The sequence below is a fragment of the Variovorax sp. P1_H2 genome (genome assembly GCF_056405295.1).
Genome location: NZ_JBFUCJ010000001.1, coordinates 112,560 through 166,157, shown reverse-complemented (window position 1 = coordinate 166,157; position 53,598 = coordinate 112,560). Strand labels below are relative to the sequence as shown.

Below are 53,598 nucleotides of genomic sequence, written 5' to 3'. Positions count from 1 at the left end.
CTCATGGTCGTTGGATCGTGGTGAGGGTTGGAACGGAAAGACTCAGGCGGGCACGGCCGGCCGAAGCGCGCCCACCAGCGCTTCGGCGAACCGCGCCAGCGGCATCGGGATGCGCACGATGCCCTGCTCCTCGAGGAAGCGCGCCTCCATGCGCGTGGGCTCGTCGGGCAGCACGGCCCAGTGGCGGTCGCTCGAGCGCTTCATGATCTGGCGCGCGAAGCTGCGCGTGAGCTGGTCGTCGAAGCGGCAGCCCAGGAACAGGAAGCGGCGTCCGCTGCGCCAGGCCTGAACCGCAGGCGGGATCGGCGTCTGGATGTCGATCTCGGTCAACACCTCGACGTAGTCGCTGTCGGACACGAGGTAATTGCCGGCCGGGCCGTGGCTGCCGATCGGCTTGTAGAGGATGCGTCCGGCGTCGGCCGGCAGCTCGGGCAGAAACTCGCCGTCGTCGGCATAGACGCCGGTCCACCGGCCGAAATGTTCGGACTGCGACAGTCCCTGGATCTGCGTCCAGCCGCCTTCCGGTCGTACCTGCCGCAGCGCGGCCGCGAATGTGTCGTCGTACCAGGTATCGACCCACAGCCCCGTGCCGCTCGCGGCCAGCGCCAGGTGCAGCGCCGAGGGCTCGGGCGTGGCGGCGAAAGCCTCGTTCATCAGCTGCACCACCGACTTGCGGTGCTTGAAGTTCTCGATGAACTGCGCCGCCTGCGTCAGGCGCTTGCGGATCTTGTGCGGCACGCTGACCTTGGAGGTCATGATCTCCGCAAGCGCCAGCGGGTTGGCCGGCACCTTCGCGCCGCCGCACAGCGAGAGCATGTCGGGGCCGAGATAGGGAATGACGGCGCCGGCATCGAGCTGGCGCGCGATGTCCTGGACCGAGGCGGAGGTGGCAGTGTTCATGTGGGTTCCTTGAGTCCAGTGGTCACAGTACGGTGCGCGGATTGGGGCGAGCGCATCTCAGTTTTCCATTGCGCATTCGCGCCACCCGCGACGCATGAAACCGGCACAACCGAGGCGGGAGACACCGCGGAACTGGCTTTGCCAGGCCGCTGGTGTCGCCCCCTTGAGGGGGTACTCGGCTACACGAAGTGAGCCGATACGGGGGTGGGCTTTCATCTCAATAGATCGCCGCACCGGCACCCACGTTGGTGGCGGTGTCCTTGAGCGTCTTGACGATGTACTTGACCTGGTCGGCATCGAGCTGCGTGTGCAGCGGCAGCGCCAGCGCACGGTCGCCGATGCGGTCGGTGTCGGGCAGCAGGCCGCGCTTGCGGCCGATCGCGTCGCCGGCATTCATGTAGAAGAACTGGCGGTGCAGCGGATGGCTGTAGGCCGCGGTCTCGACGCCGCAGGAGCGCAGGTCGTCGATCATCTGGGTGCGCGCGCTCTGCGTGAAGCGCTTGCCCAGGTGCACGACGTAGAGCATCCAGTGGACCTCGTCGACGTCCTCGGCCAGGTAGGGCGGCTTGATGCCCTCGAAGCTCTGCATCTGGTCGTGGTACCAGGCCTCGACCTGCTTGCGCACCGCCAGCCGCGCGTCGAGTTCCGCCAGCTGCGCCAGGCCCAGCGCAGCGGTCAGCTCGCTCATGCCGGCCTGCAGCGGCACCCGCGAACCGACCGACAGCGAACTGCGGTCCGAGACGCGACGCTGGCGCAGGTAGCGCAGCTCGTGCGCCAGACCCTCGTCGTCGGTCACCAGCATGCCGCCCTCGCCCGTGCACAAGGCCGAAGGCTGCGAGAAGTCGAACACCGCCACGTCGCCGAAACTGCCGACCGTGCGGCCCATGTAGCGCGAGCCGAGCGCCTCGCTGCTGTCCTCGATCAGCTTCAGGCCGTATGCGGCGGCCAATGCGCGCAGCGGGCCCCAGGCGGCCGGGTGGCCGTTGGTGTTGCCGGCCAGGATGGCGCGTGTCCTCGGGCCGATCTTCGGCGCGGCCTTCTCGGCGCTGAGGCAGCCGCTCCAGTAGTCGATGTCGGCGAACACCGGTGTCGCACCGGCCAGCGTGATGGCCTGCGCCACCTGGTGCCAGGTGTGGGCGGCGCAGACGACCTCGTCGCCGGGGCCGATGCCCAGCGCGCGCAACGCGATCCAGGTGCCCAAGGTACCGCTGCCCACCGCCACCGCGTGCGCGCGGCCGGCCCAGCCGGCGAAGGCGCGCTCGAAGGACTCGCACATCGGCCCGTCGCTCCAGCGCGCCGACTGCAGCACCGCGTTGACGAGTTCGATCTCGCGCGCGCCGCATTCGGGCTCGGACAGGGAGATGACATCGATGTCGATCATGGTCCGTCCTGCGTGAGGATCAGCGCGGTCGCATCTTCGGGCTGTTGCGTCACGTGCCAGCAGTGGCCGTTGGTGGCGGCGAGGTACACGTTGCGCGCGCCGAGGCGCAGTGCGGGCGTTTCGTCGCGCATGTCGAAGGCGTCGACCAGCACGGTGCGCACGTCGGGGTGCAGCGTGCGCCACTGGTCCACCGCTTCGCGCAGCGTCGTCGCCGCCCCCACCATTTCACCGGCCGTTCGCAGATGCTGGGAAGTCAATGCCATGGCTTGTGCTCCGGCTCAATCGCCATCGCCTGCACCGGCGATGCGCCGTGCCTCGACGGTGACCGGCAGCCGGGTTTCGGCCGCCATCTCCGGCAGGTCGAGCTGCCAGCCGTTGCCCAGCGTCACCAGGCCGCCCCACATGCCGGGCCGGACCATCGAGACGATGGGTTCCTCCAGGTCCTTCTTGGGCACATAGGCGCTGAGCGCGCCCTTGCTGTCTTTGCGGATCATCACTTTCATCGTCGGCTCCGGAGGGTGGGAATTCAGCAAGTGGTTTGCTCTTCGAGCAGCGGCGCCAGCAGGGCAGGCAATGCAGCCACCAGGCGATCCACGTCCTCCCTGGTGGTGGTTCGGCCCAGCGACAGGCGCACCGCGCCCCCTGCCTCGTCGGGCGGCACGCCCATGGCCGTCAATACGTGGGAGGGCGCGCTGCCGCCGGAGGAACACGCCGCACCCGAGGAGGCGGCAATGTCCAGGCGTTCGAGCCGGTTCAACGCCACCTCCGCCGACAGGTGGCCGAAGCGCAGGTAGCTGGTTCCGGGCAGGCGCGGTACCCCCTTCGACCAGATGTGCAGCGACGGCAGCGCGCTTGCCAGGCCGCCCTCCAGCGCGTCGCGCAGCGCGGCCTGGCGCGCGGCCTCTGCGGCCACTGCGGCGGCATCGCCGAGTTGCGACAGTGCGGCCGCCAGGCCGACGATGCCGGGCAGGTTCTCGGTGCCGCCGCGCCGGCCGCGCTCCTGGCTGCCCAGTGTCTGCGGCGCCAGCGACACGCCCTGGCGCAGCAGCAGCGCGCCGACGCCCTTGGGGCCCTGCAGCTTGTGCGCCGACAGCGACACCGCGTCGGCACCGAAGCGACCGAAGTCGAAGGGCAGCTTGCCGATGAACTGGGTGGCGTCCACATGCAGCAGCACCCCGGCGGCCTGGGCGAGCGCCGCCGTTTCGGCGACCGGCATCAACACGCCGGTTTCGTTGTTGGCCGCCATGAGAGACACCAGCGCGACGTCGGGGCCGATCAGCGCGGCGGCCGCGCCCAGGTCGAGCGTGCCGTCGGCCTGGACTGGAATGAAATCCACCGGCACACCGCTCTCGCGCAATGCACGCGCCAGTCGAAGATGGCCGGCATGCTCGACGCTGCTGAACACGACACGCCGGCGCCCCGGCGCCGCCGCGGCCAGCAGGCCGCGTACCGCCAGATGGTTCGACTCCGTGGCGCCGCTGGTGAAGAGCACCTCGGCCGGCTTGCAGCCCAGCGCCCGCGCCACGCCGCTGCGCGCGGCGCCCAGCGCGCGTTTCGCGCCCTGCCCCGGGCCATGCTGCGACGATGCGTTGGCCCACAGGCCGGAGAACACCGGCAGCATGGCCTCGATCACCGCCTGCGCAGGCGGCGTGGTGGCGTTGTGGTCGAAGTAGACGGTCATGGGTCGCCCGCGCGTGCTCAGGGCCAGTAGACACGGCGCGTGTCCACGCACAGCAGGTCCAGAATTTCGTCGAGGCGGTCGCTCTCGTCCTGCGGCACCCAGGCGCCATTCGCATGGTCGCGAGCGAACAGGCGCCAGCTCTGCACCATGCGGCCGGACTGGCTGAGCGAGACGCGGGTCGGGCCGGGCACCAGCAGTGCAATGTCGATCACGCCGCCTGCCGGGTCCACGTTGCGCGAGCAGCAGGGGCTTTCGATCCGGAAGGCCTCGCCTTCTCGCAGGACGCGCGGCCGCACGTAGCGGTAGCGCACGCGCTGGTTCAGCGCGCGCTCCAGCCGGTGCTGCATGAAGTCCAGCACCCATCCGTTGGCTGGAGCCAGGCTGGCGGCGGTGCTCATAAGGCGACCTCCGTTCTGCGCACTGCGGTGCTCATGACCCGATCTCCTGCGTCTCGGGCAGCAGGCCGGGCGGCGCCGGGGCGATCTCTTCCTCCAGGCAGCCGATGACGCAGCCGTCGAACTCCACCAGGTAGACCGGCTCGTTCTGCTCGGTCGCGTGGCCCACGTTGACGATCTCGCCGACCGCACCGCGACCGGCCAGCAGGGCGTCGGCCGGCCGCTCGGGATAGCTGCCGTCGTTGACCAGATCGTCGAGCGCCACCACCCGCTGGCCCCAGGCATAGAGCGCGGCGCGTGGCTCGGGGGACAACATGGCAAGGCTGTTCATGACGGGTTCTCCAGGTTCGGGCGACTCGATCCGAGCGTGCGCAGCGCGGGCACTCTTTCACCCAGCTTCTCCAGCACGTCCTCGGGCAAGTTGTCCAGCGTGCACAGTTCCTTGGCGCGCATGCCCACACGATGGCCGGTGTCGACGAAATCCACCGCGTAGATGTAGAACTGCTGCAGGAAGGTGTTGATGTTGGTGACGTAGCCGATCTCGCCCTTGTTCACCAGCACTTCGCCGATGTCCTTGCCGTTGTAGGTGCCGTCGTTGCGGATCACCGAACGCGCGATCACCCGCTCGCCGTAGTGGAAGCGCGGCGGGAAGGCGACCTCGATCACGTCGTCGTCGCGGTTGATGTCAGCCATGGGCCGCTCCCGCAAGGGCCTGGCCGCGTTCGCGCACCGCGCGGCGCACTTCGGGGTCTGGATCGCCGCGCAACGCGCCCAGCACGGCCGCATCGGCGCGCTGCGCGACCTCCCAGCGCACGCGCCAGTCTTCGTCCGCGGCCATGCGCGAGAGCAGCCCCGCCGGCAGCCGCTCGGCCACGATGCGCCGCACCTCGGGTTCGCGATCGGTGGCGAGCTTGAGCAGCGCGGGCATCTCCAGCCGCTGAGCGACGCGCGCACGCACCGTGCGGTCGGGATCGCCCGCCAGGGTCGGCAGCAGCGCCAGCGGAAGGCGGCGCGCGACCCACTCGCGCACGCCGTAGTCCGTGTCGCTGCGCATCGCGGCGAGCAACGCCGGCCCGACGCGCTGGGCAACGCGAATGCGCACCTCGCGGTGCGGATCCGCGGCCAATGCAACCAGTTGCGTCGACGGCAGGCGCAGCGCGATCTGCAGGCGCACCGTCTCGTCGGGATCGTGGATCAGCGCAGTGAGCCGGAACACGCTGGCATGGCGTGCGGCGATCGCGCGCACCTCGAAGTACGGATGGGCCAGATGGACATTGCCCTGCTCGGGATGCCAGCGGAAAAATCGGTCGATGCGGCGCGCGTAGGCATCCTGCATGCAGGCATGGCCCGGCTCGCAGCCCTGCTCGCCGGGCAGCAGGCGCAGGCCGGCATGCTCGCAGGCGACACAGTCCACCGCGCCGCCCCGCCAGTGCTGCGACGGAATGTCGCCGGCCGGCGCCCGGCTGGCGGCACGCGCGGGTGCGGCGGTCGCGATGGCTGCATTCATCGCCCGGCCTCGCTCCATCCACGCGCCGGGTGCGCGGGCCGCGATTCGCCCATTTCGGGGTCCTCGCCCTCCTCGTGGCGCGCCAGCACATGCAGCAGCAAGGCGCCACCCACGTGGTCCTTCGGATCGAGCCGGCGCAGTTCGCCGAGCATCAGGCGCGCCTCCTCGAACGCGCCCAGGCGCAGATTCAGGTACGCCAACCCCTTCAGCGTGAAGAGGTAAAAGCGCACCGCCGCATCGTGCCGCGCCGCGTCGTCGCTCGGCGGCTCATCGCCGAAATCCGGGCCGAGCGCCGCGCGCGCGACGGCCAGCGCAGCTTCGCCGACGGCACGCGCCTCGGCCAGGCGATGGCCGTAGAAGTGGAAGCGGTACAGCGCGATCAGCGGCACGGCGTGGCGCGGCGCGGCGGCGCGGGCCTGCACGAGCAGCGCGAGCGCCTCTTCGGGAAGATGCCGCAGCAGCCCGGCGCGGGCAATCAGCGCATCGGCCTGCGGACTCAGCCCGCCGCCGATCGCGCCGTCGGCAAAGGCCGCCGCCGCGTCGTCGAAACCGAGGCTGGCTGCTTCCATGGCCGATGTCCCGCGCTCAGGAGGCGAGCGTCGGCACCGCGGGGCGGCCGCCGCGCCCGATGGCGCTGACCTCGATCGTCGCCAAGCCGGGCGGCGGCGCGGCGTCGGCGCTGCTGCTGCAGCCGCAGGCCGCCTGGTTCGGATTGACGAAGCTCAGGCCCGACTTGGTGGGCGTATCGGCGAAGTCCATCGTGCAGCCGTCGAGCATCAGCCGGCTTTCGGCCGGCAGGAAGATGCGCAGTCCGTTGAACTCCAGCGTTTCATCGCCCGGCTGCGGCGCGGCTTGCGCGCTGAACTCCGAGTTGTAGCCCGAGCAGCCGCCGGCGCTCACGGTCAGGTGGAAACCCGCGCCGTCGGGAAGGCCGGAATAGCGCACGATGCGGCGCATGAATTTCTCGGCGGCGGGGGTGATGGTCAGCTTGGGCAGCATGGCGAATCGTCTCCAGGGGTCACAAGGAATGGGGGAAGCAAATGCGCGAAGACCCGGGTGGTTCTCATGCCGCAACGATGCAGCCGTCGACCGGGCACACGGCGACGCATTGCGGGTCGTCGAAGTGGCCTTCGCACTCGGTGCACTTGGCCGGGTCGATGATGAAGACGCCGTTCTTCTCGCGGATGGCGACGTTGGGGCATTCCGGCTCGCAGGCAGAGCAGCCGGTGCAGGTGGACGCGATGATCTTGAGTGACATGTGGCTCTCCTGAGGGGGGATGGCTGGAAGGATTTCAGGCCGCTTCGGCAAGACCCGTGAAGGCGCCCTGACGGATCTGCGCGTCGCCGCGGTCCTGGTGCACGACGGCGCCGCTGGCGATGCGGCCGCGGTAGTCGTTGAACCAGGCCAGGGCCGCCTTCTCGATGAACTCGCCGACGTACTGGTCGACCGGCTCGATGCCGGCCTGGGCCAGTTCGTCCTTCGGGCAGGCGCCGATCTTGGCGACCAGCACGGCGTGGCAGTCGTTGATGGCGCGCACCACCGACGGCAACTGCTCGTCGTCGCCGAAGCCGCCCTGGCAATAGAGGTCGACGCGGCGATGGCCCACGAACAGCGCTTCGCCCGCAGAAACCTCGAAGATCTGGAACTCGGTGACGTGGCCGAAGTGCTCGTTCACGCGGCCGCCGCCCTTGGTCGCGACGGCGACCAGCACCTTCAGGTCGTCGGCCACGTCGATGGCTGCCGCTTCGGCCAGCGCCTCGCGCTTGGCGGCGAACTGCGCCTGGCGTTCGACCTCGACCTTGTCCTGGTAGGCGCGGCGACGGTCGAGGTCGTAGACCACTTCCATCTCTTCGATCTTGTCGAGCGTGAACTCCTCGCTGCGGTCCTCGCCCAGCAGGCCGACCGCGTCGGCGCGGCACTGGCGGCAGTGGCGCATCAGGTTGGCGCCGCCCATGCAGGCGTCCTGCACGGCCTTGAGTTCCTGCGCGCTCGGGCCGCGCTGGCCGGTCAGCCCGAAGTGCGTGCCGTGCTCGGCCTCCGAGATGAGCGGCATGATGTTGTGCAGGAAGGCGCCGCGCTTCTTCACCTCGCGGTTGACCTCGATCAGGTGCTCGTCGTTGATGCCGGGGATCAGCACCGAGTTGATCTTGGTCAGCACGCCGCGCGCGGTGAGCATCTCGAGGCCCAGCATCTGCCGCTCGTGCAGGATGCGTGCGGCCTCGACGCCGGTCACGCGCTTGTGCTCCCAGAAGATCCACGGATAGATCTTGGCGCCGACCACCGGGTCGACCATGTTGATGGTGATCGTGACGTGGTCGATGTTGTATTTGCAGATCTCGTCGACCAGGTCGGGCAGCGCCAGGCCGTTGGTCGACAGGCACAGCTTGATGTCGGGTGCCTGCTCCTGCAGCATCCGGAAGGTCTCGAAGGTCTTCTTCGGACTCGCGAGCGAGTCGCCGGGGCCGGCGATGCCCAGCACCGTCATCTGCGGAATCTCGCTGGCCACCGCGACGACCTTCTTCACGGCCTGTTCCGGCGTAAGCTTCTGCGACACGACGCCGGGGCGCGACTCGTTGCTGCAGTCGTACTTGCGGTTGCAGTAGTTGCACTGGATGTTGCAGGCCGGCGCGACCGCCACGTGCATGCGCGCATAGTGGTGATGCGCTTCCTCGGAATAGCAGGGATGGTTCTTCACCTTGTCCCAGATCTCCTGCGGCATGTCGTCGGGCCCGCCGGAGCTGCCGCAACTGGCCTTGCCTTCGCCGCCGGAGGTGCCGCAGCCGCCTCCGGTTTCAGGCAGCGCGATCGCGGCGCCGAGGGGTTTGATCTGGCCGATGCCGACATAGGTCATGGCTGGCATGGAACCGGCGTGCGTACTGGCTTGCATGGTGACCTTTTCTCGCGACCGACGGTGGCCGCATGAGGGTCTTAAAGCCAAATTCATGCCATGCAAAAAGTCCTTTCAAATCAATGGTCTGAACGATTTGTCGGGTGTGTCGTACACGACAGCTCCCACAATTGCGCCAGGCACTGTCAGTGATGCGACAAAGGCCACACTGCACGCCCGGCGCCTGCTGGCTCGCGCTGCGGATCAGCGAGCAGGTGCAAAACGCCACCATCGTGTTCGTGGCGTGCGACCGCGGCGACCGCTATCTGTCGACGGGCGTGTTTCCGCGGTCGCTCAGAACTTGCGCACCTCGATCTCGTGCTTGCGCAGCGCGTAGCCCATCTGGCGCGGCGAGATCTTCAGCAGCCGCGCGGCCTTGGCCTGGACCCAGCCGGAATGCTCCATCGCCCAGATCAGGCGTTCGTGCTCGCCTTCGGGTTTGCCATCGTCGGCCGGCTGGGCCGCTGGCTTGGGCGGGATGCCCTGCGCGGCGCCGGCTTCGCCATCGGAGGCGGCGGATACCGGCACCGGCTCGGCCGCCCCCGGTGTCGCGACGTCGGCGCCGGAACGCGGCGGCGCCATCGGCACTTCGGTGACGGGAATATCGGCCAGGCGGCTGGGCCGCACGGCGTCTTCCCGATCGATGTGATGCAGCACCTGGGTCAGGCAGCGGTTTCCCTGGCACGGAAAGGCGAGGTCGGTGATGATTTCGCCGTGCGACATGGTGGCCGTGCGCTCCACGCAGTTCTCGAGTTCGCGCACGTTGCCCGGCCAGTAGCAGCTGGTCAGCACGCGCATCGCCGCCGCGTCGAATCGGGTGTTGCGCGAGTTCTCGCGATTGAAGCGCTCCAGAAAATGCTGCGCCATGGCCGGAATATCCCCGCGCCGTTCGCGCAGCGGCGGCAACTGGATGCTGACCACATTGATGCGGTAGTACAGGTCGGCGCGAAACTCGCCGGCCTGCACCATGCGCTCGAGATTCCGGTTGGTGGCGAGAATCAGCCGGACGTCGACCTTCACCGCCGCATTGCCGCCCACGCGCTCGAATTCGCGCTCCTGCAGCACGCGCAGCAGCTTGGCCTGGAACGAAGCCGAAATATCGCCGATCTCATCGAGAAACAGGGTCCCGCCGTGCGCCATCTCGAAGCGCCCCTTGCGCTGGCCCTGGGCGCCGGTGAAAGCGCCCTTCTCGTGGCCGAACAGCTCGCTCTCCAGCAGCGACTCGGTGAGCGCCGCGCAGTTGACGCGCACGAAGGCTTCGCGCCTGCGCGGAGAGAGGTTGTGGATGGCTCGCGCGATCACCTCCTTGCCGGTGCCGCTTTCGCCGCGCAGCAGCACGGTGGTGCGCGCCGGCGCGACCTGGTGGACCTGCTCGAACACTTCCTGCATCGGCGCCGAGACGCCCACCACCTGGTCGAGCTGGCGGCCGGGCTTGAGCACCTTGTGCATGCGGCGCACCTCGTCCTGCATGGCGTCGTGCGCGGCACTGACACTGCGATGCAGCAGCAACGCCTGGCCCATCAGCGTGGCCACCATCTTGAGCAGCTGCAGCTCATCCGCGAAGACGCGCCGCTCGCCGGGATTGAGACAATCGATGGCGAGAACGCCCACGGTGCGGCGGTCCGCGCGAATAGGCATGCCGAGCATCGCGACGGTGGCACCCGGCATCTGGTCGGCGCCCCCTGTGCGGTTGAGGAACAGGGGTTCGGCGCACACGTCGGGCACCATGGCCGGCATGCCGCTCGCGTAGACGCGGCCCACGATGCCTTCGCCGGGCGCGAAGCGCAGACGTCCCTGCTCCTCGCGCGAGAGGCCGACCGCACAGAGGCCGTGCAGCTTGCCATCGGGCTCGGCAAGCACGACAAAGGCGCGGCGCCAGTCGAAGGCGTGCAGCAGATAGTTCAAGGCTTCGCGGAAGGTCTTGGCGACATCCAGCGAAGTGGCCAGCGTCTTGCTGACCTCGTAGACCGCATCGAGCTCGCGTCGAGCTTCAATCGCTTGCATCTTCATCATGGGAGTCCCGTTCTCGTGCGACACCGGACCTGTTGCATCGAGCCAGGAAACGCACCAGGAACGGACGCCCTGACAACGCAACAACCTTGGCCGCGTCTCACGCAAGAAACATACCCAGCGGCATCGCACACCCCTCGCGCCGAGCGTCCGTGAAACACACATTTACGACAAACGAGACATGTGCGCTTCGACCGGCCGCGCGGACCGCGCACAAAGCCAACAAACAGTCCTCCGAAACACCTGCTTCAGAGGAAAAAACGCATGGCATCGAAGTTGCGAAACAGGCTGCGTCCTCCCTCACATTCCAGGAGCCCGCCATGCCGGAACCCGTTCGCGACGAAGCCGCTTCCCGCACCGCCCGCCCGGTGTATCTCGACTACGCGGCCACCACGCCGGTCGACCGCCGCGTGGCGAGCCGGATGATTCCTTACCTGACCGAGCTGTACGGGAATCCGGCGAGCCGCTCGCATGCCTACGGCTGGGCCGCGGAAGAGGCCGTGGAGCTGGCGCGCGAGCAGGTCTGCGCCCTGGTCAATGCCGATCCGCGCGAGATCGTCTGGACCTCCGGTGCCACCGAATCGAACAACCTCGCCATCAAGGGCGTGGCGCATTTCCATCGCGCCAAGGGCCGCCACCTGGTGACGGTCGCGACGGAACACAAGGCGGTGCTCGACAGCATGCGCGAACTGGAGCGCGAGGGCTATGAAGTGACGGTACTGGCGGTGCTGCCGAGCGGACTGCTCGACCTCGCCGCCTTCGAGGCCGCGCTGCGGCCGGACACCACGCTGGCCTCGGTGATGTTCGTCAACAACGAGACCGGCGTCATCCAGGACATCGCGGCGCTCGGCGCGATCTGCCGGGCCAAGGGCGTGTTCTTCCATGTGGACGCGGCGCAAGCGGCCGGCAAGGTGCCGATCGACCTGGAGCAGCTGCCGGTGGACCTGATGTCGCTGTCGGCCCACAAGATCTACGGCCCCAAGGGCATCGGCGCGCTCTACGTGCGGCGGCGCCCGCGCGTGCGCATCGACGCGCAGATGCACGGCGGCGGGCACGAGCGCGGCATGCGTTCGGGCACGCTGCCCACGCACCAGATCGTCGGCATGGGCGCCGCCTTCTGGCTGGCCCGCGAAAACATGGAGGCCGACAACATGCGCATCCGCGCGCTGCGCGACAGGCTCTGGAACGGCCTCTCGAAGATGGACTGCGTGGCGCTCAACGGCGACCTCGAGCAGCGTGCGGCGCAGTACCTGAACGTGAGCTTCAACTACGTCGAGGGCGAATCGCTCTTGATGGGGATCAAGAACGTCGCGGTTTCTTCCGGCTCGGCCTGCACCTCGGCCAGCCTGGAGCCCAGCTACGTGCTGCGCGCCATGGGGCGCAGCGACGAACTCGCGCACAGCTCGGTGCGCTTTTCGATCGGCCGCTTCACCACCGAGGCGGAGATCGACTTCACGATCGCCCAGGTGACCGATGTGGTGGCGCGCCTGCGCGCCATGAGCCCGTTGTGGGACATGGTGCAAGCCGGTGTCGACCTCGACGCGATCCAGTGGGCCGAGCACTGAACGCCCGCCGGTTCCAACGTCCTTCACCACCCCTCGATCCACGGAGAAAGCCCATGGCATACAGCGACAAGGTCATCGACCACTACGACAACCCACGCAACGTCGGCGCCTTCGAGAGCGACGAGCAGAACATCGGCACGGGCATGGTCGGCGCGCCGGCCTGCGGCGACGTGATGCGGCTGCAGATCCGCGTCAACGCCCAGGGCGTGATCGAGGACGCCAGGTTCAAGACCTATGGCTGCGGCTCCGCGATCGCCTCCAGCTCGCTGGTCACCGAATGGGTGCGCGGCCGCACCTTGGACGAGGCGCTGGCCATCAAGAACTCGCAGATCGCGGAGGAACTGGCGCTGCCGCCCGTGAAGATCCATTGCTCGATCCTGGCCGAGGACGCGATCAAGGCGGCCGTCGCCGACTTTCGCGCCCGCCATGCGGTCCAGGGCGCGGCCGCCGTCGACCCGCCTTTGCTCATCGAGCAGCCGGTCTGCGACTCCGGCGGCCGCTGAGCCGCCGATCACACCACGTCCCCCCAGCCCAGAAAGAAGGTAACCAAGATGGAAGCAGCCCAGACCATTGCCACCGCCGCCGCGCCCGGGTACATGCCCGGCATGCTGGAGTTCACCGCCCGGGCCGCCGCCAAGGTGGCCGCGCTGATCGAGGAAGAGGGCAACCCCGCGCTCAAGCTGCGCCTGTACGTCACCGGCGGCGGCTGCTCCGGCTTCCAGTACGGCTTCGCCTTCGACGACCAACTGGCCGAGGACGACATGAAGATCGTCACGGAAGGGGTGACGCTGGTGGTCGACGCGATGAGCCAGCAGTACCTGCTGGGCGCCCGCGTCGACTACGAGGACGGGCTCGAAGGCTCGCGCTTCGTGATCCACAACCCCAACGCGCAAACGACCTGCGGTTGCGGCAGCTCCTTCTCGGTCTGAAGGGATTCATGCCATGAGTGTCTCCCTCACGTCCGCCGCCGCCCGTCACGTCGAGAAGTCCCTGGCCAAGCGCGGCAGCGGCATCGGCCTGCGCCTGGCCGTCAAGACCAGCGGCTGCTCCGGCTTCGCCTACGCGCTCGAGTTCGTCGATGCGGTCAATGCGGAAGACCGGTGCTTCGAGACCTTCGGCGTGAAGGTCATCGTCGATCCGCGCAGCCTCGGCATGCTCGACGGCACCGAACTCGACTTCGTCCGCGAAGGCTTGAACGAAGGCTTCAAGTTCAACAATCCGAACGCCCGCGCCAACTGCGGGTGCGGCGAGAGCTTCGCTGTCTGAGCGAAACGGCACGGTCCCATGGCACTCCTCCAGATCGCCGAACCCGGCCAGAGCGCCGCGCCGCACCAGCACCGGCTGGCGGCCGGCATCGACCTGGGCACCACCAACTCGCTGGTCGCCAGCGTGCAGAGCGCGGTGGCGCACGCGCTGCCGGATGCGCAAGGCGCGCTGCTGCTGCCCTCCGTCGTGCGCTATCTTGCGAACGGCAGCACCGTGGTGGGCTGCGAAGCGCAGGCGAGCCAGGTGCACGACCCGCAGAACACCGTCGTGTCGGTCAAGCGCTTCATGGGCCGGCGCCTGGCGGACCTGAGCGAGGCGGCCGGCCTGCCCTATCGTTTCGTGGACGGCCCCGGCATGGTCGGACTCGCGACCGTGGCGGGCGAACGCTCGCCGATCCAGGTGTCGGCCGAGATCCTTGCCGCGTTGCGCGATCGCGCCGAAGCCTCGCTCGGCGGCGCGTTGTCGGGCGTGGTGATCACCGTGCCGGCCTACTTCGACGACGCCCAGCGCCAGGCCACCAAGGACGCGGCGCGGCTCGCGGGCCTGACGGTGCTGCGCCTGCTCAACGAGCCCACCGCGGCCGCCATCGCCTACGGCCTGGACAAGGCGGCCGAGGGCACCTTCGCCATCTACGACCTGGGCGGAGGCACCTTCGACATCTCGATCCTCAACCTCACGAAGGGCGTGTTCGAGGTGCTCGCCACCGGCGGCGATTCGGCCCTCGGCGGCGACGACTTCGACCACGCCATCGCCCAGTGGTTCTGCGCGCTGCACGGCCTTCAGGGAATGGCCGTGCTGGCCCCCGGCGCGCAACGCCGCCTGCTGTCGGCGGCCCGGGCCGCGAAGGAAGCGCTGTCGCAGAGCGCTTCGGCCAAGCTGCACCTGGCACTCGACGAAGGGCTGGCACTCGATGCGACGCTGACGCACGCGGAGTTCGCGGAACTCGGCGCGCCCCTGGTCGCCCGCACCATGGCCGCCACGCGGCGCGCGCTGCGCGACGCCCGGGTGGCACCCGCCGACGTCACCGGCGTCGTGCTGGTCGGCGGCTCGACGCGCATGCACATCGCGCGCACCGCGGTGCGCGACTTCTTCGGTGCCGAGCCGCTGGCCGACATCGATCCCGACCAGGTCGTTGCGCTGGGCGCCGCGATGCAGGCGGACGTGCTGGCCGGCAACGGCACCGGCGACGGCTGGCTGCTGCTCGACGTGTGCCCCTTGTCGCTCGGCATCGAGACCATGGGCGGGCTGGTCGAGAAGATCATCCCGCGCAACTCGACGCTGCCGACCGCGCGCGCGCAGGAGTTCACCACCTTCAGGGACGGCCAGACCGCCATGTCGCTGCACGTGGTGCAGGGCGAGCGCGAAGCGGTGGCCGATTGCCGCTCGCTGGCGCGCTTCGAACTGCGCGGCATTCCGCCGGCCGTGGCTGGCGCCGCGCGCATCCGCGTGAGTTTCCAGATCGACGCGGACGGTCTGCTGTCCGTCACCGCACGCGAACAGACCAGCGGCGTCGAGGCGCACGTGGAAGTCAAGCCGTCGTACGGCCTGGGGGACACGGAGATCACCGCCATGCTGCAGGCCGCGGTCGGTGCATCGAAAGCCGACATGCTGCTGCGCACGCTGCGCGAGGCACAGGTCGACGCGCGGCGCCTGGTCGACGCCACCGAAGCCGCGATCGGCGAAGACGCCGACTTGCTGTCGCCGTCGGAACTGGCCGCGATACGCCACGCCATGTTCATGGTCGCCGACATGCTCGAGACCGAAGCCGCGGTGGAATCGCTGCAGTCCACGGTCCGCGTGCTGTCCGCGGCCACGGAAGAATTCGCCGCCCGGCGGATGAACGCTTCGATCCGGCGCGCGCTGGCCGGGCGCGCGCTCGACAGTCTCGCCTAGGTCTCGCCATGCCCCGTGTCCACGTGCTGCCCCATCCCGATCTCTGCCCCGACGGACGCGAGCTCGAAGCGCGCCGCGGCAGCTCGCTCTGCGAAAGCCTGCTCGCGTCGGGCGTGGCGCTCGAGCATGCGTGCGAGATGGTGGCGGCCTGCGCGACCTGCCATGTGCATGTGCGCGAAGGCGGCGCGTCGCTGGCGCCGCCCGACGATGAAGAGAGCGACCAGCTCGACAACGCCTGGGGCCTCGACGCCCAATCGCGCCTGGCCTGCTGCGTGAAGCTGCGCGACACCGACCTCACGATCGAGCTTCCGCGCCACACGCGCAATCACGCGCGCGAACACTAGGATGAAACACCCCCGAAGCGCCTGCGGCGCCCCGAGTCGCTGCCAGAGGCAGCGGCTCTTCGGTGCCGTCCAAGCCTGCGCGGGCAGGCTTGGAGCCGCGGACCTCAGCCCCTCGAGGGGGCGATACCAGCGGCCCGGCAAAGCCGGTTCCGCGGTATCCCTGGCATTTGGCTGCGCCGGTTTCATGCGTCGCGGGTCACGCGATCACGTGGTGAAGCACTGAGTCGACCTCGGGTCCGCTCGCGCCGAATGGCGCGCCTGTTCGAAACGACACATTCCCGACAGCGACCGAAGAGCGCCCGCGGAGCGCTTGCCCGATACCCGACAAACACGCCCGCCGCACAGGTCCTGGTCCACCGGAAAGCGACAAAAACAGTGGCACGCACTTTGCGATACCAAGGAAAAGGACACCCCACCATGTCACTCAGTCTCGCCATCAACGACACCACGCTGCGCGACGGCGAACAGACCGCCGGCGTGGCCTTCACCGTCGACGAGAAGTGCGCCATCGCCGGCGCACTGGCGCGTGCCGGCGTACGCGAGATGGAGATCGGCATTCCGGCGATGGGCGACGAGGAGATCGCCTGCATCAACGCCATCGCGTCGCTTCGTCTCGATGCGCAGCTCATGGTGTGGGGTCGCCTGACCGATGGCGATCTGGCGAGCGCGATGCGCTGCGACGCGGCCATCGTCCATCTCTCGATCCCGGTGTCGGACATCCATCTGCGCCACAAGCTGCGGCGATCGCGCGAATGGGTGCTGGCGCAGGTCACGCGGGTGATCGCGGCCGCGGCCGCGACCGGCCGCAAGGTGTCGCTGGGCGCGGAGGACGCGTCGCGCGCCAACACCGGCTTCCTGGCCGAGGTCGCCAGGCGCGCCGAGGACTGCGGCGCCAGCCGCGTGCGCTTTGCCGACACGCTGGGCGTCCTCGACCCCTTCTCCACCTACGAGGCCATCGCGCGGCTGCGCGACGCCGTCGACATGGAGATCGAGATGCACGCCCACAACGACCTCGGGCTCGCGACCGCCAACACGCTCGCCGCGCTGCGCGGTGGCGCCACCCATGCCAACACGACCGTCAACGGCCTGGGCGAGCGCGCCGGCAATGCCGCACTCGAAGAGGTGGTGATGGGCCTGCGCCATCTGCATCGCGCCGACTGCGGCGTCGACACGCAGGCGCTGGTCGGGATCTCGCATCTGGTGGCGCAGGCCTCCGGCCGCAGCGTGGCCTTCAACAAGAGCATCGTCGGCGAGGCCGTGTTCACGCACGAGTCGGGCATCCACATCGACGGCCTGCTCAAGAACCCGTCGACCTACGAGAGCTTCGATCCTTCGGAACTCGGCCGCGAGCGGCGGACGGTGCTTGGAAAGCATTCGGGTTCGCAGGCGGTGCGACAGGCCTACCACGCGCTGGGCTTCATGCTCGACGACGACGGACTGACGGGGCGGCTGCTCGCGCACATCCGCGACCACGCGATGCGCGTCAAGCACGCGCCGACCGCCGAAGACCTGCGGCGCTTTCTGCACGAGTCGCGCCCCGCCGCACCGGCGCGCATCGGCCGCCTGGCGGCATGAGGCCCGACGTGAACGCGAAGACCGGATCCATGCCCGCGCTGCCTGTCGGCACGCCGGGCGAACATGGGCCTTCGTGGTGGTCGCTGCTGCGCCAGGACGCGCGCTGCGTGCGCGAACGCGATCCGGCCGCGCGCAGCATGGTCGAGGTCTGGACGATCTATCCCGGGCTCCAGGCGGTTGCGCTGCACCGGCTGGCACACGCCGGCTGGCGCCGCGGCTGGCGCTACCTGCCGCGCTGGATCTCCTTCGTCGCACGCTGGCTGACGCAGATCGACATCCATCCCGGTGCCCGGATCGGCGCGCGCTTCTTCATCGACCACGGCACCGGTGTCGTGATCGGCGAAACGGCGGAAATCGGCAACGACGTCACGCTCTATCACGGGGTGACGCTGGGCGGCACGAGCTGGGCCGCCGGCAAGCGCCACCCGACGCTCGGCAGCCACGTCGTGGTCGGCGCCGGCGCCAAGATCCTGGGCCCCATCGCCGTCGGCGACCGCGCACGGATCGCAGCCAACTCCGTGGTCATCGACGCCGTTCCGGCCGATGCGACGGTGGTCGGCATACCCGGCCGCGTGGTGGCGCCGGTCCGGCGCACGACGCACGGCTTCGACCTCGACCATCACCTGATCCCCGACCCGGTCGGCAGGGCGATCGCCTGCCTGCTGGAACGCGTGGCGCAACTCGAACGGCTGCAACCCAGGACGCAGACGCCGGGTTCCGACGCCGCCTGCGGCCCCTGCGAGGACCGTTGCACCGAGCCCGGTTTCGAATCCCTTCTTCAAACCTCTACCGAGGAGTAAGTACCGATGGAAAACTTCCTTCAACAGCTCAAGGCGCTCTCGTCGGCCGAGGACTTCCTGCAGTTCTTCGCCGTCCCGTTCGACCCGAAGGTGGTCAACGTCAGCCGGCTGCACATCCTCAAGCGCTTCTTCCAGTACATCCGCCAGGAGACGAAGCTGACGCAGGCCGATGAACTGCAGATGTTCACCGTCTACCGCGGCCTGCTGGTCAAGGCGTACGGCGACTTCGTGAGATCCACGCCGGCACAGGAGAAGGTGTTCAAGGTGTTCCAGGACACCGACGGCAAGCAGCACGTGACGGTCGACCGCCTGAAGGCGTCGATGCCGATGCGCGCGGCGGCCTGAACGGAGAGCGTCATGCACATCGTCGTCTGCATCAAGCAGGTTCCGGATTCGGCGCAGATCCGCGTCCATCCGGTGACCAACACCATCATGCGCCAGGGCGTCCCGGCGATCGTGAATCCGTACGACCTGTTCTCGCTCGAGGAGGCGCTGCGGCTCAAGGACAAGTTCGGCGGCAAGGTCACGATGCTGTGCATGGGCCCGCCGCAGGCCGAAGACGCGCTGCGCAAGTGCATCAGCTACGGCGCCGACGATGCCGTGCTGGTGACCGACCGGGCCTTCGCCGGCGCCGACACGCTGGCCACCTCCTACGCGCTGGCCGCCGGCATCCGCCAGATCGCGAGCGAGCAGTCGGTGGACATCATCTTCACCGGCAAGCAAACGATCGACGGCGACACCGCGCAGGTCGGCCCCGGCATCGCCAAGCGCATGGGACTGCAGCTGCTGACCTATGTCTCGCGCATCGTCGAAACCGATCTGGTGAACCGCACCATCACCGTCGAGCGGCGCGCCGAAGGCGGCGTGCAGCTGCTCCGGACGGCCCTTCCCTGCCTCATCACGATGCTGGAGAACACCAACGAACTGCGCTTCGCGGGGCTGCCCGCCATGATCCACGCCGCCGGCCATCCGGTGCGCAAGTGGAACAAGGAGCAGGCCGGCATCGAGGACATCGCGAAGATCGGCCTGAAGGGCTCTCCCACGGTGGTGAGCAAGGTCTTCGGCCCGACGCCGCGCAGCGAGAAGGCCGAGATGCTCGATCTGGAGGTCTCGAATCTGCGCGACCTGTCGCTGAACCTGCTGCAGAAGGTCTTCACGCGCCATCCGACGCTGGAGTCCGAACTGCTGATGAAGGAGATGTCATGAGCGAAGCACCCGCCGCACCGGCCAAGCGCCCCGCCGGCCGCCGCAACGTCGAACTGTCCGAGCACCTGAAGGCCTACAAGGGCGTCTGGGTCTTCATCGAACACGAGCGCGGCCATGTGCACAGCGTCTCGTGGGAGCTGCTCGGCGAAGCGCGCAAGCTGGCCGACAAGCTGGGCAGCAGCGTCGGCGCGATCCTGCTCGGCGGCACCGACGAGCCGCTCGAGAAGTTCGCGCAGGAGGCCTTCGGCTTCGGCGCCGACAAGGCCTACATCGTTCACGACCCGGTCCTCGAGGGCTATCGCAACGAGCCTTTCACCAAGGGCCTGACGGACCTGGTGAACAAGTACCAGCCGGAGATCCTGCTGCTCGGCGCGACCTCGATGGGCCGGGATCTCGCAGGCTCGGTGGCGACCACGCTGCTCACCGGCCTGACGGCCGACTGCACCGAGCTCAACATCGACCCCAGTTCGCGCGCGCTGGCCGCGACGCGGCCGACCTTCGGCGGCTCGCTGCTGTGCACGATCATGACGCTGGCCTACCGGCCCCAGATGGCCACCGTGCGCCCGCGTGTCATGGCCACCCCGCCGGCCGACGCCAGCCGCAGCGGCGAGATCGTGCGGGACACGCTCGGCATGGTCGAGACGCAGATCGTCACCAAGCTGCTCGACTTCATCGCCGACGCCCACAGCAACAAGGTCAACCTGCCGTACGCCGACGTCATCGTGAGCGGCGGCAAGGGCATGAAGAGCCCGGAGAACTTCAAGCTGGTGTTCGAACTGGCGCGCGTGCTCGGCGGCGAGGTCGGCGCCACGCGGCCCTGCGTGCAGGCCGGATGGGTCGACGCGGACCGGCAGGTCGGCCAGACCGGCAAGACGGTGCGGCCCAAGCTGTACATCGCCGCCGGCATCTCGGGCGCAATCCAGCACCGCGTGGGCATGGAGGYGTCGGACGTGATCGTGGCGATCAACACCGACCCAAACGCGCCCATCTTCGACTTCGCGCACTACGGCATCGTCGGCAACGCGCTGCAAGTGCTGCCGGCGCTGACGCAGGCCTTTGCTGCGCATCTCTCGCAGAACGCGCGCCGCGCCGCCTGATCTCTCTCACGTCAAAAGGCATGCCATGAAAAAGACATCGCAATTCGACGCCATCGTGATCGGCGCGGGGCCCTCGGGCAACGCCTGCGCCTACACCATGGCCAAGGCCGGTCTCAAGGTGCTGCAGATCGAGCGCGGCGAATACCCCGGCAGCAAGAACGTGCAGGGCGCGATCCTCTACGCCAAGGCGCTGGAGGAAATCATTCCGGACTTCCGCGACGACGCGCCGCTGGAGCGGCACATCATCGAGCAGCGCATGTGGATGCTCGACGAGACCTCCTTCGTCGGCACGCACATCCGCAGCGAGGACTACAACAAGCCGCCCTACAACCGCTACACCATCATCCGCGCGCAGTTCGACAAGTGGTTCAGCGCCAAGGTGCGCGAGGCCGGCGCGCTGCTGATCTGCGAGACCACGGTCAACCAGCTCATCATGGACGGCGACCAGGTGGTGGGCGTGCAGTGCGACCGCGAGCACGGCGACGTCTATGCCGACGTGGTGGTGCTGGCCGACGGCGTGAACTCCACGCTGGCGCGCAAGGCGGGCTTCCACGGCGAGATCGAGGCCGGCAACGTGGCGCTGGCCGTGAAGGAGATCCTCTTCATGCCAGAGGAGACGATTCGCCAGCGCTTCAACGTCGGCGAGGAGTCCGGCGTGGTGATCGAGATGGTCGGCCGCATCACCGACGGGATGCTGGGCACGGGCTTCCTCTACACCAACAAGGAATCGCTAACGATCGGCGTCGGCTGCATGCTGAGCGACTTCGCGAAGAACCCGAGCCGCACCAGCCCCTACGTGCTGCTCGAACAGATGAAGCGCCACCCCTCGATCGCGCCGCTGATCGAGGGCGGCGAGATGAAGGAATATTGCGCCCACCTGATCCCCGAGGGCGGCTTCCATGCGATCCCGCAGGTCTACGGCAACGGCTGGATGATCGTGGGCGACTCGGGCGGCTTCGTGAACGCGGCGCACCGCGAGGGCTCGAACCTGGCGATGACCACCGGACGGCTCGCCGCCGAGACGGTCATCCAATGCCGGGCCGGCGGCAGCGGCTGGCGCGCCGGCGCGCTCAAGGCCTACAAGGCCGCGCTCGACGCCAGCTTCGTGATGAAGGACCTGCACAAGTACCGCGACATGCCGGGCGTGCTGCACAAGAACCCGCAGTTCTTCACCAGCTACCCCGACCTCGTCGCCAAGGCCGCCCGCACCATGATCACCGTGGACGGCGTGGACAAGAAGACCAAGGAGCGCGAGATCTTCTCGAGCTTCCGCAGCAGCCGGAAACTCACCGGCCTGGTGGGCGACGCCTACAAACTCTGGAGGGCTTTTCGATGAACCCCATCACCGTGAACGTCGAGGACAAACTGTTCCAGAACCGCTACCGGGTCGACGCCGGGCGGCCCCACATCCGGATCAAGAACGCCGATGTCTGCACCAACGACTGCGGCGTGAAAAGCTGCACCTTCGTCTGCCCGGCCTCCTGCTACAAGACCGAGGGCAACGGCAGCGTGACGCTGATCACCGACGGGTGCCTGGAGTGCGGCAGCTGCCGCATCCTGTGCAGCGAGCACGCCAACATCGAGTGGGAATATCCGCGCGGCGGGCACGGCATCCTGTTCAAGTTCGGCTGAGGACTGTTCATCGCCCTTTCATCCCCCACAACAAGGAGTTCCCATGGCCAGCCCTGCCCGTCGCGTCTTCGTCTGCACCCAGACCCGTCCCCCGCAGCATCCCCGCGGCTCGTGCGCCGGCAAGGGCTCGACCGCCCTGCTGCAGGCCTTCTGGGCCGAATTGCAGAAGCGCCAGGCCTACGAGCAGGTCGCGATCACCTACTCGGGCTGCCTCGGCCCCTGCGACCAGGGCGCCAATGTACTGGTCTACCCGGAGGGCATTCTCTACAGCGGCGTGACCCCGGCCGACGTCGAGGAGATCTTTTCCAGCCACCTCGAAGGGGGCGTACCGGTCGAGCGCCTGCGTCCCGCAGAGACGGTCTGATGAATCTGTTCACCGGCACCGAGTCGACGGAGCTCTTCGGCGGCGAGGTGTCGACGGCGGTGCAACACCTGGTCGAGCAGGCGCGCCTCGCACCGCGCGAACAGGTCGCGGCGACCTTGTGGACCGCCGCGCTCAGCGCGCCGCGAAGCCTGCCAATCTATTACTTGCTCTACAAGCTGCACAGTGGCTTGGGCGAGCTCGACGAGGCACTGCGCGCCGCCCGCAAGGGACTGGAAGAGGCAACGCGGGCCGCGGCACTGTCGCCGGACTGGCGCGCAGTGCAGCCCGGCGACGCCGACTTCAGCGCGCCCGGCCCGGCGCGGTTCTGGCTGTTCACGCTGAAGGCGCTGGCCTTCATCCATCTGCGCCGTGGCGAACGCGCGGCCGCGCAAGGCTTCGTGGCGCAGTTGCTCCGGCTCGACCCGGCCGACCAGCTCGGTGGCAGCGTGGTCGAGTCGCTGCTGCACGAATCGGCCTGAAGGTCAGCGCGGGGGCGCCGACCGCCCTAGTCCTGGCTGAGAAGGCTGGCGCGTATCTGGTCGCCTGCTGTCTCGTCTTCGGTGCCGTATCCATCGCCGAGCACCGCGCATTCAGCGACCACGCTTTGAGCAAAGGTCTGCACGGCGGCCGGGATAGCCTCTCCAGGCTTGAGCAGGCCAGACATCACAGCCAGATCAGCGAAAATCTCGATGGGATTTCGATGGGGTTCCATTTTCTAAATGCTACGCCGCGCACGGCAGATGTCACCGCATCGGGTGTAAGTCTTGTTTCACTCTCTCGAGAAGGCAAAGCAGCTCGGACTGGGATTGGCCGACCGAACATCTTCCTCCCCGCCATGCGGCCGCCGAAGAAGATGCCGACGCGGCGCCGACAACGAAATTCTGTGCCATTGCGCGTACACAGTTCGGTTCGGGCATGCAAAGAGCGCCGCCTATGCTCCTCTCCACCACGGCGCGCGCCGTCCTCCATCCCCGTCATCACCGGAGCAATCCCATGTCCCTGCAAGATTTCAAGGTTCTCACGTTCGACGTCGTCGGCACGCTGATCGATTTCGAGGGCGGCATGCTCGCCTACCTGCGCGCCGCGGCGCCCGAATCCCGCGTGACCGACGACGACTTCCTGGCCGCCTACCGCCGCGCGCGCGCCGACGGCAAGGCCGGCTGGTATCCCGACGACCTGGAGCGCTGCTGGCACGCCATCGCACCGGAACTGGGTCTGCCCGACACCGATGCGATTGCACGCGGCCTGCGCGATTCGGTGGCGAACTGGCCGGCGTTCCCGGATTCGGTGGAAGCGCTGAAGCGACTCGGCAAGCGCTTCAAGCTGGTGACGATGACCAATGCCCAGCAGTGGGCGCTGGCCCATTTCGACCGGACACTGGGCTCCCCCTTCGACATGCTGCTGAGCTGCGACGACGCGCTGTGCGAGAAGCCCGACGCACGCTACTTCGCCTATGCCCGCGGCCGCTTCGAAGGCGCCTGGGGCTACAAGCAGGCCGACAACCTGCACGTGGCGCAGAGCCAGTACCACGACATCGGCATTTCCAAGCAGCTGGGCATCACCACCTGCTGGATCGAGCGGCGCCATGCGCAGCAGGGTTCAGGCGGCACGATCGAATCCAGGCATACACAGCCTGACTATCACTTCCACACCTTGGCCGAGCTGGCCGACGCCGTCGAGGCCGGCCGTTGATGAGCATCACCGTTCTTCACCAATCGGCCACCGTCGGCGGCCTGCAAGACCAGGGGACCCCCGCGCGCCCACTGAGCCATCCACCTTGCCGCCTGCGCGGCATCGACATCGAACTCGCGGGCGCGGGCGGCAACAACAGCGGCCTGTGGGAATGCGAGCCCGGGCGCTTCGAGCGCCAGCTGCCGAATGCCGAAGTCATGCACATCCTCACAGGGGCATGCACCTTCACGCCGACCGGTGGCCAGGCGCTGGAGATCCGCGCCGGCGACACGCTGTTCTTTCCCGCGCACACCACCGGCGAATGGCAGGTGCACCAAACGCTGCGCAAGGTGTTCGTCGTGATGGCGATGTGAGCCTCGAAGGGCCCCGCCGTCCGCTTCAGGCCACCTGCTTCGTCAACTCGGGCGCGAAGCGCTCGATGGAGAAGCTCTCGATCGGCGTCGAAGTGCGGCCGGTGGCCATCAGTTCAGCCATCGTCTCGCCCACGCCGGGGCTGATCGCGAAGCCCTCGCCGTTGAAGCCGAACGCGTAGTGCAGGCCGGGCACGCGGGCGCTGGGCCCGATCACCGGATGCCAATCGGCGGTGTAGCCTTCGATGCCGCTCCACACGCGGATCAGTTGCACGTTCTCGAACGCCGGCACGAAGCGGCGCAACTCACGCAGTTGGCGCAGCACGTTGTCGGGCTTGACGTACGCGCGGATCGACTCCGTGTCGGCCGGGCCCTTGAGACCGCCACCGAAGACGATGTTGCCGCGTGCGATCTGCCGGAAGTACAGACCTTCATGCTCGACCGGCGAGGACACGCCGATCGACGGGCCGATGGCATAGGGCAGCGGTTCGGTCACGCCCATCTGCGGTCCGCGGGCCTCCATCGGCACGGCCTCGCCGAACTGCTCGGCCATGCGGTTCGACCAGGCGCCGCAAGCGACCAGCAGCTGCGGCGCGCGATATCGCCGGCCGTCCGCCGTGTGTGCGACGAAGCCCGCGCCGTCGCGCTCGACATGCATGACCTCGGCGTGCTCGACGATGTTCGCGCCCGCGCGCCGCGCCGCCCGGGCGAAGGCCGGGCCCGCCAGTCGCGGATTGGCATGGCCGTCGTTCGGCGAAAGCGAGCCGCTCACGACCTCCGGCGCGAAGATGCCCCAGCGCCGGCGCAACTGCTCGGCATTGAACAGTTCCAGGTCGAGGCCCAGCGGCTTCACGTCCTTCGCATGCTGTTCGAGCACTGCCGCCTGCTTTTCGGTGTAGCAGACGCGCAGGTGGCCGTAGGGTACGAATTCCAGGTCCTCGCCCAGCAACTCCTTCACACGCCCCCAGACGGCGCGTGCACGGTTGGCCAGCGGCATCTGCGCCAGCGCGCGCCCCTGGCGGCGCACGTTGCCGAAGTTGGTGCCGCTGGCTTGGCGGCCCACCAGTTCACGCTCGAGCAGCGTGACCGAGAGACCGTGGTGCCGGCGCAGGAAGAAGGCAGCGGTGGTGCCCATCAGGCCACCGCCCAGCACCAGGACGTCGGTGACCGTCGTCGATTCGCTCATTGGGTGACCTCGCGCGTGTTCATCATCAGCGGCTTGACCGGCGCCTGCGAGCGCAGGCGCCCGACCTGTTCGACCGGCACGCCGCAGGACTGCGCGACGATCTCGGCCGACGCGTGGCCGCAGAAGCGCCCCTGGCACCGACCCATGCCGACACGGCTGAAGGCCTTGGCGCGGTTGACCTCGCGGCTGCCCAACGCATCGACGCAGCGCCGCAGTTCGCCGACCGTCACGGCTTCGCAGCGGCACACCACCGCATCGTCGGGCAGCGCCGCGGCCTGCGCGTACGGCCATGGAAAGGCGCGCGCCAGGCCTTCGCGGAAGCGGTCCATCTGTGCCAGCGTGCGCCGCAGCGCGGCGGACTCCGCGTGGTACAGGGCGCGGCCCGGCTCATGGTTCAGGTCGGCCAGCGCCGCCAGCGCCGCCAGCCGTCCCGCGGCCTCGGCACCGTCGGCCCCGAGGATGCGGGCGCCATCTCCGGCGAGGTATACGCCGCGCGTACTGCTGCGTCCGTCGGCGTCGATGCGCGGCAGCCATTGCCGGCTCACCGGCTCGAAGTCGAACTCGCAGCCCGCGAGATCGGCCAGTTGCGTCTCGGCGCGCAGGTGCCAGCCGAGGCCGACCGCGTCGCAGTCGAAGCGCTGCTCGCGGCCGTGGGCGTCGCGCACGGACACGGCTTGCGCGCCAAGGCTGTCGTCGCCATCGATGCGCAAGGGCGCCACGCCCTGCAGCACCGGCACGCCGGCGCGGCGCAGCCCACGGACCAGCGCAAGCCCGCGCAGCGCGAGACGTGGCCGCGCGAGAAGACCGGCGACCGCGCCCCAGGGCTTGGCGGCCGGCGCGGTGTCGAGCACCGCCGCCACTTGGGCGCCAGCCTGCACGTATTGGGACGCAACCAGGTACAGCAGCGGCCCGGTACCGAGAAAGACGACGCGCGCGCCGATCGCGCAGGCCTGGGCCTTCAGCGCGATCTGCGACGCGCCCAGGCTGTAGCAGCCGGCGCGATGCCAGCCGGGAACGGGCATCAGCCGGTCGGTGGCGCCGGAGCACACTAGCAAGGCGTCGAAGGGCAGGGTCTGCGGCTCGCCGGCGCGCACGACGTGCAGTGAGCCCTTGCTCACGTTCCAGGCCAGCGTGTCGCCCCGGTAGTCGATCTGGCCGCGCAGGGCGTCGAAGTCGCGATGCAGCGCCTGCGCCTTCGCGGCTTCGCTACCGTAGAGCTTGGCGTAGGGGCGTTTGAATCCCTCGGGCTGGCGGCGGTAGACCTGGCCGCCGTCGCGCAGCCCTTCGTCGACCACGACGGGCCGCAACCCGGCCTGTACCAGGGCCTGGGCTGCACGCACCCCGGCAGGGCCGGCGCCGATCACGACGACGCGCGGGGCGGAGCCCGATCCAGCGGTCATGCCTCGGCTCCCACGGCCCGGCGTGCCAGCGCCCGCTGAAGATCGGGGGTGGCCGGCCAATGCTGGGCGGGCGGGCGCGTGAGCACCGACATGCCCGCCTCCACGATCGTCGAGCAGGCGCGCAACCGCCCGCCAGCCGGCGTCCACACCCAGCAGTCCTGGCACGCGCCCATCAGGCAGAAGCCGGCACGCGGCCCGTCGCCGAACTCGCTGTCGCGCACGCGGCGACCGTGGCTGAGCAGCGCCACCAGCAGCGTGTCGCCGACCAGCGCCGTGGCCGCCTGGCCGTCGATTTGCAGCGTGAGCGAGGGTCTGTCGGTCTCCGCCAGCCTGACGAAGCGGGCGGGCGGCTGGGAGCGAGGCGTGGTGTCGTGCATGGACGGAACGAAGGCGCTGATCAGCGCGGGTGGGGAAACAGCCGTTCGATCGGACAGTGCGTCTTGATGAACGGCGTCTTGATGACGATGTAGCTGAAGTACTTCGCAATGCCGATGTTGCGTTCGAGCAGTTCCTCGATCACCTCCTGGTAGTGGTTGACGCCGCGCGTCAGGAAGCGAAGCAGGTAGTCGTAGCCGCCGCTGACCAGGTGGCATTCGAGCACCTCGTCGACCTCGCGGATGGCGGCCTCGAAGCGCACGAAGTCCTCGCGGTGGTGATCCGACAGCGTGACCTCGGTGAACACGGTCAGCGTGTCGCCGAGCTTCTCGAGCCGCAGGTGGGCGCCGTAGCCGGCGATGTAGCCGGCCTGCTCGAGGCGCTTGACGCGGATCAGGCAGGGGCTGGGCGAGAGGCCGACCGCGTCCGCCAGGTCCACATTGGTCATGCGGCCGTTTTTCTGCAATTGGGCCAGGATCCGCAGGTCGAGTCGATCGATCTTGAATGCTTCTGTCATGGCGGTACCGGAAGTCGAAGAGAGTCCGATTCTGCGTCGGTCCGGGAGCGGTGCGGGCGGTCTGCGGCTGTTTCTCTCAGGCCGCCAGCGCCGCGCGAACGTCGGGCGCCTCGAGCACTTCGTCGAGCGTCCTCTTCAGGCGCGCGAACATTTGCGCGAATTCGTCTTCGGTGTAGGTGAGCGCCGGCGCGAATCCGAGGATGTGATCAGCGAAGGAGCGGAACACCAGGCCGTTGCGATAGCCGGCGGCGAAGATGCGGTCGGACAGCCCGAGCGCCGCATCGAAGCCGCGCTTGCTCGCCTTGTCGCTCACCAGCTCGAGCGCGCCCAGCAGGCCGCGGTGACGCGCATCGCCCACCAGCGGGTGCGCGCGCAGCGCATCGAGCCCGGCCGCGAAGTACGCCGCACCGCGCTGGCCGTTGGCGAGCACGCCGCCCTCGTCGTAGAGACGCAGGACCTCGAGCGCCACCGCGGCACTGACCGGATGCGCCGAATAGGTCGCACCATGACCGATCGACGCGCCGGCCGGCGCGCCGTCGGCGATCCCGGCGTAGACCTTCTCGGACATCATGGTCGCGCCCATCGGAACGTAGCCTGCGGTGAGGCCCTTGGCCATGGTCATCAGGTCGGGTTCCACGCCCTCGGCCTCGCACGCGAACATCGGGCCCGTGCGGCCAAAGCCAGTGATGACCTCGTCGACGACGAAGAGGATGTCGAGTTCGCGCGCGGCTTCGCGCATGGCCCTCAACCAGCCCTTGGGCGGCACGATGACGCCGCCCGAGCCCTGGATCGGCTCGCAGAAGAAGGCGGCCACGTTGTCCGCGCCCAGCTCGGCGACCTTGGCGCGCAGAGCCGCGACCGACGCGCTGATCAGCGCTTGCGGCTCTGCGCCGGCCGGATGGCGGTAGGCGTTGGGCGACGGGATGTAGTGCTGCGTGGGCAGCGGCAGATCGAAGCCGCGATGGAAGGCCGGCAGCGCGGTCAGCCCCGCGCCCGTGGAGGAGGAACCGTGGTAGCCGCGCTCGAGCGCGATGAAATGCTTCTTCGAGGGTTTGCCGATCGCGTTGTAGTACTGCACGATGAACCTCACGGCGGCATCGACCGCCTCGGAACCACCGAGCGTGAGGTACACGCGGGTCAGCGATGCCGGCGTGAGCTGCACCAGTTTCTCCGCCAGGCGGATGGCCGGCTCGCTGCTGAAGTGGAAGTAGCCGGTCGCATACGGCAAGCGGCGCATCTGCTCGGCCGCGGCCTGCACCACGCTCTCCTGCCCGTAGCCCACGTTCACGCACCACAGGCCCGCGAAGGCGTCGAGCAGTTCGTGGCCATGGCTGTCGGTCAGCCACGCGCCGCGGCCCGAGGCGAGGACGGTGGGACCGCGCTGCTCGTGCGCGCGCCAGGGCGAGACGGGGTGGATCAAGTGAGCGCGGTCGATCGCGTCGAGCGCAGCTTGGTTGGGCAATGCGGTGGGGTGCGTCATGGCGGTATTGGATAGAGCGAGAGCAGAGGAAGCTTCCGATGCCCTCAGCTTATGTCGCGCGCCTTCGGGTCTGGTGCTGCTTTGGGGGCGTTGCGCGAAGCACGCTGCGGTTATCAGCGCCGCAACAGCAGATCCTGTTGTCCTGACGCCGGGGCGGCTCGACGCTGCGGTGCACTCAATACCCTCGCGCGCGATCGACCAGGCCGACCATCGATTCACCGGCCTCGAAGCGGCGCAGGTTGTCGAGCACCACTTCCACCGCGCTCAGCGGCTGCGTCATGCTCGCGATGTGGGGCGTGAGCTGAATACGGGGATGGCGCCAGAACGGGTGCAACGGCGGCAGCGGTTCGGGATCGGTCACATCCAGCACGGCATCGCCGATCTGTCCGCTTGCCAGCGCGGCCAGCAGGTCGCCCTCGACCAGGTGCGGCCCGCGGCCCACGTGCACGAGACCGGCGCCGAAAGGCAGCATCGAGAACAGCCGCGCATCGAGAAAGCCCCGCGTCGAAGCGGTCAACGGCAGCAGGCACACGAGGATGTCGGTGCGCGCGAGGAACGCGGGCAGTTCGTCGGCACCCGCATGGCATTGAACGCCGTCGAACGCGTGCCGCGACCGGCTCCATCCCGCGCAATCGAAACCCATGCCGACGAGCTGCGCCAGCACGGCCTGCCCGAGCGAACCGAGGCCGAGAACGCCGACGCGTCGTTCGCCCGCAGGTCGCACCGGCAATGGACGCCACTGTCCTTCCTCCTGCTGTCGACGGTACTGCGGCATATCGCGATGCAGGCCGAGCACCGCGTGCGTCACGTACTCGACCATGCCGCGCACGATGCCGGGCTCCACCATGCGCACCACCGGCAGCCCGGCCGGCAGCGCCGCGAAATCGAACTGGTCGACACCGGCGCCCGAGGAGAACAGCACCTCGAGATTCGGGAACCGCGCCGCCAGATCGTCCGGCGGCTCCCAGGCCGCGAGGAAGCGCACCTGCGCCGGGTCGCCGACATCCGGCCAGATGCGAAAGTCGATCCCGGGCGCGCGGCGCCGGAACACCTCGGCCCACTGGCGGCCTCGCACCGGGTCGGACTTGTAGAGGAAGGTGGCCGCGCCCATCGTGGCATCAGCCAACGGCTTGGGTCACGATGGCGAACAGTGCCGGTCCGCCGGGCGGCATGGCGAGTGGCGCGCCACGCACCATCGTCGTCGGCGCGTCCACGCGCGGCAAGCCGATGTCTTCGAGCCAATCGGCCAGGCCGCTGTCGAAGTCGATGTCGATGCGCGTGAAGTGGCCGGCGTTCAGGCCGACCAGATGCGCGATCAATGCCTTCGCGCCCTGCACGTCGGGTGCGACCACCGGACCGATGGCATGCCCCCGTCCGAAGCGGCGCAGCATTGCGAAGCCGCGCGGCTCGCTGTCGTGGTCGAGCACCACGCAGGCATCCGCGGTGGACAGCAGGTCGGCGATCAGCCCATCGCGCGGCATGCCGCGTGCCGCGGCGTCGAGCGCCTGCAGCGCTGCAGTCTCGTGCAGCCCGGCGGGCCGCAGCCGCCAGCCCGGCCGCAGCGCGATCAGCGGCGCCGGCTGCGCGACACTCTGGTGCTGCCGCAGCTCGCCGGTGCGCACGAAGCCCAGCCGCTCGTACAGGCCCCGTCCTTCGGCGGTGGCATGCAACAGGACCGTGTGGTCGTCCAGGCCATCGAGCAGCGCGCTCATCAACCGGTGGCCGATGCGGCGGCCCCGGCAGGCCGGCGTCACGATCACGAGGCCGATGGTGGCGTGGCGATCGCCCCAGCGCCAGCGCAGCCCGGTGGCGATGAGCTCGCCGTCGCGCTCGGCGACGACACCTTCGGCGTGCGCGAACACCTGCGACCAGTCCGCCAGGCGGTGCGGCCAGCGCAGCTCGGCCGACAGCGCATGCGCGAACGGAAGGTCGGCCGGGGTCATCGGTCTCAGCGCCACGCCATCCACGGCGGAGGCATTCAGGGGGTGATCGGGCATTGGGAAAGTCTCTGCGAAGGGAACGACGCGTCGATCTTGGACGACATCAGCGCGCGACACCAGACCGAAATCGACCTTCTTCGCAACTTGCAAGCATCGGCTGCCAGGGGCCCGGATTTTGCAATTCGCTGCGGCAGGCCCCCCGCTTACGCACACAAATGCTGCGACATCCTGCCTAGGATCGATCGCCGCTCTTTCGGCACCACAGGAACCCTGGCGACATGCAAGTTTTCGACCCCCAACAGATCCACGTGCCCTCGGGCCATTTCATCGGCGGGCGCCTCGTGCCCGAGGCGGGCCGCATCGTCGTGAAACGGCCTTCCGATGCGCAGCCGCATGCCGAAATCCCGCTGGGCGATGCAGGGACGGTGGACGCCGCCGTGCGCAACGCATGGACGGCCTGGCGCCACAGCGACTGGGCACGCCGCGCACCGCGCGATCGCGCCCGCGTCATGCGCCGCTGGGCCGATCTGATCGAGGCCTCCGCGGCGGAGTTGGGCCCGTTGGAAGCCGTGTGTTCCACGCGCCCGGTGCGCGATGCCATGGCCTGGGACGTCCCGTTCACGGCGGAAGGACTGCGATTCTTTGCCGAGTACGCAGACAAGCTCGGCGGCGAGGTCGCCGCGACGCGCCACGACCACCTGGGCATGGTCGTGGCCGAGCCCTATGGCGTCGTCGGCGCGATCACGCCCTGGAATTTCCCGCTGGTCATGATCTCCTGGAAGGTCGGCGCCGCGCTGGCCGCAGGCAACGCAGTGGTGCTCAAGCCTTCCGAGCTGACGCCCTACTCCGCGCTGCGGCTGGCCGAACTGGCCATCGAGGCCGGCGTGCCACCGGGACTCTTCAACGTCGTCCAGGGCGATGGCCACACCACCGGCGACGCGCTCTCGCGTCATCCGCTGATCTCGAAAATGACCTTCACCGGCTCCACCCGCACCGGTGCCGCGATCATGTCCGCCTGTGCCTTGCATGGCCCCAAGCCGGTGACGCTGGAGCTGGGGGGCAAGAGCCCGCAACTGGTGTTCGACGATGCGCCGGACGTGGACCGCCTGGCCGGCATGATCGCCGGCGCGATCACCGGCAACGCGGGCCAGGTCTGCGTGGCCGGTTCGCGGCTGATCGTGCAGCGCGGCATCGCCGATGCGCTGGTCGAACGCATCGCTGCGCGCTTTGCCGCCATGCGCCCCGGTTCGACCTGGGACGACGCCGCCACGCTGCCACCCATCATCTCGGCGTTGCAGGCGGGGCGCATCCGCGACGTCGTCGATCGTGCGCGCGCCGCCGGCGGCCGAATCCGCAGCGGCGGCGGCCTGTACGACGCCGGCCCCGGCGGCGCCTACTTCCAGCCGACATTGATCGAGGACGTGGATGCAACCAATCCGGCCGTGCAGGAGGAGATTTTCGGCCCGGTGCTCACGGTCCAGACCTTCGGCGACGAGGAGGAAGGCCTGGCGCTCGCCGCCCACGCGCATTACGGCCTCGCGGCCGGCGTGCACACCGCAGACATCGGCCGCGCGCTGCGCGCGATGCGCAGCATCTCGGCCGGCACCGTCTGGATCAACCGCTACGGGCGCAGCGCCGACTTCGTCATCCCCACCGGCGGCTACCACCAGTCGGGCATCGGCAAGGACCTGGGGCGCCAGGCGGTCGAGGCCAACCTGCGCTTCAAAAGCGTGCTCATCGACTTCGCGGCGACGCACTGAGGTGCATGGCAGCACGCATCGAGGGCAGACCGCATGGCATGCCGCCGCACCCCCCGCAAACCGCAGCTTTGGTGCGGCAAGGGCCGCATTTCCCTACATCCCGGGTGCGACTGCGTGCTGCAATCACTTCGTAATGAGTTTGTCGCAATTGCCGCATGAGGCAGGCGGCCCGCCCCGGTCGGTGACCGGTTTGAAAAAGGATTCGAGACCATGACCTTCCGTCCCAAGTACGTGACCTTCGACTGCTACGGCACGCTCACGCGTTTCCGCATGGGCGAGATGACCCGCGACATCTATGCCGATCGCATCCCGGTCGAGCGCATGGAGCAGTTCATCGCCGACTTCTCTGCCTACCGTTTCGACGAGGTGCTGGGCGACTGGCAGCCCTACGAGGTGGTGCTGAAGAACGCAGTGCGGCGCTTGTGCAGGAAGTGGAAGCTGCAGTACCTCGACAGCGACGCCCAGAAGTACTATGACGCCGTGCCCACGTGGGGGCCCCATGACGACGTGCCCGCCGGCCTGGCCAAGGTCGCCAAGGAGATCCCGCTGGTGATCCTGTCGAACGCGTCGGACGACCAGATCCAAAAGAATGTCGCAATGCTCGGCGCGCCGTTCCACCGCGTCTACACCGCGCAGCAGGCCCAGGCCTACAAGCCACGACTGAAGGCCTTCGAGTACATGCTCGACTCGCTCGGCTGCAACCCCGAGGACGTGCTGCACGTGTCGTCCAGCCTGCGCTACGACCTGATGTCCGCGGACGACATGGGCATCGTCAACAAGGTATTCGTCAACCGTGGCCATGGTCCGGGCAATCCCGCCTACCGCTACGTCGAGATTTCCGACATCGGCGGCCTGCCTGGCGTCGTCGGCCTCTGATTTCCCTAACCGGCCCCACCCGCCCCGCGCCATGAAGCTCGACTCCTACTGGACCGATTCGGCACCCGCGTTCGCCCCCGAGCGACACGAACTGCCGGCGCAGGTCGATGTCGCGATCGTGGGCGGCGGCTTCACCGGCCTGTCGGCGGCCCTGGCACTGGCTCGGCGCGGCGCCCGCGTCGTCGTGCTCGAAGCCGGCGAACGCGTGGCGGCCGAGGCCTCGGGCCGCAATGGCGGGCACGTCAACAACGGGCTCGCGGTCGATTACGCCGACGTTGCCGCCAAGGCCGGGGTCGAGCGCGCCCGTGCCTGGTATCGCGCCTACGACGACGCGGTGGACACGGTCGCGCGGCTGGTGCGCGACGAAGCCATCGACTGCGACTTCCTGCGCCACGGCAAGCTCAAGCTCGCCACGCGGGCGAACCAGATGGCCGCGCTCGAACGCAGCGCGCAGCGCCTGATCGACGATGGCGTGGATACCGACGTGGAGATCCTCGACGCGACACGCGTGCGCGCCGAAGTTCAGAGCGACCGCTTCCATGGCGGCCTCTTGTACAAGCGCAGCGGCCAGATGCACATGGGCCGCTTCGCCCAGGGCCTGGCCGCGGCGGCGCAGCGCAACGGCGCGCAGATCCACACCGGCACCGGCGTGTCCAGCATCGAACGCCTGGGCCAGGGCCACGCACACAAGCTGCGCACCGAACGCGGCGCCGTCACCGCGCAGCAGGTGCTGCTGGCGACGGGCGCGACGCGCCACGGCGGCTACGGCAGCTTCGGCTGGCTGCGCCGACGCATCGTGCCGATCGGCAGCTTCATCGTGGTCACCGAACCCCTCGGCGCCGATCGCGCGAACGCCCTGCTCGCGGCCCGGCGCACCTACGTGACGGTGGCCAACATCCACCACTACTTCCGCCTCACAGCGGACCACCGGCTGGTCTTCGGCGGGCGCGCACGCTTCGCGGTCTCCAGTCCGCAGATGGATGCCGCGAGCGGCGAGATCCTGCGCGCGGGCCTGGCCGAGACCTTTCCGCAGCTCGGCGCCGTCCGGCTCGACTACTGCTGGGGCGGCCTGGTCGACATGACGCAGGACCGCCTGCCCCACGCCGGCGAGCGCGAAGGCCTGTACTACGCGATGGGCTACAGCGGTCACGGCACGCAGATGTCGGTCCACATGGGCGAGCGCATGGCCGCCGTGATGGGCGGCGATGCGAGCGCCAATCCCTGGCAGGGCCGCGACTGGCCCGCCATTCCCGGCCACTTCGGCCCGCCGTGGTTCCTGCCGGCGGTGGGCCTCTACTACACGCTCAAGGACAGGATGGCCGCCTGACCATCCTCTCGAGACCGCGTTTTCGTTCCGTGTTCCTCAAACCTTTGCCATCGACCCCCCAGGAGTACCCCACCATGAGCGACAGCAGCAACAAGAGGTTCGAAAACCTCGTCGGTCCCGGCGAAAGCCTTCGTGTCATGGAGTCGCTCAAGCGCGGCGCCACGCGGCGCGACATCCTCACGATGCTGATGGCCGGCGGCATGCAGGCCACCCTTGCCGGAGGCCTGGCGGGCATGGCGGTGAGCGCCCATGCGCAGACGCCCCGGCGCGGCGGCCGCATCCGGGTCGCCGGCGCGACCGCCGCGGCGACCGACACGCTCGATCCGGCCAAGCAGTCGAACCAGACCGACTACTCGCGCTGCAACATGATCTACAACGGCCTCACCTCGCTGGACGGCAGCCTGACGCCGCAGCCCTCGCTGGCCGAGTCGTTCACCACCAAGGATGCGAAGACCTGGGTCTTCACGCTGCGAAAGGGCGTGCTGTTCCATGACGGCAAGCCGCTCTCGCCGGCCGACGTGGTGTACTCCGTGATGCGCCACAAGGATCCGGCCACCGCCTCCAAGGCCAAGGTGCTGGCCGACCAGATCGACAGCGCCAAGGCCACCGGCCCCAACGAGGTGACCTTCGTGCTCAGCGCACCGAACGCCGACCTGCCGGTCATCCTGGGTACCTTCCACTTCCACATCGTCAAGGAAGGCACCACCGACTTCAACGCCGGCATCGGCACCGGCCCCTACAAGCTCAAGGAATTCAAGCCCGGCGTGCGCTCGCTGGTGGTGCGCAACGACGCCTACTGGAAGCCCGGCAAGCCCTACCTCGACGAGATCGAGTTCGTGGGCATCGGCGACGAGAGCGCGCGCGTCAATGCGCTGCTGTCGGGCGGCATGGACCTGGTCGGCTCGGTCAATCCTCGCTCGGTCGAGCGCGTGAAGGACACGCCCGGCTATGCGATCTTCACGACGCAGTCGGGCCAGTACTCCGACCTGGTGATGCGCAAGGACATGGGTCCTGGCGCCAACCCGGACTTCGTGCTCGGGATGAAGTACCTGTTCGACCGCGAGCAGATGAAGAAGACCATCGCGCTCGACTATGCGGTCGTCGCCAACGACCAGCCGATCGATCCGACCAACCGCTTCTTTTTCGCCGGCCTGCCCCAGCGGCCCTTCGACCTCGACAAGGCCAAGTTCCACCTGCAGAAGTCCGGCGTCACCGGCAAGGTGCCGGTCGTGGCCTCTCCGGCGGCCCTGTACTCCGTGGAGATCGCGCTCATGCTGCAGCAGACCGCGCAGCGCGCCGGCCTCGAGCTCGACATCAAGCGCATGCCGGCCGACGGCTACTGGTCGAACCACTGGCTCAACAGCCCGGTCGGCTTCGGCAACGTGAACCCGCGCCCGAGCGCCGACGTGCTGCTGACGCAGTTCTTCCAGTCGGGCGCGGCCTGGAACGAGTCGCGCTGGAAGAGCGAGAAGTTCGACCAGCTGCTGCTGGCCTCGCGTGCCGAAACGGACCTGGCCAAGCGCAAGCAGATGTATGCCGACATGCAGACGATGATCCACCAGGAGGCCGGCATCGGCATTCCGCTGTTCCTCGCGAGCATCGACGGCCATACGTCCAAGCTCAAGGGCCTGACGCCGGTTCCACTGGGCGGCCTGATGGGCTATGCATTCGCGGAGAACGTGTGGCTCGAGGCCTGATCCACACACGCCGGACCGCATTGGAAGACCTCTCATGAACCCCGTGATCCTCAAGCTCCTCGGCCAGCGGATCGCGCTGGCGCTGCTGTCGCTGTTGGCGGTGTCGGTGATCGTGTTCTCGATCACCGCGGTGCTGCCCGGCGATGCCGCGCAGGAGCAGCTCGGCCAGGACGCCACGCCCGAGGCCGTCGCCGCGCTGCGCGCGCAGATGGGCCTGGACGTGCCGGCGCCCGAGCGCTACCTCCATTGGCTGCTCGGCATGGTGAAGGGCGACCTCGGCCGCTCGGCCACGACGCAGATGCCGGTGTCCGAGCTGGTGGCCAGCCGCCTGCCCAACTCGCTGCTGCTCGCGGCGGTGACGGCGCTGTTCTCGGTGCCCATCGCGCTGGCGCTCGGCATCGCCTCGGCGGTGTGGCGCGGCTCCTGGTTCGATCGCGCTGCCTCGACCTCGGCCGTGGCCGTGGTCTCGGTGCCGGAATTCCTGGTCGCGACGCTGGCGGTTCTTGTGTTCGCGGTCAAGCTGCGCTGGCTGCCGGCGCTTTCCTTCGTCAACGACATCGAGTCGCTGGGCCAGTTGCTGCGCGCGTTTGCCATGCCGGTGCTTGTGCTGTGCTGCGTGATCGTCGCGCAGATGATGCGCATGACGCGCGCCGCGGTAATCGACCAGCTCGAGGCGCCCTACATCGAGATGGTGCGGCTCAAGGGCGCTTCGCCGATGCGCATGGTGCTGGCACATGCGCTGCCCAATGCGGTGGGCCCGATCGCCAACGCGGTGGCACTGAGCCTGTCGTACCTGCTCGGCGGCGTGATCATTGTCGAGACCATCTTCAACTACCCGGGCATCGCCAAGCTGATGGTCGACGGCGTTTCGCAGCGTGACATGCCGCTGGTGCAGACCTGCGCCATGATCTTCTGCTGCGCCTACTTGATCCTGGTGACGACAGCCGATATCTGCGGAATCGTCGCCAACCCGCGGCTGCGCCACCGCTGAACAAGAGGCAGCCAAATGGAATCATCGACCTCTACATCGGCCGGGAACGCGACAGCCTCCGTCTCGGCCCTGCTCCCCGAGCGGCACCGCGGCCGGCTGCGCTGGCTCGCCGGCTTCGGCCCGTCCGGCCTGCTCGGACTCGCGGTTCTGCTGTTCTGGCTGCTCGCGGCGCTGTTCGGACCCTGGCTCCTTTCGCACAGCACGGGTGCCATGGGCAGCAACAACGTCTTCGCTCCCATCAGTGCGGCGCACTGGCTGGGTACCGACTACCTCGGCCGCGACATGCTGGCGCGCGTCATCGAGGGCGCGCGCTACACGGTCGGCGTCGCGCTGCTCGCCACGCTCCTGGCCAGCGGCACCGGCACCACGCTGGCGCTGCTGGCCGCCGCCAGCGGCCGCTGGATCGACGCGGTGCTGAGTCGCGGCCTGGACACGCTGACCGCGATCCCGAGCAAGATGTTCGCGCTCATCATGGTGGCAGGCTTCGGCTCCTCGGTGCCGATGCTGGTGGGCACGGCCGCCATCATCTATGTGCCGGGCGCCTACCGCATCGCGCGCTCGCTGGCCGTCAACATCAATGCGCTCGACTACGTGACCGTGGCGCGCACGCGCGGCGAAGGCACGCTCTACATCATGCTGCGCGAGATCCTGCCCAACATCGTCGGACCGATGCTGGCGGACCTGGGCCTTCGCTTCGTCTACGTCGTGCTGCTGCTGGCGAGCCTGAGCTTTCTCGGCCTGGGCATCCAGCCACCGGCGGCCGACTGGGGCTCGCTGGTGCGCGAGAACATCGGCGCGCTGGCCATGGGCGGCGCCTCGGTGATCGTGCCGGCGCTGGCAATCGCGAGCCTGACCATCGCGGTCAACCTGGTCATCGACAACCTTCCGGGCCGTTCGGCACGAGAGAGAGGAGCACGCTGATGGGCGCACCCGTGACCGTGAAGAACCTGAGCATCACGGCTGGCAACAGCACGCTGGTCGATGCCTTGAGCTTTTCCATCCAGCCCGGAGAGGTGCTGGCGCTGATCGGCGAGTCGGGCTCCGGCAAAACCACCACCGCGCTGGCGCTGATGGGCTATGCGCGCCACGGCTGCCACATCTCGGCGGGCCGGGTGCAGATCGGCGACACCGACGTGCTGTCGCTGGATGCGGCGCAGCAGCGCGCACTGCGCGGTCGCACGGTCGCCTACATCGCGCAGAGCGCAGCCGCCTCCTTCAATCCCTCGCGCACGATCATGGACCAGGTGATCGAACCGACCGTCATCCACGGCCTCTGCAAGCGGGCCGAGGCCGAGGCGAAGGCAGTGCAGCTGTTCCGCGAACTGGCGCTGCCCGATCCGGAAACCATCGGCGCACGCTATCCGCACCAGGTTTCGGGCGGCCAGTTGCAGCGGCTGATGGCGGCGATGGCACTGATCGGCGACCCCGAACTCGTGATCCTCGACGAACCGACCACCGCACTCGACGTGACGACGCAGATCGAGGTGCTGCGCGCCTTCCGCCGGGTGGTGCGCGAACGCCGGGCCACCGCGGTCTACGTGAGCCACGACCTCGCCGTGGTCGCCCAGATGGCCGATCACATCCTGGTGCTGCGCAACGGCCAGATGCGCGAAGTGAATGCGACCGGGCAGATCCTCAGCGCACCCGCCAACGACTACACGAAGAGCCTGCTGGCCGCCGCGCGGCCCGCGCCTCGCGATTCGGGCCAGGCCTCCGGCGATACCGAACTGCTGCTCGACGTGCACGACCTGTCGGCCGGCTACGGACCTGTCGACGCGAAAGGCCGCCCGGCCAAGCTCATCCTCGAGGACATCAACTTCAAGCTCTACCGCGGACAGGCGATCGGCGTGATCGGCGAATCCGGCTCCGGCAAGACCACGCTGGCGCGCGCCATCGCGGGACTGATCAAGCCCTGCCACGGCACCGTTCTCTTCAACAACCGCGAGCTGAAGCCGACGCTGGCGCAGCGCGACAAGGAAGCGCTCCGCCGGATCCAGATCGTGTTCCAGATGGCCGACACGGCGCTCAATCCGTCGCAGACCATCGAGCGCATCCTGGCGCGCCCGCTGCAGTTCTACAAGGGTTTGCGCGGCGAGCCGCTGCAGCGGCGCATCCGGGAGCTGCTGGACCTCGTGCAGCTCCCGCAGACGGTGGCCAGTCGCCTGCCGGGCGGACTCTCGGGTGGGCAGAAGCAGCGCGTCAACCTGGCGCGCGCGCTGGCGGCCGACCCCGACCTGATCCTGTGCGACGAGGTGACCTCGGCGCTCGACACGGTCGTCGGCGCGGCGGTGCTGGACCTGATTGCCCAACTGCGGCGCGAATTGGGCGTGTCCTACCTGTTCATCAGCCACGACCTGCACACGGTGCGCGCCGTGTGCGACGAGATCGTCGTGATGCAGCACGGCCGCAAGCTCGCGCAGGTAGCGCGCGCCGACTACGAGCGCGGGCCGCACCACCCCTACTACCAACTGCTGGAACGTTCCGTGCCCGAGCTTCGCCAGGGCTGGCTGGACGAGATGGACCGGCACATGACGGCAAGCGCACAATGAGCAACACAGACATGACCCCGACGTTTCGAATCGCACTGATCGCCGGCGACGGCATCGGCAAGGAAGTGATGCCCGAGGGCCTGCGCGTGATACAGGCCGCGGCGGAGCGCTTCGGCTTCGCACTTGACTGCCGCACCATCGACTGGGCCAGCTGCGACTACTACGCCGAGCACGGCCAGATGATGCCGGACGACTGGAAGGAACAGCTGCAACGCGTCGATGCCTTGTACTTCGGCGCCGTTGGCTGGCCGCAGACAGTGCCGGACCACGTGTCGCTGTGGGGATCGCTGCTGAAGTTCCGCCGCGAATTCGACCAGTACATCAACCTGCGGCCAGTGCGGCTCTTCGAAGGCGTGCCCTGTCCGCTGGCCGGCCGAAAGCCCGGCGACATCGACTACCTCGTGGTGCGCGAGAACACCGAGGGCGAGTACACCGCGCTCGGCGGTGTGATGTACGAAGGCACCGAGCGAGAGATCGTGATCCAGGAGTCCGTCTTCTCGCGCCACGGCACCGATCGMGTGCTGAAGTACGCTTTCGAGACCGCGAACGCTCGTCAGCGCAAGCATCTGACGGTGGCCACCAAGAGCAACGGCATCGCGATCAGCATGCCCTGGTGGGATGGCCGGGCCGACGCGGTCGCTCGGGACTACCCCGACGTGAAGATCGACAAGCAGCACATCGACATCCTGTCGGCGCGTTTCGTGCTGCAGCCCACGCGCTTCGACGTGGTGGTGGCGAGCAACCTGTTCGGCGACATTCTCTCGGACCTCGGCCCTGCGACCACCGGCACCATCGGACTGGCGCCGTCGGCCAACCTCAACCCCGAGCGCAGGTTCCCATCCCTGTTCGAACCCGTGCACGGCTCGGCGCCGGACATCTACGGGCAGAACATCGCCAACCCCATCGCCATGATCTGGTCGGGTGCGCTGATGCTGGACTTCCTCACGCAGGGCCAGGGCGCCGGACGCGCCGCGCACGACGCGATCCTGGGCGCGATCGAGGCGGTGCTGCGCGAAGGGCCGCACACGCGCGACCTCGGCGGCACGGCCTCGACCACCGAACTGGGCATCGCCATCGCCGAGCGCGTCATGGTCTCCTGATGCCCTTGTTGCCCAACGCCACAGAGATCGCTCCGACCATGACACTCACCCTCGAACGCCAGGACCTGATGCCGGGCCGCCAACTCATCGGCGCCGAATGGCGCGATGCGAGCGATGCCCGCCGCCTCGATGTGGCCGATCCCGCCACCGACACCGTGTTTGCCAGCGTGCCGGACGGTACCGCAGCCGATGCGCGCGCCGCGGTCGATGCCGCGCATGCCGCCTTCCCCGCCTGGCGCGCGGTGCCTGCGAAGCAACGCGCCCAGATCCTCAAGCGCTGGAACGACCTCATGCTCGCGCACCAGGAAGACCTGGGCCGTCTCGTCTCGCGCGAGCAGGGCAAGCCGCTGGCCGAAGGCCGCGGCGAGGTGGCCTACGCGGCCAGCTATGTCGAGTGGTTCGCCGAGGAAGCCACGCGTGCCAACGGCGACCTGATTCCGGCGCCCGTGCCGGGCCGCCGCATGCTTGCGCTGAAGGAGCCGGTGGGCGTGGTCGCGGCGATTACGCCGTGGAACTTCCCGGCCGCCATGATCGCCCGCAAGATCGCTCCGGCGCTCGCGGCCGGATGCACCGTGGTGTGCAAACCGGCCGAAGATACGCCGCTCACTTCGCTGGCTCTGGTGAAGCTGGCCGAGGAAGCCGGCGTGCCGCCGGGGGTGCTGAACATCGTCACGGCCTCGCGTGAACGCACGCCCGAGGTGGTCGACGTGTGGCTGGCCGACGCGCGCGTTCGCAAGGTTTCGTTCACAGGCTCGACACCCGTGGGCAAGCACCTCGCGCGCGCATCGGCCGACACGCTGAAGAAGCTCTCGCTCGAACTCGGCGGCAACGCGCCCTTCATCGTGTTCGACGACGCGGATGTCGATGCCGCGGTGGAGGGCTTGATGGCGGCCAAGTTCCGCAATGGCGGACAGACCTGCGTGTGCCCGAATCGCGTCTTCGTGCAGGCCCGGGTGCATGATGCCTTCGTCGACAAGCTGGCCGCGCGGGTCGGTGCGCTCCGGGTCGGCCCGGCCTCGGACCCCGATTCGCAGATCGGTCCGATGATCAACGCGCGCGCGGTCGACAAGATCGAACGTCATGTGCGCGATGCCGTTGCAAAAGGTGCGCGCGTCGCCGTCGGCGGCAAGCGGCTGCGCTCCGCGCGCTGCGACGGCCCCAACTACTACGCGCCAACCGTGCTGGTGAACGCCGACGCGACGATGGAATGCAGTTGCGAGGAAACCTTCGGGCCGGTGGTCCCGGTCACGCGCTTCGACAGCGAGGCCGAGGTGATCGCCGCCGCGAACGATACGCCCTTCGGTCTCGCGGCGTACTTCTACTCGACCGACGTGCGCCGCATCTGGCGCGTGGCGGATGCTCTCGAGTCGGGCATCGTCGGTATCAATGAAGGCGCCCTGGCCTCGGAGGCCGCACCCTTCGGTGGCGTCAAGGAGTCCGGCTATGGCCGCGAAGGCTCGGTGCACGGGTTGGACGACTACATGCACGTCAAGTACCTGTGTTGGGGGGGGATCTGAGCTCGGAGCCCGTTGCGCAGCCTGAGCGCGGCGACGACACGCACCGCAGATCGATCGCTCGTGCCTCTGCTCCTTCGCTTCAGGTTTGCACTTGGCACGAGGCGTGCACGCTAGGCCACCCGTAGTCGCGGCCCGTCAGTGCGCGCGCAAGAAGGTAGTTGTTCAGTGCGCGCGCGCTCAAGCTGTCCATGTGCACCGAGCCGCTGGCATCGCAGGGAAACGACAGGGCGCGCCCCGTGCCGCTGAGAGAGGGAAAGCGCAGCTCGAAGGCGGACTGTGCAACGGATGAGTTGCGGGCGGCGTGCATGGCGGTGTCCTCGTGGTTCATTTCGATGAAGCAGCTCCGGGAAACAGGGTCGTGCGCCTCACGCAGGATCGCGTCCGCGCAGGGCGGTCTCGATGCAGGCGAGGAGGTCTTCCGCACTGAAGGGCTTGGCGAGAAAGCAGATCACGCCCGTCTTCAAGGCGCGCGCGCGCGCCTGTTCGTCGGGGTAGGCGGTGATGAGGACCGTGGGAATCGGGGTGCCGGCGGCGGCCAGACGGCCGTGCAGCTCGAGCCCGGTCATCCCCGCCATGCGCATATCGGCGATGAGGCATCGGATGGCGCACGTGCCCTTCGATTGCAGAAAGTTCTCTGCCGAGTCGAAGGTGGCGGCAGACAAGCCGGCGGAGTCGAGCAGATCCTTCGTCGTGTCTCGGACCGATGCATCGTCGTCCACGATCGCTACGGTCGGGTTGTTGCGCACTTGGGTCTCCTTGCAGCTCTTCTTGAGCCTTGACGCAAGACTAGGCCGATTGCGCGCGCAAGACCATTGCACGTGCGACACGCGCACTACGACTTTGGTTTAGGCGCCTAAGGCTTTGGATTGGAGAGGCCGAGCGTGTCCGCGATGCGCACGAGCTGCGCCAGGGACTTCACCTGCATCTTGCGCATGATCTGCCCCCGGTGGACCTTGACGGTGGCCTCGCTGATGCCCAGCTCGGCTGCGATCTGCTTGTTCACGCGCCCGGCGCTCACCAGCGCCATCACTTCGCGCTCGCGCTGGGTGAGCGCGGCGAAGCGTTGCCGGAGCTCCGCGACGAGCGCCGTCTCGCGGCGCTGCGCGCGGTGCCGCTCGACCGCTGCATCGATCGCATCGAGAAGCTCCTGGTCGCGGAAGGGCTTGCTCAGGAACTCGACTGCGCCGGCCTTCATGGCGCGCACCGTCATCGGAATGTCGCCGTGCCCGGTGATGAAGATCACCGGCAGATCGACGCCCGCTCGCGGGAGTTCTTCCTGGAAGCTCAATCCGCTTGCGCCGGGCAAGCGCACGTCGAGCACCAGGCAGCCGGGCGCGTCCGGGCGCTGCGCCTGCATGAAGTCCTGCGTCGAGGCGAAAAGGCGCACGTCCATGCCGACGGAGGCGAGGAGATCCTGAAGCGCCTCGCGCATGGCCAGGTCGTCGTCGACCACGAAGACGACGGGGCGCTCGGTTGCCACTACGGCTCCCCTTTCCCGATCGGCAGCGAAAACCGGAACACGGCGCCGTGGGGCAGATTCGGCGCGGTCCAGAGCTGGCCGCCGTGGGCCTCGATGATCGACCGGCTGATCGAAAGCCCCATGCCGATGCCCTGGGCCTTGGAGGTATGGAAGGGCTCGAAGAGCTTGTCCGCGATCTCGGGCGCGATGCCGGGGCCCGAGTCGCGCACCTCGATGCACACGCCGTCCTGCGCTTCGCTCGCGCCGATGACCAGCTGCCGCGGGCGATTGCCGGGCGCGCTCATGGCCTCGATGGCGTTGACGATGAGATTGAGGATCACCTGCTGGAGCTGCACCCCGTCACCCCACACGGGCGGCAGGCCGTCGGCAAGCGACTTCTCGAGCGCAATGTCGTTGCGGCGCATCTGGTCGCGCGTGAGCGCGATCACGTCGAGGATGATCTGCTTGACGTCGACGCGGTCCCGCCGCGGCGGCTGACGCATGACCAATGCGCGGATGCGGTCGATGACTTCGCCCGCGCGCTTGCCGTCCCTGGCAATGCGTTCGAGCGAGCGCTGTGCCTTTTCGAGCTCGGGCGGCTGGGCCGCGAGCCAGCGCGCGCAGGACCCGGCGCTCGCAACCATGGCTCCAAGCGGCTGGTTGACCTCGTGCGCGATCGAGGCCGCGAGCACGCCGAGCGTGGTCACGCGGTTGACGCGCGCAAGCGCCGCCTGCGCCTCGCGCAGGGCTTCCGACGCGAGGATATGGTCAGTGAGATCGCGCGTGATCACAAGCGCTGCCTTCAGGCGCTCCGAATCGAGCCGCAGCGGCGAGTAGGACACCGACAGGTAGTGGCGCCCCCGATCGGTCGTGAACCAGTCTTCGAACGTGAACTGCTCTCCGGCGAGACAGCGGTCGAGCCTCGGCTTCACGGCACGCTCGAAGAAGCCGGTCCCGAAGAAATCAGCGACATGCCTGCCGACGATCTTCCCGGCCGGCATCCTCCAATTGCGCTCGTAGACCGCATTGACCCTTTGATAGCGGTAATCCCGCCCGATCACGGCCATGCCATCGGAGGCGCTCTCGAAGATCTGCCGCGTCAGGTACTCGGCCCGCCTGAGCTCCGTCATGTCCTGCACGATGCCGAAAAAGCGCCGAGGCCGGCCGGAGGGATCGCGTGCCACGTCGGCGCTGTTGTGGACCACGCGCACCTCGCCGTCCGGACGCACCACCCGGTATTCCATGTCGAAGCGCGGACCGCCCTGCACGCCGGCCTCATTGGCCTGCTCCACCCCTTCCCGGTCGTCCGGATGAACGAGGTCCAGCAACCGGCCTTCCAGTTGCCCGGACTCGGGCCTCTGCAGGCCGTGGATGCGGAAGGCCTCTTCCGAGGCGGTCACGCGACCGCTGTCCAGGTCCGCTTCCCAATGACCGAGATGCGCCATGCGCTGCGCCTCTTCGAGCTTGCGCTCGCTTTCGCGCAGGCTGCGGAAGATGAGAAGACTGGTGAGCGCGTCGGCAAGCCGATGTCCGGTCTCCTCGAACAGCCGCTTTTCCTGCGCCGTCCAGGCGCGCGGGCGCGAGCACTGGTGCAGCCCGAAGAGGTAAGGTTGATCGGCCTTGGGGTACAGCGCCATGGCGAGCACGGATCGGATGCTGAAGCTTTCTGCGAGCTGCGCCGGCAGCTGAAGCTCGCAGCCAGGACCGAATGACACGGCTGCGTTCGCAGCGCGCGCCGTCCGGAACACCGTGGCGACATCCGTATCGATGGGCAGCTCGGCGCCCAGGCTGAACGCGCCGGGAAACTCAGGCCGCGTCTGTTCCATGACCGCGCGCCAGCGGCCAGCCTCCGGATCGCACGGATAGGTGAGCCACGCCCGGTCGCAAGCAAAGATGTCGAGGACTGCATCGAGCACATCGCTCATCATCTTCTCGAGGTCGTTGGTTCCCTGCATGGCGCGGTTGACGCGATTCATGCTTTCCAGGAACCACAGATGCGCGCGCCGTTCCTCTTCCGCGCGCTTCAGGTCCTCGATGTCGGTAAGGATTCCATACCACTTCAGAGTCCTTCCACCTTCGCCGCGCATCGGCACGGCGCGGCTCAGGAACCAGCGGTATTCGCCGTCCGCGCGACGAACACGCGCTTCCTGCTCGAAAGGCTCGCCCGTCGCCATGTGATGCGCCCGCGCTTGCATGTAGCCGGGCAGATCTTCGGGATGAATTGCAGCCAGCCAGTTCGCATCGGCGAGCGAGAAGCCCGTGTATTCGCTCCCGCGCCGGTTGACGAGCACACCGGAGCCATCGGCGTCGGTGACGAAGGCAATCGCCGGCATCGTCTCGAGCACCTCCCGAAGCTCCTTCTCGCTCCGGCGGACGGCATCTTCAGCGCGCTTGCGCTCGGTGRTGTCCCGCCCGACGCCCCGGTAGCCCGTGAAGCGCCCCGCCTCGTCGAACATCGGCAGCCCGGATACCGACACATGGCGTATGCCGCCGTCGGACGTCGCCCGGGCGAGCTCGAAGTCGCGGAACGGGACATGGGCATCGAGCGCTGCGCGGTGCTGGCGCCAAGCCTCCTCGTCCGGCTCCAGATAGGGCACTTCCCAACGCCTCTTGCCGATCTCCGAGCCCGGCGCCGGCGCGCGGTCGAACTGTGCGGAATACTCCTGCCGGGTGAAGCGATGCTGGGCGTCGCTCTCCCAGTACACGTCGAAAGAGAACTTCACCAGCGTGCGAAAGCGCTCCTCGCTCTCGCGCAACGCCTCCTCGGCGTGCTTGCGCTCGGTGATGTCCTCGCACGCCACGAGCAGCACCGGCCCGCTCCTCAGCACGACCGCGTTCGCCGACTCCCGGACCCACAGCACCGTGCCGTCCTTGCGGACCTTGCGCGCCTTCCAGCGCATCACGCGCCCCGGCTGCCGGAAAGCCTGCTCGGCGTTTCCCTGGACGAACGCCCGATCGGCTTCGTAGAACACGTTCAGCACCGGCTGGCCGATCAACTCGCTCACGCGCCAACCCAACTGCTCTGCGCCGACGGGATTCACCGACAGGATCGCACCGGCCGCATCGATGATGAAGTACATCGTGGGATTCGCTTCGAAGGCGGCTCTCCATTGCTCCTCGAGATCCTGCCGAGCCTCCTCGGCCCGCTTGTGCTGCGTGATGTCGGTATTGGTCGCGAGGATCGCCACCGGCTCGCCCTGCTCGTCTCGCTGCAATGCCAGGCGGCTCGCCACGACCACCGGTGTTCCGTTGCGCCTGTGATGCACCAGCTCGCCTTCCCAGCGCCCGGTGCTCAGCACCTGCGAATCGATCTGTTCGAGCGGCACGGCGGAGAGGGTCTTCAGCAGCTCGGACGCGGACTTGCCGAGCGCCTCTTCAGCCGTCCATCCATACATCTCCTCGGCGCCGCGGTTCCAGTACTTGATCGCTGCTTTCATGTCGCGCACGAACATGGCGTCATGCGTGAGATTCAGCAGGTCGGCGTGCTCGCGCTGCGAGGCTTGCGCCTGCCGCTCGAAAGGCTGACGCGCCGGGCGCAACAGCGTTTCGTCGCTTTTACGTTTTGTCACGAGCGACTCCGATAGGCGTCGCGGCATGTGGGCCGCAGCATGTCGCGCAGCGCCGGTGGTAGGGCCAGCTCTTCCTTGGGTGGTGGCGAACGCTATTCTGAACGTCCTCGTGACCGCTGTCACGGCGCAGTCAGGCGCTAGCCCGTGCCCGCCCGAGTTCTATGCCGATCGCCGCATCGATCTGCTGCTGGATTCGCGTGACATGGAGCGCGGTCTCTGACGCTCGCGGTTCGGCCCGTCGGGCCGGCTTCCGCGGTGGCGGCCGTGACCTAGCCGCCCATTTCCGCGCCGAGCTGCCGGGTTTGCCAGCCGAAGGCCGTCTCGTAAGAGCGCGCCACGCGGCTGGCGTCGTCGTAGGGCATTTCGAAGTGAACAACGGCGTTCATGGCAACTTCCTTTCGGTCGATGAAGATCTCAGAGCGTGGCGGCCAGGGTGGTCATCTCGCGCTCGACTCGGCACCGATACGCCCACTGTCCCATTGGGTGTATCGAAGCGCTATATTGAGCGTGCTGCACCGACACTTCATAGGAGGGGACGCAGAAGGAGACGATCATGCTGAAAACGTCCGCCATGACACTCCTGCCGACCGCGGGCGCCTGTGCCCTGCTGTTGATGACGGCAGCGAAGGGCGCCGACAAGGTCGAAGCCGATTCCATCGTTCTCGGCGCGGCGGTGTCGCTCACCGGCAAGTATTCCGTCAACGGCAAGAACACGAAGGACGGCTACGACCTTGCGGTCAAGCGCGCCAACGACATCGGCGGCGTCAAGGTGGGCGACAAGAGCTACAAATTCAAGATCGTCTACTACGACGATGAATCCACGCCGGCGCGCGGGGCACAGCTCGCCGAGCGCCTGATTGCCCAGGACGGCGTGAAGTTCGTGCTCGGCGCCTACAGCTCGGGATTGACCAAGGCGATCGCGCCGGTGACCGAAAAATACAAGGTTCCGCACGTCGAAGGCAACGGCGCAGCGCGCGAATTGTTCACCCAAGGCTATCGCTACCTCTTTGCCGTCCTGTCCACTTCGGACTACTACTTGCGCGATGCGGTGAATCTGGCGGCCGAAGTCGCCAGGCAGAACGGTCGCGACCCGAAGACGCTCAAGGTCGCGATGGCCTTCGAGAACGATCCGTTCAGCCTGGACGTGCGCGACGGCGTCGTGGAGGACGCCACGCGTCAGGGCATGAAGGTCGTCATCGACGACAAGCTGCCGCCCGACCTGAACGACATGGCGGCGACGCTCGCCAAGGTCAGGGCCCTCAAACCCGATCTGCTCATCGTGTCCGGGCACGAGAAGGGCGCGACCCTCGTGGTGCGACAGACGGCGGAGATGAAGATAGACGTCCCGATGATCGCCACGACGCACTGCGACTCGGCCCAGGTTGCGGAGACGCTGGGCAAGCTCGCCGAGTCGCTCCTGTGCGCTTCGCAGTGGGACCGCAGCCTGAACTATCGGGACAAGTGGTTCGGTACCGCCGAGCAGTATGCGCAGCGCTTCAAGAAGGAGTTCGGCTACGAAGCACCCTACCAGGCGGCCGAGTCGACGGCGTCGGTATTGGTCTTTGTGGACGCCTTCGAACGCGCCCAGTCCTTCGATCCCGAGAAGGTGCGCGATGCCATCGCCAGCACCGACATGATGACCTTCTACGGGCCGATCAAGTTCGACCCGAGCGGAAAGAACACCGCCAAGCCCATGGTGCTTTACCAGGTGCAGAACGGACACTACAAGGTGGTGGCCCCGACCCGATGGGCCGAGGCCAAGCTGGTCTGGCCGCGAAGGGTCGCGCCGTAGCGGCGGCGTCCCGTTCCCCGGTCCGGCGGCCCGGGACTGGGAGAGGTGAATGGCGAGATGAACAACCTCCAGTTGCTGTTCGACGCGCCCGTGCTGTCGGTGCAGTTGCTGCTCGACGGTATCTGGATCGGAGCGATCTTTGCGCTCCCCGCCTACGGCATGGCGCTCGTCTGGGGCGTGATGAACCTGATCAATATCGCCCAGGGCGAGTTGGTCATGCTCGGGGGGTACGTCGCGTTCTTCCTGTATGCCGCCGGCATCCACCCAATGTTCGGCATTCCGCTGGCCGCGCTGCTGATGTTCCTTCTCGGCTGGGCGCTGTACCGCAGCGTCATCTTCCGCGTCGTGGACAAGGATCTGTTCATCTCCATCCTCGCCACCTTCGGCCTCAGCATTCTCTTGCAGCAACTCGCCAACGGCCTGTTCGGCGCGAATCTGCGCACGGCCGAGTCCGGTTTCGGAACCTTGTTCCTGTTCGGCGGGCTGGTCACTGTCGCCGAGATCAAGCTGGTTTCATTCGTGGCGGCCCTGGCGGTCGGGGCTGCGTTGATGGGGTTTCTCAAGCGTTCGCGCATGGGACGGGCGATCCGGGCCACGGCCCAGAACGCGCGTGCCGCGCGCATCATGGGCGTTGATACAGACGCCGTGTACGCCTGGACCTTCGGCATCAACGCGGCGATCTGCGGGGCGGCCGGCGCCCTGGTGGCGATGACCTGGGTCGTGCATCCGTACCTGGGCCTGCCGTTCACGGTGCGCTCGTTCATGATCGTGATCCTCGCCGGACTCGGCAATGTGATGGCCGTGTTCGTCGCCGCGCTCGGGCTCGGCGCGGCCGAGAATTTCGCCGGGTTCATCCTCGGTGCGGAATACCAGGCGGCCTTTGTCTATGGGCTCCTGGTCGTCATTCTCGTGGGACGGCGGTTCTCGCTCGGTCGCCAGCGGAGGGTCCTGCGATGAACTCGGCGTTCACCCGACCGGCCCTTCATGCCGGCGTCGCGGTCCTGGCGCTGCTGGCGCCGATCCTGGTGCCCGACTACCGCACGCAGCTGGCGTTCCTGTGGGTGATGATCGTGTTCGCGCTCACCTGGGACCTGCAAGGCGGCCAGATGGGCTACAACTCTTTCGGCAACATCCTGTTCTTCGGCATTGGCATGTACGCCTGTGCCGTGGTGCAGCGGGACTCCGGTCTCGGCTATTTTCCGGCGCTGTTCCTTGGCATGGGTGGGGGCGCCGTGCTTGCAGTCGCCGTGGCCGCGCTGCTCGGGTCCGGCATGCTCGGCTTGCGCGGACACTACTTCGCCATCGGCACGCTGGGTCTGGGCATTGCCGCGGGCGAAATTGCCGGCGGCTGGGAGTTCATCGGCGCCGGCGCGGGCATGGTCCCGCCGCTGTTCCCGGGCGCGATCGGCGGGCGCGAGAACTTCTTCTACTACCTCTGCCTGGCCCTTGCGGCCATCACCCTTGCGTTCCTGCGCTGGTTGTACGCCGGTCGCTTTGGCCTTGCGATCAACGCCATCCGCGACGATGAAGACAAGGCCGAAGCGATGGGCCTGCGCACGACGCGGTACAAGACCACGGCGTGGTGCATCTCGGCGTTGTTTCTGGCACTTTCCGGCGCTGCCGTAGGCAACATGATCGGCTTCATCGATGCGCGCGAGGTCGCGTTCGCCGGCACGACCTTCGGCGTGTGGATGGTGCTGATGGCGATCCTGGGCGGCAAGGGAACGCTTTGGGGCCCCGTGATCGGTGCGGTGATCTTCCATCTGACCAAGGAGCTGTTCTGGACCTACTTGCTCGGCTGGCAGCGCGTGGCGCTGGGCTTGCTGATCGTGATCATCGTGGTGTTCTTCCCGCGCGGGATTCTCGGGTGGGTGCACGAGCGCTGGCCGGAGCGCTTCGGTCACCGGATCGAAGGATCGGAGGTCCACCAGTGACGGCGATCCTCAGCATCCAGGGCGTGCACAAGACATTCGGCGGCGTGCTCGCCAACAACGGGATCAGTCTCGACGTGCCCGAGGGCAAAATCGTCGGGTTGATCGGCCCCAACGGCTCCGGCAAGACCACGCTGTTCAATTCGATCGTCGGCTATCACCCGATCGACGCCGGCTCGATCCGCTTTCAGGCGCGCGAGATCTCTCGTTTGCGTGTGCCCGAAATCGCCCGTCTCGGTCTGTTGCGCACCTTTCAGCAGACGCGCATCTACGGCAGGATGACCTGCATGCAAAACATGATCATCAGCGTGCCTCAGTCCGGCGATCGATGGCGCTCGATGTTTCGCCGCGTTTCGCCCGCCGAGACCGGCAAGGCCGAGGATCTGCTCAAGTTCGCCGGCCTGTACGCCAAACGCCAGCTTCAAGCGGGCGAACTTTCCTTCGGACAGCAGAAGCTGCTCGAGTTCGCCATGGCGCTCATGAGCGAACCCAGGATGCTGCTGCTCGACGAGCCCACGGCCGGCATCAATCCGACACTGATCAACGGCCTGATCAGCCAGCTGCGCCGAGTGAACCGCGAGTTCGGGGTCACGCTGTTCGTCATCGAACACAACATGCGGGTGATCATGCGGCTGGCCGAATACATCTACTGCCTCGCGCATGGCGAGTTGCTTGCGCAGGGACAGCCTGAGGCCATCCAGAATGATCAGCGGGTGATCGACGCCTACCTGGGGGCGCGCTGATGGCGACCCAGAAGCACGGGCAACGCGACGACGCCGATCTGGACGAAGACTGGCTCTCGGTCGATGACGTCGCGCGCGAGGCTGCGCTCCTGGTCGGCGAGGGGCCTTCGCGCGAGCGCATCGCCGAGCTGGCCGGCGGCAAGCCGCAGCTGTCTATCGAGAACCTCCATGCGGGCTACGGCAAGATGGAGGTTCTCCACGGCGTGAACCTGCAGGTGGCCGCCGGTCAGTCGCTGTGCATGATCGGCCCCAACGGCGCCGGTAAGTCCACGGTGCTGCATTCCATCTACGGCTTCACGCGCATCACCGGCGGCAGCATCCGTGTCAACGGCGAAGACATCACGCGCATGGCGCCGAACCGGAAGCTCAAGCATTCCGGCATCGCCTACGTCCTTCAGGACAACTCGGTGTTCCCCGACATGTCGGTGGAGGAAAACCTCCTGATGGGAGGCTTTCTTCTGGCGCATCCCGACCAGGCCAGGGAAGCCGTCGAACGCGTGTTTGCGAAGTACCCCAACCTGGCCCATCGCCGCCACCAGCCGGCGCGCGTGCTATCGGGCGGAGAGCGGCGTCTGCTCGAAATCTCGCGTGCGCTGGTGATGAATCCGCACATCTTGTTGGTGGACGAGCCTTCGATCGGGTTGGAGCCGCGCTTCATCGATATGGTCTTTGAAATCCTGTCCGACCTGCAACGCGACGAAGGCAAAGCCATCATCATCGTCGAGCAGAACGCAAAGAAGGGCCTGCAATTCGCCGACATCGGCTACGCGCTGGTTTCGGGGTCGGTGGCCATCGCGGGCACGGGCGCCGAACTGCTCGAAAATCCGGACGTCGGGCGCCTGT

The 53,598-nt window shown here is 68.0% G+C and carries 58 protein-coding genes and 1 pseudogene (2 of these 59 running past the window's edge); 32 read left to right on the top strand and 27 right to left on the bottom strand.

Annotated elements, in window-relative coordinates; translation table 11 throughout:
* The 14 genes from AC1D2E_RS00860 to nifB form a co-directional block, all read right to left on the bottom strand.
* Positions 1–5, bottom strand: partial view of a 2Fe-2S iron-sulfur cluster-binding protein gene (locus AC1D2E_RS00860; RefSeq protein ID WP_478195627.1) — the 5' end (the start) only. The gene continues 316 nt to the left of window position 1, outside the view; only the first 5 of its 321 coding nucleotides appear in the window; the start codon lies at positions 3–5; its stop codon lies beyond the left edge, outside the window.
* 37 nt (positions 6–42) lie between these two features.
* Complete coding sequence (locus AC1D2E_RS00855) at positions 43–900, bottom strand: SIR2 family NAD-dependent protein deacylase (RefSeq protein WP_478195626.1); 858 nt, start codon at positions 898–900, stop codon at positions 43–45.
* A 217-nt stretch (positions 901–1,117) separates the two neighbouring features.
* Positions 1,118–2,278 (bottom strand): DegT/DnrJ/EryC1/StrS family aminotransferase, encoded by a 1,161-nt coding sequence (locus tag AC1D2E_RS00850; RefSeq protein WP_478195689.1) that lies wholly within the window; start codon positions 2,276–2,278, stop codon positions 1,118–1,120.
* Positions 2,278–2,544, bottom strand: a complete 267-nt coding sequence (locus AC1D2E_RS00845; RefSeq protein ID WP_478175535.1) for a hypothetical protein — start codon at positions 2,542–2,544, stop codon at positions 2,278–2,280. Before AC1D2E_RS00845 ends, AC1D2E_RS00850 begins: the two co-directional genes overlap by 1 nt.
* Before the next feature lie 15 nt (positions 2,545–2,559).
* Positions 2,560–2,784: a putative nitrogen fixation protein NifT gene (gene nifT / locus AC1D2E_RS00840; protein ID WP_478195625.1), complete on the bottom strand. Its 225-nt coding sequence runs from the start codon at positions 2,782–2,784 to the stop codon at positions 2,560–2,562.
* Between the two features lie 23 nt (positions 2,785–2,807).
* Complete coding sequence (locus AC1D2E_RS00835; RefSeq protein WP_478195624.1) at positions 2,808–3,962, bottom strand: cysteine desulfurase family protein; 1,155 nt, start codon at positions 3,960–3,962, stop codon at positions 2,808–2,810.
* A gap of 17 nt (positions 3,963–3,979) precedes the next feature.
* Positions 3,980–4,360 carry a DUF3024 domain-containing protein gene (locus AC1D2E_RS00830; RefSeq protein ID WP_478195623.1) on the bottom strand — a complete coding sequence of 127 codons (381 nt, stop codon included), beginning with the start codon at positions 4,358–4,360 and terminating at the stop codon, positions 3,980–3,982.
* 31 nt (positions 4,361–4,391) lie between these two features.
* A complete protein-coding gene (locus tag AC1D2E_RS00825) occupies positions 4,392–4,688 on the bottom strand; it encodes a nitrogen fixation protein NifZ (protein WP_478195622.1) in 297 nt (98 codons plus the stop codon).
* Positions 4,685–5,050, bottom strand: coding sequence for a nitrogen fixation protein NifZ (locus AC1D2E_RS00820; RefSeq protein WP_478195621.1), 366 nt, complete (start codon positions 5,048–5,050; stop codon positions 4,685–4,687). The genes AC1D2E_RS00825 and AC1D2E_RS00820 overlap by 4 nt, the downstream gene beginning before the upstream one ends.
* Entirely contained in the window at positions 5,043–5,864 is an 822-nt protein-coding gene (locus tag AC1D2E_RS00815) for a 4Fe4S-binding leucine-rich repeat protein (protein ID WP_478195620.1), read from the bottom strand. The genes AC1D2E_RS00820 and AC1D2E_RS00815 overlap by 8 nt, the downstream gene beginning before the upstream one ends.
* Complete coding sequence (locus AC1D2E_RS00810) at positions 5,861–6,433, bottom strand: hypothetical protein (RefSeq protein ID WP_478195619.1); 573 nt, start codon at positions 6,431–6,433, stop codon at positions 5,861–5,863. The genes AC1D2E_RS00815 and AC1D2E_RS00810 overlap by 4 nt, the downstream gene beginning before the upstream one ends.
* A gap of 16 nt (positions 6,434–6,449) precedes the next feature.
* Positions 6,450–6,863 carry a HesB/IscA family protein gene (locus tag AC1D2E_RS00805; protein WP_478195618.1) on the bottom strand — a complete coding sequence of 138 codons (414 nt, stop codon included), beginning with the start codon at positions 6,861–6,863 and terminating at the stop codon, positions 6,450–6,452.
* 64 nt (positions 6,864–6,927) lie between these two features.
* Entirely contained in the window at positions 6,928–7,122 is a 195-nt protein-coding gene (locus tag AC1D2E_RS00800; protein ID WP_478175526.1) for a 4Fe-4S binding protein, read from the bottom strand.
* 34 nt (positions 7,123–7,156) lie between these two features.
* Positions 7,157–8,752 (bottom strand): nitrogenase cofactor biosynthesis protein NifB, encoded by a 1,596-nt coding sequence (nifB, locus tag AC1D2E_RS00795; protein ID WP_478195617.1) that lies wholly within the window; start codon positions 8,750–8,752, stop codon positions 7,157–7,159.
* 179 nt (positions 8,753–8,931) lie between these two features.
* Here nifB and AC1D2E_RS00790 point away from each other — a divergent pair.
* A pseudogene (locus tag AC1D2E_RS00790) lies at positions 8,932–9,039 on the top strand (cysteine synthase B); the annotation flags it as partial.
* A gap of 7 nt (positions 9,040–9,046) precedes the next feature.
* Here the strand turns inward: AC1D2E_RS00790 and nifA are convergent.
* Entirely contained in the window at positions 9,047–10,765 is a 1,719-nt protein-coding gene (gene nifA / locus AC1D2E_RS00785) for a nif-specific transcriptional activator NifA (protein WP_478195616.1), read from the bottom strand.
* A gap of 317 nt (positions 10,766–11,082) precedes the next feature.
* Between nifA and AC1D2E_RS00780 the strand changes: the two genes are divergently transcribed.
* The 15 genes from AC1D2E_RS00780 to AC1D2E_RS00710 all read left to right on the top strand — a co-directional run bounded on the left by AC1D2E_RS00780 (position 11,083) and on the right by AC1D2E_RS00710 (position 22,983).
* Entirely contained in the window at positions 11,083–12,327 is a 1,245-nt protein-coding gene (locus tag AC1D2E_RS00780) for an IscS subfamily cysteine desulfurase (RefSeq protein WP_478195615.1), read from the top strand.
* 53 nt (positions 12,328–12,380) lie between these two features.
* Positions 12,381–12,830, top strand: coding sequence for a Fe-S cluster assembly scaffold IscU (iscU, locus tag AC1D2E_RS00775; RefSeq protein WP_478195614.1), 450 nt, complete (start codon positions 12,381–12,383; stop codon positions 12,828–12,830).
* Positions 12,831–12,878: 48 nt separating this feature from the next.
* Positions 12,879–13,256, top strand: coding sequence for an iron-sulfur cluster insertion protein ErpA (gene erpA / locus AC1D2E_RS00770; protein ID WP_478195613.1), 378 nt, complete (start codon positions 12,879–12,881; stop codon positions 13,254–13,256).
* A 13-nt stretch (positions 13,257–13,269) separates the two neighbouring features.
* Positions 13,270–13,593, top strand: coding sequence for an iron-sulfur cluster assembly protein IscA (gene iscA / locus AC1D2E_RS00765; RefSeq protein ID WP_478175520.1), 324 nt, complete (start codon positions 13,270–13,272; stop codon positions 13,591–13,593).
* Between the two features lie 18 nt (positions 13,594–13,611).
* On the top strand, positions 13,612–15,486 hold the full coding sequence (gene hscA, locus AC1D2E_RS00760; RefSeq protein WP_478195612.1) for a Fe-S protein assembly chaperone HscA: 1,875 nt from the start codon (positions 13,612–13,614) through the stop codon (positions 15,484–15,486).
* A gap of 8 nt (positions 15,487–15,494) precedes the next feature.
* Positions 15,495–15,830: a 2Fe-2S iron-sulfur cluster-binding protein gene (locus AC1D2E_RS00755; protein WP_478175518.1), complete on the top strand. Its 336-nt coding sequence runs from the start codon at positions 15,495–15,497 to the stop codon at positions 15,828–15,830.
* A 417-nt stretch (positions 15,831–16,247) separates the two neighbouring features.
* On the top strand, positions 16,248–17,405 hold the full coding sequence (gene nifV / locus AC1D2E_RS00750; RefSeq protein ID WP_478195611.1) for a homocitrate synthase: 1,158 nt from the start codon (positions 16,248–16,250) through the stop codon (positions 17,403–17,405).
* 29 nt (positions 17,406–17,434) lie between these two features.
* Positions 17,435–18,205: a serine O-acetyltransferase gene (gene cysE / locus AC1D2E_RS00745; protein WP_478195610.1), complete on the top strand. Its 771-nt coding sequence runs from the start codon at positions 17,435–17,437 to the stop codon at positions 18,203–18,205.
* A gap of 6 nt (positions 18,206–18,211) precedes the next feature.
* On the top strand, positions 18,212–18,550 hold the full coding sequence (nifW, locus tag AC1D2E_RS00740; protein WP_478195609.1) for a nitrogenase stabilizing/protective protein NifW: 339 nt from the start codon (positions 18,212–18,214) through the stop codon (positions 18,548–18,550).
* A 12-nt stretch (positions 18,551–18,562) separates the two neighbouring features.
* Positions 18,563–19,411, top strand: coding sequence for an electron transfer flavoprotein subunit beta/FixA family protein (locus AC1D2E_RS00735; RefSeq protein WP_478195608.1), 849 nt, complete (start codon positions 18,563–18,565; stop codon positions 19,409–19,411).
* Positions 19,408–20,508, top strand: coding sequence for an electron transfer flavoprotein subunit alpha/FixB family protein (locus AC1D2E_RS00730; RefSeq protein ID WP_478195607.1), 1,101 nt, complete (start codon positions 19,408–19,410; stop codon positions 20,506–20,508). The genes AC1D2E_RS00735 and AC1D2E_RS00730 overlap by 4 nt, the downstream gene beginning before the upstream one ends.
* A gap of 25 nt (positions 20,509–20,533) precedes the next feature.
* Positions 20,534–21,844 carry an FAD-dependent monooxygenase gene (locus AC1D2E_RS00725; RefSeq protein WP_478195606.1) on the top strand — a complete coding sequence of 437 codons (1,311 nt, stop codon included), beginning with the start codon at positions 20,534–20,536 and terminating at the stop codon, positions 21,842–21,844.
* Positions 21,841–22,140, top strand: a complete 300-nt coding sequence (locus AC1D2E_RS00720) for a ferredoxin family protein (protein WP_478175513.1) — start codon at positions 21,841–21,843, stop codon at positions 22,138–22,140. The genes AC1D2E_RS00725 and AC1D2E_RS00720 overlap by 4 nt, the downstream gene beginning before the upstream one ends.
* Before the next feature lie 43 nt (positions 22,141–22,183).
* Positions 22,184–22,504 (top strand): (2Fe-2S) ferredoxin domain-containing protein, encoded by a 321-nt coding sequence (locus AC1D2E_RS00715; protein ID WP_478175512.1) that lies wholly within the window; start codon positions 22,184–22,186, stop codon positions 22,502–22,504.
* Positions 22,504–22,983, top strand: a complete 480-nt coding sequence (locus tag AC1D2E_RS00710; RefSeq protein WP_478175511.1) for a hypothetical protein — start codon at positions 22,504–22,506, stop codon at positions 22,981–22,983. Before AC1D2E_RS00715 ends, AC1D2E_RS00710 begins: the two co-directional genes overlap by 1 nt.
* Positions 22,984–23,009: 26 nt before the next feature.
* Here AC1D2E_RS00710 and AC1D2E_RS00705 read toward each other — a convergent pair whose 3' ends face one another.
* Positions 23,010–23,216, bottom strand: coding sequence for a hypothetical protein (locus AC1D2E_RS00705; RefSeq protein ID WP_478195605.1), 207 nt, complete (start codon positions 23,214–23,216; stop codon positions 23,010–23,012).
* A gap of 281 nt (positions 23,217–23,497) precedes the next feature.
* Between AC1D2E_RS00705 and AC1D2E_RS00700 the strand changes: the two genes are divergently transcribed.
* Together AC1D2E_RS00700 and AC1D2E_RS00695 are read left to right on the top strand one after the other, a co-directional pair.
* On the top strand, positions 23,498–24,196 hold the full coding sequence (locus tag AC1D2E_RS00700; RefSeq protein ID WP_478175509.1) for an HAD-IA family hydrolase: 699 nt from the start codon (positions 23,498–23,500) through the stop codon (positions 24,194–24,196).
* Positions 24,196–24,549 (top strand): cupin domain-containing protein, encoded by a 354-nt coding sequence (locus tag AC1D2E_RS00695; protein ID WP_478195604.1) that lies wholly within the window; start codon positions 24,196–24,198, stop codon positions 24,547–24,549. Before AC1D2E_RS00700 ends, AC1D2E_RS00695 begins: the two co-directional genes overlap by 1 nt.
* A 25-nt stretch (positions 24,550–24,574) precedes the next feature.
* On the opposite strand, the gene AC1D2E_RS00690 is transcribed toward AC1D2E_RS00695, so the two are convergent.
* From AC1D2E_RS00690 to AC1D2E_RS00660, 7 genes are all read right to left on the bottom strand, one after another.
* On the bottom strand, positions 24,575–25,732 hold the full coding sequence (locus tag AC1D2E_RS00690) for an NAD(P)/FAD-dependent oxidoreductase (protein ID WP_478195603.1): 1,158 nt from the start codon (positions 25,730–25,732) through the stop codon (positions 24,575–24,577).
* The gene (locus tag AC1D2E_RS00685; protein ID WP_478195602.1) at positions 25,729–27,132 is read right to left on the bottom strand and encodes an FAD/NAD(P)-dependent oxidoreductase; all 1,404 of its coding nucleotides are present in this window, start codon (positions 27,130–27,132) and stop codon (positions 25,729–25,731) included. The genes AC1D2E_RS00690 and AC1D2E_RS00685 overlap by 4 nt, the downstream gene beginning before the upstream one ends.
* Entirely contained in the window at positions 27,129–27,509 is a 381-nt protein-coding gene (locus tag AC1D2E_RS00680) for a (2Fe-2S)-binding protein (protein ID WP_478175505.1), read from the bottom strand. Before AC1D2E_RS00680 ends, AC1D2E_RS00685 begins: the two co-directional genes overlap by 4 nt.
* Before the next feature lie 20 nt (positions 27,510–27,529).
* The gene (locus AC1D2E_RS00675; protein ID WP_478175504.1) at positions 27,530–28,024 is read right to left on the bottom strand and encodes an Lrp/AsnC family transcriptional regulator; all 495 of its coding nucleotides are present in this window, start codon (positions 28,022–28,024) and stop codon (positions 27,530–27,532) included.
* A 76-nt stretch (positions 28,025–28,100) separates the two neighbouring features.
* Positions 28,101–29,504: an aminotransferase class III-fold pyridoxal phosphate-dependent enzyme gene (locus AC1D2E_RS00670; RefSeq protein ID WP_478195601.1), complete on the bottom strand. Its 1,404-nt coding sequence runs from the start codon at positions 29,502–29,504 to the stop codon at positions 28,101–28,103.
* A gap of 175 nt (positions 29,505–29,679) precedes the next feature.
* Positions 29,680–30,615 (bottom strand): 2-hydroxyacid dehydrogenase, encoded by a 936-nt coding sequence (locus AC1D2E_RS00665; RefSeq protein ID WP_478195688.1) that lies wholly within the window; start codon positions 30,613–30,615, stop codon positions 29,680–29,682.
* A 7-nt stretch (positions 30,616–30,622) separates the two neighbouring features.
* The gene (locus tag AC1D2E_RS00660) at positions 30,623–31,501 is read right to left on the bottom strand and encodes a GNAT family N-acetyltransferase (RefSeq protein WP_478195600.1); all 879 of its coding nucleotides are present in this window, start codon (positions 31,499–31,501) and stop codon (positions 30,623–30,625) included.
* Between the two features lie 221 nt (positions 31,502–31,722).
* On the opposite strand from AC1D2E_RS00660, the gene AC1D2E_RS00655 reads away from it, so the two are divergent.
* The 9 genes from AC1D2E_RS00655 to AC1D2E_RS00615 all read left to right on the top strand — a co-directional run bounded on the left by AC1D2E_RS00655 (position 31,723) and on the right by AC1D2E_RS00615 (position 43,261).
* Positions 31,723–33,204: an aldehyde dehydrogenase family protein gene (locus tag AC1D2E_RS00655; protein WP_478195599.1), complete on the top strand. Its 1,482-nt coding sequence runs from the start codon at positions 31,723–31,725 to the stop codon at positions 33,202–33,204.
* Between the two features lie 210 nt (positions 33,205–33,414).
* Positions 33,415–34,080 (top strand): haloacid dehalogenase type II, encoded by a 666-nt coding sequence (locus tag AC1D2E_RS00650; RefSeq protein ID WP_478195598.1) that lies wholly within the window; start codon positions 33,415–33,417, stop codon positions 34,078–34,080.
* 31 nt (positions 34,081–34,111) lie between these two features.
* The gene (locus AC1D2E_RS00645) at positions 34,112–35,407 is read left to right on the top strand and encodes an NAD(P)/FAD-dependent oxidoreductase (RefSeq protein ID WP_478195597.1); all 1,296 of its coding nucleotides are present in this window, start codon (positions 34,112–34,114) and stop codon (positions 35,405–35,407) included.
* A gap of 74 nt (positions 35,408–35,481) precedes the next feature.
* Positions 35,482–37,104: an ABC transporter substrate-binding protein gene (locus AC1D2E_RS00640; RefSeq protein ID WP_478195596.1), complete on the top strand. Its 1,623-nt coding sequence runs from the start codon at positions 35,482–35,484 to the stop codon at positions 37,102–37,104.
* A gap of 34 nt (positions 37,105–37,138) precedes the next feature.
* On the top strand, positions 37,139–38,095 hold the full coding sequence (locus AC1D2E_RS00635) for an ABC transporter permease (RefSeq protein WP_478195595.1): 957 nt from the start codon (positions 37,139–37,141) through the stop codon (positions 38,093–38,095).
* A gap of 15 nt (positions 38,096–38,110) precedes the next feature.
* Positions 38,111–39,016, top strand: coding sequence for an ABC transporter permease (locus tag AC1D2E_RS00630; RefSeq protein ID WP_478195594.1), 906 nt, complete (start codon positions 38,111–38,113; stop codon positions 39,014–39,016).
* On the top strand, positions 39,016–40,644 hold the full coding sequence (locus AC1D2E_RS00625) for an ABC transporter ATP-binding protein (protein WP_478195593.1): 1,629 nt from the start codon (positions 39,016–39,018) through the stop codon (positions 40,642–40,644). Before AC1D2E_RS00630 ends, AC1D2E_RS00625 begins: the two co-directional genes overlap by 1 nt.
* Before the next feature lie 11 nt (positions 40,645–40,655).
* Positions 40,656–41,744 carry a tartrate dehydrogenase gene (locus AC1D2E_RS00620; RefSeq protein ID WP_478195687.1) on the top strand — a complete coding sequence of 363 codons (1,089 nt, stop codon included), beginning with the start codon at positions 40,656–40,658 and terminating at the stop codon, positions 41,742–41,744.
* Between the two features lie 38 nt (positions 41,745–41,782).
* On the top strand, positions 41,783–43,261 hold the full coding sequence (locus AC1D2E_RS00615; RefSeq protein ID WP_478195592.1) for an NAD-dependent succinate-semialdehyde dehydrogenase: 1,479 nt from the start codon (positions 41,783–41,785) through the stop codon (positions 43,259–43,261).
* 79 nt (positions 43,262–43,340) lie between these two features.
* Here AC1D2E_RS00615 and AC1D2E_RS00610 read toward each other — a convergent pair whose 3' ends face one another.
* From AC1D2E_RS00610 to AC1D2E_RS00595, 4 genes are all read right to left on the bottom strand, one after another.
* A complete protein-coding gene (locus AC1D2E_RS00610) occupies positions 43,341–43,568 on the bottom strand; it encodes a hypothetical protein (protein ID WP_478170476.1) in 228 nt (75 codons plus the stop codon).
* A gap of 58 nt (positions 43,569–43,626) precedes the next feature.
* Positions 43,627–44,007, bottom strand: a complete 381-nt coding sequence (locus AC1D2E_RS00605; RefSeq protein ID WP_478195591.1) for a response regulator transcription factor — start codon at positions 44,005–44,007, stop codon at positions 43,627–43,629.
* A 107-nt stretch (positions 44,008–44,114) separates the two neighbouring features.
* Entirely contained in the window at positions 44,115–44,714 is a 600-nt protein-coding gene (locus AC1D2E_RS00600; RefSeq protein WP_478195590.1) for a response regulator transcription factor, read from the bottom strand.
* Between the two features lie 26 nt (positions 44,715–44,740).
* The gene (locus AC1D2E_RS00595; protein WP_478195589.1) at positions 44,741–48,316 is read right to left on the bottom strand and encodes a PAS domain S-box protein; all 3,576 of its coding nucleotides are present in this window, start codon (positions 48,314–48,316) and stop codon (positions 44,741–44,743) included.
* A 526-nt stretch (positions 48,317–48,842) separates the two neighbouring features.
* Between AC1D2E_RS00595 and AC1D2E_RS00590 the strand changes: the two genes are divergently transcribed.
* The 5 genes in view from AC1D2E_RS00590 to AC1D2E_RS00570 are tightly spaced (at most 57 nt apart) and all read left to right on the top strand, a layout consistent with a single transcriptional unit that may run on beyond the window.
* Positions 48,843–50,081, top strand: coding sequence for an amino acid ABC transporter substrate-binding protein (locus AC1D2E_RS00590; protein WP_478195588.1), 1,239 nt, complete (start codon positions 48,843–48,845; stop codon positions 50,079–50,081).
* A 57-nt stretch (positions 50,082–50,138) separates the two neighbouring features.
* Complete coding sequence (locus tag AC1D2E_RS00585; protein WP_478195587.1) at positions 50,139–51,038, top strand: branched-chain amino acid ABC transporter permease; 900 nt, start codon at positions 50,139–50,141, stop codon at positions 51,036–51,038.
* Positions 51,035–52,015: a branched-chain amino acid ABC transporter permease gene (locus AC1D2E_RS00580; protein WP_478195586.1), complete on the top strand. Its 981-nt coding sequence runs from the start codon at positions 51,035–51,037 to the stop codon at positions 52,013–52,015. The genes AC1D2E_RS00585 and AC1D2E_RS00580 overlap by 4 nt, the downstream gene beginning before the upstream one ends.
* A gap of 44 nt (positions 52,016–52,059) precedes the next feature.
* On the top strand, positions 52,060–52,755 hold the full coding sequence (locus AC1D2E_RS00575; protein ID WP_478195585.1) for an ABC transporter ATP-binding protein: 696 nt from the start codon (positions 52,060–52,062) through the stop codon (positions 52,753–52,755).
* A protein-coding gene (locus AC1D2E_RS00570) for an ABC transporter ATP-binding protein (RefSeq protein WP_478195584.1) crosses the window boundary here: on the top strand, positions 52,755–53,598 show its 5' portion. It continues 29 nt past the right edge of the window; only the first 844 of its 873 coding nucleotides appear in the window; the start codon lies at positions 52,755–52,757; its stop codon lies off the right edge, out of view. The genes AC1D2E_RS00575 and AC1D2E_RS00570 overlap by 1 nt, the downstream gene beginning before the upstream one ends.

Excerpts from the sequence above, each read along its gene's own strand:
- AC1D2E_RS00855 (WP_478195626.1), bottom strand. The coding sequence starts at position 900 with ATGAACACTGCCACCTCCGCCTCGGTCCAGGACATCGCGCGCCAGCTC.
- AC1D2E_RS00845 (WP_478175535.1), bottom strand. The coding sequence starts at position 2,544 with ATGGCATTGACTTCCCAGCATCTGCGAACGGCCGGTGAAATGGTGGGG.
- nifT (WP_478195625.1), bottom strand. The coding sequence starts at position 2,784 with ATGAAAGTGATGATCCGCAAAGACAGCAAGGGCGCGCTCAGCGCCTAT.
- AC1D2E_RS00835 (WP_478195624.1), bottom strand. The coding sequence starts at position 3,962 with ATGACCGTCTACTTCGACCACAACGCCACCACGCCGCCTGCGCAGGCG.
- AC1D2E_RS00830 (WP_478195623.1), bottom strand. The coding sequence starts at position 4,360 with ATGAGCACCGCCGCCAGCCTGGCTCCAGCCAACGGATGGGTGCTGGAC.
- AC1D2E_RS00825 (WP_478195622.1), bottom strand. The coding sequence starts at position 4,688 with ATGAACAGCCTTGCCATGTTGTCCCCCGAGCCACGCGCCGCGCTCTAT.
- AC1D2E_RS00820 (WP_478195621.1), bottom strand. The coding sequence starts at position 5,050 with ATGGCTGACATCAACCGCGACGACGACGTGATCGAGGTCGCCTTCCCG.
- AC1D2E_RS00815 (WP_478195620.1), bottom strand. The coding sequence starts at position 5,864 with ATGAATGCAGCCATCGCGACCGCCGCACCCGCGCGTGCCGCCAGCCGG.
- AC1D2E_RS00810 (WP_478195619.1), bottom strand. The coding sequence starts at position 6,433 with ATGGAAGCAGCCAGCCTCGGTTTCGACGACGCGGCGGCGGCCTTTGCC.
- AC1D2E_RS00805 (WP_478195618.1), bottom strand. The coding sequence starts at position 6,863 with ATGCTGCCCAAGCTGACCATCACCCCCGCCGCCGAGAAATTCATGCGC.
- AC1D2E_RS00800 (WP_478175526.1), bottom strand. The coding sequence starts at position 7,122 with ATGTCACTCAAGATCATCGCGTCCACCTGCACCGGCTGCTCTGCCTGC.
- nifB (WP_478195617.1), bottom strand. The coding sequence starts at position 8,752 with ATGCAAGCCAGTACGCACGCCGGTTCCATGCCAGCCATGACCTATGTC.
- nifA (WP_478195616.1), bottom strand. The coding sequence starts at position 10,765 with ATGATGAAGATGCAAGCGATTGAAGCTCGACGCGAGCTCGATGCGGTC.
- AC1D2E_RS00780 (WP_478195615.1), top strand. The coding sequence starts at position 11,083 with ATGCCGGAACCCGTTCGCGACGAAGCCGCTTCCCGCACCGCCCGCCCG.
- iscU (WP_478195614.1), top strand. The coding sequence starts at position 12,381 with ATGGCATACAGCGACAAGGTCATCGACCACTACGACAACCCACGCAAC.
- erpA (WP_478195613.1), top strand. The coding sequence starts at position 12,879 with ATGGAAGCAGCCCAGACCATTGCCACCGCCGCCGCGCCCGGGTACATG.
- iscA (WP_478175520.1), top strand. The coding sequence starts at position 13,270 with ATGAGTGTCTCCCTCACGTCCGCCGCCGCCCGTCACGTCGAGAAGTCC.
- hscA (WP_478195612.1), top strand. The coding sequence starts at position 13,612 with ATGGCACTCCTCCAGATCGCCGAACCCGGCCAGAGCGCCGCGCCGCAC.
- AC1D2E_RS00755 (WP_478175518.1), top strand. The coding sequence starts at position 15,495 with ATGCCCCGTGTCCACGTGCTGCCCCATCCCGATCTCTGCCCCGACGGA.
- nifV (WP_478195611.1), top strand. The coding sequence starts at position 16,248 with ATGTCACTCAGTCTCGCCATCAACGACACCACGCTGCGCGACGGCGAA.
- cysE (WP_478195610.1), top strand. The coding sequence starts at position 17,435 with ATGCCCGCGCTGCCTGTCGGCACGCCGGGCGAACATGGGCCTTCGTGG.
- nifW (WP_478195609.1), top strand. The coding sequence starts at position 18,212 with ATGGAAAACTTCCTTCAACAGCTCAAGGCGCTCTCGTCGGCCGAGGAC.
- AC1D2E_RS00735 (WP_478195608.1), top strand. The coding sequence starts at position 18,563 with ATGCACATCGTCGTCTGCATCAAGCAGGTTCCGGATTCGGCGCAGATC.
- AC1D2E_RS00725 (WP_478195606.1), top strand. The coding sequence starts at position 20,534 with ATGAAAAAGACATCGCAATTCGACGCCATCGTGATCGGCGCGGGGCCC.
- AC1D2E_RS00720 (WP_478175513.1), top strand. The coding sequence starts at position 21,841 with ATGAACCCCATCACCGTGAACGTCGAGGACAAACTGTTCCAGAACCGC.
- AC1D2E_RS00715 (WP_478175512.1), top strand. The coding sequence starts at position 22,184 with ATGGCCAGCCCTGCCCGTCGCGTCTTCGTCTGCACCCAGACCCGTCCC.
- AC1D2E_RS00710 (WP_478175511.1), top strand. The coding sequence starts at position 22,504 with ATGAATCTGTTCACCGGCACCGAGTCGACGGAGCTCTTCGGCGGCGAG.
- AC1D2E_RS00705 (WP_478195605.1), bottom strand. The coding sequence starts at position 23,216 with ATGGAACCCCATCGAAATCCCATCGAGATTTTCGCTGATCTGGCTGTG.
- AC1D2E_RS00700 (WP_478175509.1), top strand. The coding sequence starts at position 23,498 with ATGTCCCTGCAAGATTTCAAGGTTCTCACGTTCGACGTCGTCGGCACG.
- AC1D2E_RS00695 (WP_478195604.1), top strand. The coding sequence starts at position 24,196 with ATGAGCATCACCGTTCTTCACCAATCGGCCACCGTCGGCGGCCTGCAA.
- AC1D2E_RS00690 (WP_478195603.1), bottom strand. The coding sequence starts at position 25,732 with ATGAGCGAATCGACGACGGTCACCGACGTCCTGGTGCTGGGCGGTGGC.
- AC1D2E_RS00685 (WP_478195602.1), bottom strand. The coding sequence starts at position 27,132 with ATGACCGCTGGATCGGGCTCCGCCCCGCGCGTCGTCGTGATCGGCGCC.
- AC1D2E_RS00680 (WP_478175505.1), bottom strand. The coding sequence starts at position 27,509 with ATGCACGACACCACGCCTCGCTCCCAGCCGCCCGCCCGCTTCGTCAGG.
- AC1D2E_RS00675 (WP_478175504.1), bottom strand. The coding sequence starts at position 28,024 with ATGACAGAAGCATTCAAGATCGATCGACTCGACCTGCGGATCCTGGCC.
- AC1D2E_RS00670 (WP_478195601.1), bottom strand. The coding sequence starts at position 29,504 with ATGACGCACCCCACCGCATTGCCCAACCAAGCTGCGCTCGACGCGATC.
- AC1D2E_RS00665 (WP_478195688.1), bottom strand. The coding sequence starts at position 30,615 with ATGGGCGCGGCCACCTTCCTCTACAAGTCCGACCCGGTGCGAGGCCGC.
- AC1D2E_RS00660 (WP_478195600.1), bottom strand. The coding sequence starts at position 31,501 with ATGCCCGATCACCCCCTGAATGCCTCCGCCGTGGATGGCGTGGCGCTG.
- AC1D2E_RS00655 (WP_478195599.1), top strand. The coding sequence starts at position 31,723 with ATGCAAGTTTTCGACCCCCAACAGATCCACGTGCCCTCGGGCCATTTC.
- AC1D2E_RS00650 (WP_478195598.1), top strand. The coding sequence starts at position 33,415 with ATGACCTTCCGTCCCAAGTACGTGACCTTCGACTGCTACGGCACGCTC.
- AC1D2E_RS00645 (WP_478195597.1), top strand. The coding sequence starts at position 34,112 with ATGAAGCTCGACTCCTACTGGACCGATTCGGCACCCGCGTTCGCCCCC.
- AC1D2E_RS00640 (WP_478195596.1), top strand. The coding sequence starts at position 35,482 with ATGAGCGACAGCAGCAACAAGAGGTTCGAAAACCTCGTCGGTCCCGGC.
- AC1D2E_RS00635 (WP_478195595.1), top strand. The coding sequence starts at position 37,139 with ATGAACCCCGTGATCCTCAAGCTCCTCGGCCAGCGGATCGCGCTGGCG.
- AC1D2E_RS00630 (WP_478195594.1), top strand. The coding sequence starts at position 38,111 with ATGGAATCATCGACCTCTACATCGGCCGGGAACGCGACAGCCTCCGTC.
- AC1D2E_RS00625 (WP_478195593.1), top strand. The coding sequence starts at position 39,016 with ATGGGCGCACCCGTGACCGTGAAGAACCTGAGCATCACGGCTGGCAAC.
- AC1D2E_RS00615 (WP_478195592.1), top strand. The coding sequence starts at position 41,783 with ATGACACTCACCCTCGAACGCCAGGACCTGATGCCGGGCCGCCAACTC.
- AC1D2E_RS00610 (WP_478170476.1), bottom strand. The coding sequence starts at position 43,568 with ATGCACGCCGCCCGCAACTCATCCGTTGCACAGTCCGCCTTCGAGCTG.
- AC1D2E_RS00590 (WP_478195588.1), top strand. The coding sequence starts at position 48,843 with ATGCTGAAAACGTCCGCCATGACACTCCTGCCGACCGCGGGCGCCTGT.
- AC1D2E_RS00585 (WP_478195587.1), top strand. The coding sequence starts at position 50,139 with ATGAACAACCTCCAGTTGCTGTTCGACGCGCCCGTGCTGTCGGTGCAG.
- AC1D2E_RS00580 (WP_478195586.1), top strand. The coding sequence starts at position 51,035 with ATGAACTCGGCGTTCACCCGACCGGCCCTTCATGCCGGCGTCGCGGTC.